The following is a 56,590-nucleotide window of genomic DNA, read 5'->3' as shown; positions in this document are numbered from 1 at the left end:
CGTGCGCGGGGAGAGCACACCGGGTGGCGCCGGGTGGCACGGAACGGACCCGCCGGTTGGATCGGCGGCCCGGACCTCCGCATAGCCTGGGGCCGGGCCGGACGGCCTCCGGGCGCGGCGGTCATGACCACCCGCCCGCTCCGGAGGCCGTCCGTCACGGGAGGGTCAGCCCGTCGTGACGCCACGGCCCCACCGCCCGGCCGCGTCCGCGGCCCGGCGCGCACCCGCCCCAGGCCCCCGAGGAGCCCCGAATGCCCGCGCGCAGCCCCCGCCCGGTCGCCACCTTCCCCATCGTGCTCAGGGAGCTGACCGTCCTGCGGGTCAGCGACGTGACCCCCGGGATGCGCCGGGTGACGCTGGGCGGACCGCAGCTCGGCGCGTTCCGCAACGGTGACATCGACCTGCCCGCGCTGCGCACCGAGGGCTTCGACGACCACGTGAAGTTCTTCTTCGGCGAGGACGGCGCGGCGCCGGTGCTGCCCCGGCAGAAGGTCGGCAGCCTGGACTGGCCCCGCGACGAGCGGCCCCTCGCCAAGGACTACACCCCGGTCCGCTTCGACCCGGAGGCCGGGGAGATCGACTTCGACTTCGTACGGCACGCGGGCGGAGTGGCCTCGACCTGGGCGGACACCGTCGAGCCGGGCGCCGTGACCTGGATCGCGGGCCCCAAGATGTCGCACGGCCACCCCGAGGGCGCGGACTGGCTCCTGGTCATCGGGGACGAGACCGCGCTGCCCGCGATCGGCCGCTGGCTGGCGGAGATGCCGGAGGGCACCCGGGCCCGGGTCCTCGTGGAGGTCGGTGACGACAGCCACCGCCAGGAGCTGCCCACCCGCGCGGACGCCGAGGTCGTCTGGCTCTCCCGCGACGGCGCCCCGGCCGGGACCACCGATCTGCTGGAACGGGCGCTGCGCGAACTGGAGTGGTGGCCGGGCGAGGTGTTCGTCTGGGCGGCGGGGGAGACCGTCACCCTCAAGGGCGTCCGCCGTCACCTCGCGGTGGACCGCGGGGTGCCCCGGGAGCGCACCCACATCACCGGCTACTGGCGGCGTACGGAACCGGTCGTGACCGACGGCGTCGGAGCCGACGGCGAGGCCGTCGCGGAGACGGCCGGAGCCGAGGACGACGACGCCCATGAGCGGCTGCACGAGCTGACCGACCTGGCACCCGGGTTCGCGATCCGCGCCGGGGTGACCCTCGGCCTCTTCGACCTGGTCCACAGCGGGGTGCGGGACCCCGCCGAACTGGTCCGCCGCTGTGCCGCCGACCCCGACGCCCTCGCCGCCCTGCTCGCCTGTCTGATCGAGGTCGGCGTCCTGGACCGGGATGCGGACGGCGTCCGGCTCACGGCCGTGGGCGAGGAACTCGTCGAGGACGACCACTCGTCCGACGAGTACCGGCTGGACGGCGCCCAGGCGGCCCTGGACCTCTCGCTGGCCGGACTGTACGAGGCGGCGCGCGGCGGACGCGGCGGCGCCCGGACCGCGTCGGGCGTCCCGCTGGCCGAGGCGATGCGCGAGGACGAACGCCTCGGGGGCTCGGCGCGGGCCCTGATCGAGGAGGAGGCCCTGTGGTTCGCGCCCGGGGTGGTCACCGCCCACGACTGGGCCTCGGCCGGTACCGTCACGGCCGCCGGACACGGGGTCGGAGCCCTGGCCAACGCCCTGGTCAAGGCGGTGCCCGGACTGCGGATGCGGATCGCCGCGCTGCCGTCGGCGCTGCGCGTGCTGAGGGAACGGGTCCTCGACACGGACACCCTGGACCGGGTGGACCTCGTCCCGGGGACCGGTCCCGTCCCGGGCGGCGGTGACACGGTGCTGCTCTCCCGGCTCCTCGACTGGATGCCCGACGAGGACGCCGTGCAGGCCCTGCGGGAGGCCGCCGCCGGGCTCGCCGACGGGGGCACCCTGCTGATGGTCGAGCAGGTCCGCCCCGAGGGCGCGGCCCCCGGTGACCCGGCGGCCTTCGAGGACATCGACGCGGCCCTGCACCATCTCCGGCTGACCTGCGCCTTCGGCTCGGGGGTGCGGACCGCCGCCGCGCTGGCCGACCTCGCCGCCCGCGCCGGACTGTCCGTCCGCGCCAGCCACGACGTCGGCTGGGACCACCGACTGCTGGTGCTGACCCCCGGCGGGGAGTGACCCCGGCGGCAAGCGACTGCGGCGGGGAGTGACCCCGGCGGCAAGCTGCTCCGGTTGGAGACGGCTCCGGCGAGGAGCGACCGGTGGGAACGAAACCGGTGGGGACCGAACCCTCGGGGAGCGGCACGGCGAGGGAGCGGCACGACGGGCCGGTGGGCGGGAGCACCGGCCGATGGGCCGGTCTACGGCACGGACACGACGAACGGGTCCCCCCGGATGGGGCGGGCCCGTTCGTCGTACCGCCCCGGTGGGGTCGGCGTGCCGACCGCCGGACGGGGGACCGGTGCGGTCCCCGGCGCGGCGCCCCGCTGTCGACACGGGCGCAGATCGGACGGCGGACCACACAGGTCGCGCACGGCGCCTGAACAGCGCGCGAACGGCTCGAAGGGCCGGGGCATCCCGCCATTCGGCTGGTCAGAGCGGTGGTACGGAAGGGACGACCCGGAACGGCCCCCTGGCACACGATCGAAGCGCCGATCAGTAATGGGCGGAACCCGGAAGATCCCCATGGCAAAGTCGAATTGCCTTTGCACATCCGGCCGTTCGGAGGAGTCATCCAGGTGATGTGCGCCGTGCGGCGCACGCCCCGGCGCACACCCCCGGATGACCGGGGTACGGCGACGGGCGACAGCCGAGGGGAACCCGAACCACCATGACCGCGACATCCGCCACGCCGCGCGCCGCCGGAACGACCGGACCCACCAGACCGACCGGCACCACGGGCCTCACGGGCACTGCCGGCCCCACCAGGACCACGGCGATCACCGGACCCGCCGGGGGCACCGAATCCACGGGGGCCACCGCACCCACGGGGCGCACCGCCCCGACCGGGACCACTGTAGGCGCCTCCGCCCCCGCCTCGACCGCCGCCCCGTCCGCCACCCCCGCACCCGCCGTACCCGTACCCGCCGTACCCGTACCCGCCCCCGTCCGTCCGCCCCTCCGCGTTCCGTGGACCCGTCACCGCACGCACCGCACGCACCCGCACGTCCCCGAACCGGGCCGCCGTCGCCCCGGCCGACAGGAGAGCCGATGAACCGGAAACCCGTCACCCACGACGTCCCCCCGGTGCCGAGGGCGGTACCGCCGCTCGACTTCTCCGCGTTCCACCAGATGCACCGGCCCGCCTACCTCCGCTACGCCCGGACCTTCCTGCGCGATCGCACCGAGGCGGAGGAAGCCGTGGACGCGACCTTCGAGCGGCTGCTGACCAAGTGGGACCAGATCCTCAGCAGCGACAACCCCGACGGCTACGCGTGGGTCGTCCTGCGCAACCAGGTCGCGGACCACTACCGGCGCGGCCGACCGCGTCCCCGGCCCCTCGACGAGACCGCCTTCGACACCGTCGCCCTGCGCACCACCACCGATCCGATCGCGCAACTGGAGGAGTCCCTCACCCTGATGCGGGCCGTCCGTCAGCTCCCGGAGCGCCAGCAGGACGTCACCGTCCTGCGCTACCTCCTCGACCTGCCGGTGGAGCGCGTCGCCTACGAACTCGGCATCTCCCAGGCCGCCGTGCGCTCCAGTGACCGGCACGCCCGGCGCAGGCTGCGGGAGATACTCGGACCGGACCGTGCCACGATGGAAGGGGACTCCGGTGCGTGACGAGCTGCTGGACCTGCTCTCCCGGGCCCGTCTCGTGGACGACGAGCCCTGCACGCCCGCCCGGATCGCGGCGGCGGAGGCCAGGATCGCCGCCCGCGCCGCCGACCGGGCGGCCCCCTCCCCGGCGACGGACGGAAGCCGGGGCGGCCGCCGGGACGACGAACGCCGCTCGGCGGCGGGGCGGTTGACGACCCTCTGCGAGACGGTGGCCACCCACGCGGGGCTCAACCGGCTGCGGGCCTTCCTCACCCGCGCGATGCCGGAACCGGACGGCGCGCTGCTGCTGGGCTGCCTGCTGCAACTGGCCCACGGCGACGAGGCCGCGCGCTTCTGGTGGCAGTACGCGGCGGGGGCGGGCGAACGGACCGCCGTCTACTGCCTGTACCTCCACCACCTCTCCCTCGGCGAGGAGGCCCCGGCCAGCTGGTGGTACGTCCAGCAGCAGGGCATGCCCCGCCCGGTGGAGCCCGCCACCGAGTCATCCGGCCGCACCCTCCTCGAACTCCCCGACTCCCTGAGGAACTTCAGCGCGGCGGACGCCAGCCTGGACACCACGCTCCGGGTCCTGGACGCCCTGCGGACCAGAGCGGGCTGGCAGGCCCCGGCCCGGGTGTGCGCCGTCCTGGACTACGTCCCCGCCGCCGTGGCCTGGGTGGACGAGGACGTGGAACTCCCGCTCCCCGAGCCGGAGTTCACCGAACGCATCCGCCTCCTGACCGCCGACCTCCCGCTGCCCGGCGACTCCGCGAGCGGCGGGTCGGACCTGCCGCCCCGTCCCCGCGACCCGGAGGGCGGCATCGCGGCGGCGTCCCGCCGACGCTGAACCGGTGCCCGGCGGGACGGGGCGGTCCCGGGGAACCGCGGGTTCACGTCCCGTCACTCACCGTCGTGCTCCCCGTATTCACCATCGTGCTGCCGTCCGGGAGGCGGCCGGTCGTCACCGCACCGGCCGCCTCCCCCGACACCTCAGGCCGCGTGTCCGCCGTCCACCGAGAACTCCGCCCCCGTGACGTACGCGGACTCCTCCCCGGCCAGGTACGCCACCAGCGACGCCACCTCGTCGGGCGTTCCGAACCGGCTCAGTGCCGTTCCGGCCGACTGGAGGGCGGCGAACGGGCCGTCGGCCGGGTTCATGTCGGTGTCCACCGGGCCCGGGTGGACCACGTTGGCGGTGATGCCGCGCGGGCCCAGCTCCCTGGCCAGCGCCTTGGTGAGCCCGATCAGCGCCGCCTTGCTCATCGTGTAGAGGGTGCCGCCGGGCGCCAGCACCCGCTGGCTCATGCAGCTGCCGACCGCGATGATCCGTCCGCCGGGCCCCATCAGTGCCGCCGCCGACTGGGAGGCGAGGAACACCGCCCGCACGTTGACGGCCAGCACCCGGTCCACGTCGGCGGGGGTCAGTTCCGCCAGGGGGCCGATCACCCCGATCCCCGCGTTGTTCACCAGGACGTCCAGACCGCCGAGCGCCCCGGCCGCCTCGTCCACTACCGCGCCCGCGGCGGTCGCGTCGGCGGCGTCGGCGCGCAGGGCCACCGCGCGCCGCCCGAGGGCCTCGATCGCGCGGACGACCTCCTCCGCCGCCGTCGCGTCCCGTACGTAGGTGAGGGCGACGTCCGCGCCCTCCCTCGCGAGCCGTAGTGCCACGGCCGCGCCGATTCCCCGGCCGCCACCCGTCACCAGGGCTTTCCTCGTCATGGATCGTCCTTCCCTCGTACGCGGCCCGGACCGCCCGCGCGGAGGCGGGGGCCCGGGGACCCCGTGGGTCCGGGGTCGTCGTGGAAGACAGCCAAACGCGGGACGGGGGATGCCCGCTGGCGGTGATCGGACACGGCGTACCGGGGTGGACGGACGGCGGACGGACGGCGGACGGACGGCGGGCGGAAGAGAGGACGGAAGGCTGACGGGAGCGCGGCCGGGAACACGGCCGGACGGCTGACGGGAACGCCGGCGGACGGCCAGCGGGGGCGCGGCGGGGAACGCCGACGGGAGCGCGGCCGGGGTGGACCGTACGGGTGTCGGCCGACGGGCCGGTCACCCGGGAGCCGTTCCGCCACTGGCCCCGGCGGCCCGGACGTGGCAGCGTGGGCGGGTCAACCCGGTGGGGACGGTGGTGCCGTCCCGGACCGGCCGGACACGGAAAGGGATGAGCGCCGATGGCGGCAGGCACCGAGACGGTGTACTTCAGCGCGACGCACACGGAGCACGACCTCCCGCCGGGGCACCCCTGTGCGGGCGTGGCGCACAGCCATCTCTGGACGGTCACCCTGGAGACCGCGCTCCCGGACGACGCCCCCGGAACCGTCCCGGAGCCCGGTCGCCCCGGCCCCTCCGGTTGTGCCGAGTTCGCGGCCTGGGCCCGCCGGAGCCTGGACGACACCCATCTGAACGCGGTCGCCGACGAACTGCGCCACCGCGCGGGGCCCCGGGAGCTGGCCCGCTGGGTCTACACCCAGTGGTCGGCCCGGCTGCCCGTGCGCCAGGTCCGGGTCCAGGGCCCGTACAGCGGGAGCTACGGGGAGCCCGTCCTCACCACCTCCTGAGCGGGGGCGGGGGCCCTGCCCGGCGGGGCCCGTAGCCGCCCCTGGCCCCGGCCCGGCGACGGGCGACGTATCCGGCGTGCCCGGCGCGAAGGCGGCGGATAGCGCCGTGGGCCCCGACGGAACGATCCGTCGGGGCCCACGGCACTACCGCTCGGGGTGGCTCAGCCCTCGGTCCACCCGTGGTTCTTGCCGAACTGGAGCAGCGCCCGGCGGACCTGGACGATCTGCTCGCCGGTCAGCGAGGGGGCGGCCGACAGCAGCACCTCGGTGACGTCGCCCACGAACTCCTCGGCCGTCAGCACATCGCACAGCGTGTCGTCGTCCACCTGCACCTGGCGCGCGACACCGCCACCGGAGGCGGTCGCGCCGCGCACCGGGACGGGCACCGCCGCGCCCTCCGCAAGCCGGACGTCCGACGCCTTCGGCCCGCGCTCGCCTTCCTCGATCTCGAACTCGACCGCGAGCCCCGTGCGCACCTGCTGCTCCGCGATCAGCAGGTCGTTGACGTGCATGAACACATCCTCGCCGCCCTGATCCGGGGCGATGAACCCGTAACCGCGCAAACCGTCGAACCGCACCACACGACCGGCAACCATGCCGTCACCCCCACAGAAGACCGGGCCACCTGCCCGGACGAACACCACAGATGAGGAAGCCTACGCCAGACCGCCGCCGGGCGCATCGGGGGCGTGCGCCAGGGCGTGTGACGCTCGCGCGCGCGGGCGTGCGGGCCGGGCGTCCACACCCGGGACCGGGCGCGCCCGGGTCCGGAGCGGCGGGGGCGCCGAGCGGGCGCCGGAAACCTCTGACTAGAGTCAGAGGATGGAAACAGCGCAGATCGAGCAGGTCCGGCGGTTCAACCGCACCGTCTCCGAACGCGTGGGCGTGCTCCACGACCACTACCTCGGCCGGGACCGTCCCGTCGGGGAGGCCCGGCTCCTCTGGGAGATCGGGGCGGAGGGCCGGGACGTCCGGCGGCTGCGGGACCGGCTCGGTCTGGACTCCGGTTACCTCAGCCGGCTGCTGCGCTCCCTGGAGGCGGACGGGCTGGTGACCGTCCGCCCCGGACCGGACGACCGCCGGATCCGCGTCGTCCGGCTGACCGGGGCGGGCCGCGCCGAGCTGGACGTGCTCGACGGGCGCAGCGACGCGCTGGCCGCCGCCCTGCTGACTTCGCTCAACCCCGACCAGCGCGCCCGGCTGGTGACCGCCATGGCGGAGGTCGACCGGCTGCTCACCGCCGGGACCGTCACCCTGGAGAACCTCGACCCCGGGCATCCCGACGCCGAACACTGCCTCCGCTCCTACTACGGCGAACTGGCCGAACGCCTCGACACCGGCTACGACCCCGCGCTCAGCCTGCTGCCCGATCCGGGGGAACTCCGCGCTCCCCGGGGGCTGTTCCTCGTCGCCCGGCTGCACGGCGACCCCGTCGGCTGCGCCGGGCTGAAGCTGCCCGACGGCGCGCCCGCCGAGATCAAGCGGATGTGGGTGGCGCCCGCCGCCCGGCGGCTCGGTCTCGGCCGCCGGTTCCTCGCCGAACTGGAGGCCCGCGCCGCCGGACTCGGCCGGGACGTCGTCCGCCTCGACACCAACAGCTCGCTGGACGCCGCCCTCGCGCTCTACCGGTCCTGCGGCTTCCAGGAGGTCCCCGCCTTCAACGACGAGCCGTACGCCCACCACTGGTTCGAGAAGCGGATCGCCGTGCCCGCCGGATCAACCGCCCCCTGAGTCCCGGGTAGGGCCCTTCACTGCGGATCGTCCACGGTCCGGCCGGGGTGGCGGCCCCGGCCGGACCGGTCGGACGGTTCAGTGCAGGGTGGCGAGCGAGGCGACCTCGAAGGGCTTCAGCTCGTCGGTGCGTCCGCTCAGGACCTTGGCCGCCCACTCGGGGTCGCTCAGCAGCGCCCGGCCGACCGCCACCAGGTCGAACTCGTCCCGCTCCAGCCGGTCCAGCAGGGCGTTGATGTCGGTGACCCCCGTGATCCCCAGGCCATGCGGCAGGAACTCGTTGCTCAGGCCGACCGAGCCGACGGTGATCGTCGGGCGGCCGGTCACCTTCTTCGCCCAGCCCGCCAGGTTCAGCTCGGCGCCCTCGAACTCCGGGGTGTGGAAACGGCGGGTGGAGCAGTGGAAGATGTCGGCGCCCGCCTCCGCGAGCGCCGCGAGCAGGGCCCGCAGCTCCTCCGGCGAGGCGTACGGACGTGCGTCGTAGTGGTGCAGCTTCCACTGGGAGAGACGGAAGGAGATGGGGAAGGAGGGGGAGACCGCGCGACGGCAGGCGGCCACGATCTCGGTGGCGAACCGGGCGCGGGAGGCGGCGTCGCCGCCGTAGCCGTCGGTGCGGCGGTTGGTGTGCTCCCACAGGAACTGGTCGATGAGGTAGCCGTGGGCGCCGTGGATCTCGACCCCGTCGAAGCCGAGCCGCTCGGCGTCGGCCGCCCCGGCGGCGAACGCGGCGATCACCGCGTCGATGTCGTCCAGCGTCATGGCGGTACCGGGGGCCACATCACCGTCGAGGGCGATCCCGGAGGGGCCGGTGGCCGGGGCCAGGGGGACCGGCCCGGTGCCCGGGACGCGCTCCACGCCGACGTGCCAGAGCTGGGGCATGATCCGCCCGCCCGCCCGGTGCACCGCCGAGACCACCCGGGCCCATCCCGCCAGCGCGTCCTCGCCGTGGAACCTCGGTACCCGGTCGCTCGCCGCGGCGGACGCGTGGTCGACGTAGGTGCCCTCGGTGACGATCAGCCCGACGCCGCCCGCCGCGCGCCGCGCGTAGTACTCCGCGACGTCCTCGCCGGGGATTCCGCCCGGAGAGTGCTCGCGGGTCATGGGGGCCATCACGATCCGGTTGGGCAGGGTGAGGTTTCCCAGGTGGAAGGGCCGGGCGAGTAGGTCCCTGGCGCGGTTCGTCACGCTGCTGGACATCGGGCGTCCCCCTTGGGTGAGTTGAATGACGCGCGCCCTTCGCCGGGCGGCGTCACATCGACCCGTGCACTGTACAGAGCGCTGTGTACAGCGTCTGCTGAACGTACTGTGTACGCGGGTCGGATGGCGGCATCCCGCCCTTCCTTCCGCCCTTCCGTGACGGAGTGGTCGACGGACCAGGGATTGGCGGGGCCGCGGGCCCTCGGCGGGGCGTGCCGTTTCGCGCGCGGGAGGGCGTCGGCGTGCTGGCCGGTGATGTGGCAGGCCCCGAGGTGGGGGGCGTGCGCCGGATCCGCCCGCGCCCCCTACCGGACGGGTCGTGGGTGTCCCGCCCGGTCCGGGAGCGTCCGGGTGTCCCGCCCGGGGGCGGGGGCCGGTCCGGGGGCGCTCCGGTGGGCGCATCCTCCGGATCCGGCCGGGGCCGTAGCGGCGCGTGAGCCGCCCGGCCCCGTACGGCCCGTGCCCCGGCCCCCGGCCATGCTCCCGTCCCCGGCCCTCCGGGCGGTGACGGTGTGACGACAGGGGCGACGGGGTCTGGCGGGCCGTCAGTGGTCACGTGTCAGGGGCGGGTCCAGTCCAGATGGAAGTTCACCGTCCGGGCGGTCCGGTCCAGAAGGTCCTGGGCGATGTGCCGGACGTCGGCCACGACGTCTCCCCGCTCGCGCACCAACCGCTCGTAGACGGGTGTGGAACGCGGCGGGACGGGCGGTGTCGGGCCTGTCGACTGCATGGATATGTCCTTACTCACGGGCAGTGTTTTCCTGCTCAACGGCGGTGCCCGCCGGTCCGTCCGGCGGGCGCTCGGTCCTCGGCCGCTCACGCGGGCCGCGTACCGATCCTGGCACGGAGTGCCCGGTGCCGTCCGGGGAACCTCCCCGGGCGCCCCGCCGACCCGCCCGCCACCGCCTCCGGCCCCCGCCGGTGGACGGGTCCGCGCCCCGCCCGCCGAGGGGAACGGCACGGGTCGATCGAGGACAGAAGGTGTCCGCGACGGGCGTTACCGTGCGGACATGACGACGAGGAACCCCCTACTCGGCGACCGCGCCCTCAACCGCGCCACCCTCGCCCGCCAGCACCTGCTCGCCCCGGCGGCCCCCGGCACCCTCACGGCCGCCGACGCGCTCACCCGGCTGCTCGGACTCCAGGCCCAGAACGTCAAGCCCCCGTACTACGCGCTCGCCGCCCGGATCGACGGCTTCGACCCCGGGGAGCTGTCCACGCTGATGGCGGACCGGGCCGCCGTCCGCACGGTCACCCTGCGCTCCACGCTCCACACCCACACCGCCGAGGACGCCCTGGCCCTGCGCCCGTTCGCCCAGCCCGCCCTGGAACGCGAACTGAGGATCTTCCGCAAGGGCCTGACCGGGGTGGACCTCGACCGGCTGGCCGCGCTGAGCCGCGCACTGGTCGAGGAGGAGCCCCTGACGATGGCCGCGCTGCGGACCCGGCTGCTGGAGCACTGGCCGCACGCCGACCCGCAGGCCCTGACGGTCGCCGCCCGCTGCCGCCTCCCGCTCGTCCAGGTCACCCCGCGCGGGCTGTGGCGGCGCTCCGGCCAGGTCGCGCTCACCACCGCCGAGCACTGGCTGGGCCGCCCCGCCGAACCCGCGCCGCCCGCCGAGGACCTGGTCCGCCGCTACCTCGCCGCCTTCGGCCCCGCCTCCGTCCGCGACATGCAGACCTGGGCCGGGGTGACCCGGCTGCGCGACGCCTTCGAACGGCTCCGGCCCGAGCTGCTGACCTTCCGCGACGAGCGCGGCACCGAACTCTTCGACCTGCCGGACGCCCCCCGCCCCGACGCGGACACCGACGCCCCGCCCCGGCTGCTCCCCGAGTACGACAACCTGCTGCTCTCGCACGCCGACCGGCTCCGGCTGGTGCCCGCCGGGACCGGGAAGCTCACCTGGCGGGGCAACTCCTCGTACTGCGTCCTGATGGTGGACGGACTGCTCGCGGGGGTGTGGAAGCTGGTGGAGACCCGCTCCGAGGCGGTGCTGACCATCGAACCCTTCGCCCCGCTGACCGCTGCCCAGCGGGAACGGGTCCGCACCGAGGCCGCCCGGACGCTCGGACTCCTCACCGAGCCCTCGGTCGACCGGGACGTCCGCTTCGGCGCGGTCCGCCACCCCTGACCGCCCCGCTCGCGGAAGACGGGGGCGCCGTCACCGCCGGACGCGGGACCTCAGGGCAGCAGCCCCGCCCGCCGTGCCGCGACCACCGCCTCCAGCCGGGTGGACGCCCCGAGCTTGCGCATCGCGGAGCGCAGATACGCCTTCACCGTCTCCGGCCGCAGCCCCAGCCGCTCCCCGGCCACCGCGTTGGTCGCCCCCGAGGCCACCCAGGCGAGGACGTCCACCTCCCGGGGCGCCAGCACCGAGGGCGCCGACGCCGACGGCACGGCCGCCGGAGCCCCCGCCAGCAGCCCGCAGGCGGCCAGCAGTTCGGCGCGCAGCAGGGGATCACCGATGCGCGGGGCCAGCGCGCGCAGCGCCCCGTGCGCCTCCCTGACCTGTTCCCACGCCGCCGCCCGGGCCCCGTCCCGATCGGTGCGCGGGGCCGCCGAGACCAGCAGGGAACGCGCCTCGTCCCGCACCACCAGCGCCTGTTCCACGTCCCGGGCCGCCGCCACCGCCGCGCCCAGCGTGCGGTCGCCCAGCGGCTGCGCGACCCGCAGTGCCCCGTACAGCACCCCCCGCACCCGGCGCCGCACCACGATCGGCACGGCCAGCACCGAGCGCAGCCCCTCGGTCTGCACCGGGACGTCGTACTCATGGCTGATCTGGCGCGACGCCCGGTAGTCCGTCACCGCGCAGGGCCGGGAACGGGCCAGGGCCTTGCCGCCCAGACCGTTGCCGAGCGACACCACCAGCGCCCGCAGCGAGGCCGTCGAGGTGCCCGACAGCTGCTGGATCCGCATCTGCCGCCCGTCCGCCTCGATCAGCCCGCCGAACGCGACCGGCAACCCGGTCGCGCGCCGCAGCCGCAGCAGCGCCGCGCCGATCTCGGCCGCGTCCGTCCCCTTTGACGTCACCGGTCCGTCCGCCTCCCGTCCAGCCGTGTCACCGCGGCCCGCCACCACCCCCGTCCGGGGGTAGTGAGACCTGTATCACGGATTCCACGATGGTAGGCAGGGGTTCACGGACGACGGTCCGGACGGAACGCGCCGCGAGGTCCGCTCCACCGGTGGTACCCCGTGAGAGCCGTGAACCGTGGGGCGGTCGTGACGCGCATGAGCCATGAGGGGCATGAGGCGTGCGATGCCCGTGACGCCCCTGATCAAGGAGGTCGGATGGAACCGAGCAGCGCCACCGGGGAGTTCCGTGCCGCGCGGGACCTCCTGCTGCGGCACCGCGCGGACCCCGCCGCCGCCCGCGCCGAGTTCGTCTGGCCCCGGCCCGAGCGCTTCAACTGGGCCCTCGACTGGTTCGACGTGATCGCCGACGGCAACCACCGCACCGCCCTCCACCTCGTCGGAGCCGACGGCCGCGAGGAGCGCAGCACCTTCGCCGGGCTCTCCGACCGCTCCGACCGGGTCGCGGGCTGGCTGCGCGCCCGGGGCGTCGCCGCCGGGGACCGGGTGCTGGTCGTGCTCGGCAACCAGACCGAGCTGTGGGAGACCGCGCTCGCCGCGATGAAGCTGCGCGCCGTCGTCATCCCCGCCACCCCGCTGCTCGGCACCGCCGACCTCACCGACCGGATCGTCCGCGGCCGGGTCCGGCACGTGATCGCCCGATCGGACGACACCGCGAAGTTCACCGGCGTACCCGGCGCGTTCACCCGGATCGCGGTCGGCGCCCCGGTACCGGGCTGGCTGCCCTACGAGGACGCCCGCACCGCGCCCGGCGGCTTCGTCCCCGACGGCGAGACCCGGGCCGACGACCCGCTGATGCTCTACTTCACCTCCGGCACCACGGCCCGCCCCAAACTCGTCGAGCACACCCACGTCTCCTATCCCGTGGGCCACCTCACCACCATGTACTGGATCGGGCTGCGCCCCGGCGACGTCCATCTGAACATCTCCTCGCCCGGCTGGGCCAAGCACGCCTGGTCGAACCTGTTCGCCCCGTGGAACGCCGAGGCGACCGTCTTCGCCGTCACCCACCCCCGGTTCGACGCGGCCCGGCTGATGACCGAGATGGACGCGGCGGGCGTCACCACCTTCTGCGCCCCGCCGACCGTGTGGCGCATGCTCGTCCAGGCCGACCTGCGCGGCCTCGCCACCCCGCCGCGCGAGGCGGTGGCCGCCGGAGAGCCGCTGAACCCCGAGGTCATCGAACAGGTGCGACGGGCCTGGGGGGTCACCGTCCGGGACGGGTTCGGCCAGACCGAGACCACCGTCCAGATCGCCAACACCCCCGGCCAGCCGGTCCGTCCCGGTTCCATGGGGCGCCCCGTCCCCGGCTACCGGGTGGTCCTCCTGGACCCGGTCACCGGGGAGCCCGGGGCCGCCGAGGGCGAGATCGCGGTGGACCTCGCGGACCGCCCGGTCGGGGTGACGCCCGGCTACCACGGCGACCCGGAGCGCACCGCCGAGGCGATGTCCGGCGGCTACTACCGCACCGGGGACATCGCCTCCGCCGACCCCGACGGCCATCTGACCTACGTGGGCCGCGCCGACGACGTGTTCAAGGCGTCCGACTACAAGATCAGCCCCTTCGAGCTGGAGAGCGCGCTGCTGGAGCACGAGGCGGTGGTGGAGGCCGCCGTGGTCCCGGCCCCCGACCCGGTGCGGCTGGCCGTGCCCAAGGCGTACGTGGTCCTCGCCGAGGGGTACCCGCCGGGCCCGGAGACCGCCGCGCTGCTGTTCGCCCACTCCCGCGCGGTCCTCGCCCCCTACAAGCGGCTGCGGCGGCTGGAGTTCGCCCCGCTGCCCAAGACCGTCTCCGGCAAGATCCGCCGGGTCGAGCTGCGGGAGGCCACGGCGGAGGGCTCCACCGCCGAGTACCGCGAGGAGGACGTCCGATGACGGTTCCGACGGCCCCGGCGGACGAGGACGCGCCGGTCCCCTCGTACGCGCACGGCACCAGTACCACCCCGCTCCTCGGGGACACCATCGGCGAGAACCTGGACCGGACGGTGGCCGCCTTCCCGGACCGGGAGGCCCTGGTGGACCTGGCGTCCGGGCGGCGCTGGACGTACGCCCGGTTCGCGGCGGACGTGGACCGGGTGGCGCGCGGACTCCTCGCCCTGGGCGTCCTCAAGGGCGACCGGGTCGGCCTCTGGGCGGTCAACTGCGCCGAGTGGCCGCTCGTCCAGTACGCCGCCGCCCGGATCGGAGCGGTCATGGTCACCGTCAACCCGGCCTACCGCGCCCACGAGCTGGAGTACGTGCTCCGCCAGGCCGGGGTGTCCGTCCTCGTCGCCTCGCCGGGCCACAAGACCAGCGACTACCGGGAACTCGTCAACCAGGTGCGCGAGCGCTGCCCCGACCTGCGCGCGGCGGTGTTCATCGGCGAGCGGTCCTGGGCGGAGCTGCTGACGGCCGGGGACGGGGTCGACGGGGCGGAACTCCGCGTCCGGGCCCGCGAACTGAGCTGCGACGACCCGGTCAACATCCAGTACACCTCGGGCACCACCGGCTTCCCCAAGGGCGCCACCCTCTCCCACCACAACATCCTCAACAACGGGTACTGGGTGGGCCGTACGCTCGGCTACGCCGAAGGGGACCGGATCTGCGTGCCGGTCCCCTTCTACCACTGCTTCGGCATGGTGATGGGCAATCTGGCGGCCACCTCGCACGGCGCCTGCGTGGTCGTCCCCGGGCCCTCCTTCGACCCGGTCGCCACCCTCCAGGCCGTGGAACGGGAGCGCTGCACCGCCCTGTACGGGGTGCCGACGATGTTCATCGCCCAGCTCAACCTCGCGGACTTCGCCCTGTACGACCTGTCCTCGCTGCGCACCGGGATCATGGCGGGCTCCCCGTGCCCCGTCGAGGTGATGAAGCGGGTCGTCGACGAGATGCACATGGGCGAGGTGGCCATCTGCTACGGCATGACGGAGACCTCGCCGGTCGCCACCCAGACCCGCCGGGACGACACCCTGGAGCGGCGCACCGGCACGGTCGGCCGGGTGCTCCCGCACACCGAGGTCAAGGTGGTCGACCCGGTGAGCGGGGTGACCCTGCCGCGCGGCACCGCCGGTGAGCTGTGCACCCGGGGGTACGGGGTGATGCTCGGCTACTGGGACGACCCGGCCCGGACGGCCGAGGTCGTCGACCCGGGCGGCTGGATGCACACCGGCGACCTGGCGGAGATGCGCCCGGACGGCTACGTGCGGATCGTCGGCCGGATCAAGGACATGATCATCCGGGGCGGCGAGAACGTCTATCCCCGGGAGATCGAGGAGTTCCTGCACGGACACCCCAAGATCGCGGACGTCCAGGTGGTGGGGGTGCCCGACGAGCGGTACGGCGAGGAGGTGCTCGCCTGTGTGATCCCCCGCGACCCGGCCGACCCGCTCACCCTGGAGGAGCTGCGCGCCTACTGCCACGAGCGGCTGGCCCACTACAAGGTCCCGAGCAGGCTGAGGCTGCTGGACGCCTTCCCGCTGACGGTCAGCGGGAAGGTCCGCAAGGTCGAGCTCCGCGAGCGGTTCGCGGAGTGACAGACGTCCGGGCCCCGTGTCGGCGCGGGGCCCGGACTCCTTCCCCGGGGGTGCCCGGCCGGGTTCAGGCCCCGGTGGACACCAGCTCCTCGGCGACCGTGTTGACCGGCCGGGGCACCCCCGCGAGGTCCACCACGAACAGCGGGACGCCCAGCGCGTCGGCGCGTTCGCGGACCCCCTCCTCGTATCCGGCGAGGGTGAAGTACGCGCACCCCACCGCCTCGGCGAGGGAGACCAGCCACAGGCACTCCACGTCCCGGGCGGAGGCCCGCCGCACGGTCGGCTCCACGACCGCGACCAGCCCGTCCGAGGTCAGCGGCACCCCGGACGGCGCGGGCTCCGCGGCCCGCCGGATCTCCCGGTAGCCCAGCCAGCGCAGATACAGCGCGATGACGGTCACCGCGTCCCGGGCGGTGCGGATCACGGTGGGCCGGAAGGCGGGCCGGGGCGTGGACGCGGTGGCGGGCAGCGGGATGTGCGCCGGGAAGCGACCGCCCCCGTCCCGGCCGTGCTCCCGGTCGGGCCCGTCCCGCTCCGTGGGACGCGCGACGGGGTCCGGGGCCGGGGCGGGGTCCGGGGCGGGGTCCGGGGCGTCGGACGGCGGCGGGGCGGCGCCCGTGGACGCGGCGGCCGGGGGCGCGACGGGCGGCGGGGCGGACGGGGACGCGCCGGTGGACGACGGCGGTCCGTCCGGTGGCGCGTCGGCGGGCGCGGCGAGCGGGACCCGCAGCACCGCCCCGCAGCCGCAGCCCAGTTCGGGGCGCGGCCAGGGGTCCTCCCGTCCGCAGGAGGGGCAGGGCACCCGCACCCAGTCGGCGGACCAGGCGCGGTCGGTCACGTTCTCGGGTTCCCGCCCCGGCGCCACGCGCGGGGCGACGGGCTCCCCGCACGGACAGGGGTAGGCGGTCGGGACGAACTGGTGGTCGCGGCGGCAGACCGGGCACCGCACCGGCACGCTCTCGGCCATGACGTCTCCAGGACTTGGCTCGGTGGTCCAGGGAGGGCGCCGCCGGGCCGCACCGGGGGCGGGGCCGGTCCGGACGGCTCGTGGACGGCGCCTCGACAGCACCCCCATCGTGCTCCACCCGGACCGCCCCGCGCAGCGGTTCCGCGTATGCCAGCGGTCTGTTCCCGTGCGGGCGCACGCCCGCGTGCCCCGGAGCGCGTCCGGAGGAGGGGTTCCGGAGTGCGCCGGGGCACGGGGAAAGGAGAAGGGAGGGGGCCGTCACCCGCCGGCGACGGCCGCCCTCCCAGCGGGAACCTGGTCGGGGACCCGCGGTCTTCAGACCGCCGCGGCGGGGTAGGTCGGGTACTCCACGCCGGAGACGTGCTGGACCACCCGGATGACCTGGCACGAGTAACCGAACTCGTTGTCGTACCAGAGGTAGAGGATCGCGCTGTCGCCGTCGACCTTGGTCGCCCCGGCGTCCACGATCGAGGCGTGGCGCGAGCCCACGAAGTCCATCGAGACGGCGTCGGGGGCGGTGGTGAAGTCGATCTGGCGCTTCAGCGGGGAGTGCAGCGAGACCTCGCGGAGGTGGTCGAGGACCTCCTCGCGGGTGGTCTCGCGGCTCAGCCGGAGGCTGAGGATCGCGATCGAGACGTCCGGCACCGGCACCCGGATCGAGCTGCCGGTGATCGGGGCCTTGAGGTCCGGCAGCGCCTTGGCGACGGCCGAGGCGGCGCCCGTCTCGGTGATGACCATGTTGAGCGGCGCGGAACGACCGCGACGGTCGGCCTTGTGGTAGTTGTCCAGCAGGTTCTGGTCGTTCGTGAACGAGTGGACGGTCTCCACATGGCCGCGCAGGACGCCGAACTCGTCGTCCATGGCCTTCAGCGGCGGCACGATGGCGTTGGTGGTGCAGGAGGCGCAGGACAGGATCCGCTCGTCCGGCTTGATCGTGTCGTGGTTCACCCCGTGCACGATGTTGGGGACGTCGCCCTTGCCCGGCGCGGTGAGGACCACCTTGTCGATGCCGGGGCGCAGGTGCTGGGCCAGGCCCTCGCGGTCGCGCCACTTGCCGGTGTTGTCGATGAGGACGGCGTCCCGGATGCCGTACTCGGTGTAGTCGATCTCGGACGGGTCGTTGGCGTAGATCACCCGGATCGCGTTGCCGTTGGCGACGATCGTGCTGTTCGCCTCGTCCACCGTGATGGTGCCGTTGAACTGGCCGTGGATCGAGTCCCGGCGCAGCAGCGAGGCGCGCTTGACCAGGTCCTGGTCACCGCCGCCCCGCACCACGACGGCCCGCAGCCGCAGCCCGTTGCCGGACCCGGCCTTCTCCACCAGCAGCCGGGCGACGAGACGGCCGATCCGGCCGAAGCCGTAGAGGACGACGTCGCGCCCCTCGCCGCGCTCGATCTTGTTCGCCCCGGTGGCCCCGGCGACGGCCTCGGCGGTGAACGCCTCCACCGACAGTCCGCGCTCGTCGGCGCGGTACGCGGCGGCCAGCATGCCGAGGTCGATCTGGGAGGGCCCCAGGTCGAGGGTGGTGAGCGCGCGCAGGAACGGCATCGTCTCGGTGACCGAGAGCTCCTCCCCGGCGACCTGCCGGGCGAAGCGGTGGGTCTTGAGGATGCTCACCACCGACTTGTTCACCAGGGAACGGCTGTGGACCAGGACCGTCACGTCCCGCTCCCGGTGCATCCTCCCGATCATCGGAATCATCGACTCCGCGATCTCCTCGCGGGTCTTCCAGTTGGTGAAGGCGTCCTCGTTGACAGTCACAGATTTATCTTTCGAGCTAGGCGGCGCTCATATGGTAACCATCCAGGGGATTGATCGATCAAGCCTTCACGGGGGACTGAACACCGTGACTCGGGTCACTGCCCTGGTGGGGCGGGGGTCCGTTTCGCTGCCTTGTTGAGAAAAAGCCGCCCCCGCTCCCTCGGTCGCACCCCCGCTGACCAGCGGTCCGACCGTCCGGCACCGGCTCACCCGCCGCCCCGGCCCACCGGGTCCGAGAGGGGGCCGCACGCAACCGGACGGTGCCCGCGCGTGTCCTAGGGATGTGACGACGACACCCCCGACACCCCCCGCGCCCTCACTCGTGCTGCGCGGTCGTGACGCCACCGCCCGTTTCGACGCGGACTCCGACCATCTGCGGTGGGAGGACGGGAAGAGCGGACTGACGGTCCGGATCCCCCTGGAAGCCGTCGAGGAGGTCCGGGGCCGGGACCGTTCCGCCGGGATCGTCCTGACGACGGCCCTGACCGGCGTCCCCGCCCCCGTGTACGAGGTGCGCGGCGCGAGTGCCGCCGGGGTGTCCGCGTTCGCCGCCGCCGTCGGGGCCCGGCTGCCCCGCCGCGCCCCCGGGGATCCGCGCCCCGAGGGCACCGACCTGGTCACGACCACCCCCGCGCCGGACCGCCGACGGCCGTCCCGGCGGACCCTCGCCGTCGCCACCGTGATCGCCCTCCTCCTGGCGGTCGACGTGGGGGTGGCGGCGCTCGACCACCCAGCCTTCGGCGTCCTCCTCCCCGCCGCCCAGCTCTTCGCCGCCATGGGGGCGTCCCTGGTGGTCTTCCAGGGCCGGGCCCTGTACGACGGCGTACGGCTGTCCCGGCACGGCGTCACGGTCGTCGCGGAACTCGACCTCCGCGCCCCCGGCACCAAGGCGTACCGGTACACGGACCTCGACGGCGGAACGCACTACTACCGCGAACCGGCCGGGGGACGGCGGCTGGAGCTCAGCTACGACCCGCGCGACCCCGCCCGCGCCGCCACCCGGCCGTCCCCCTTCCACGCGGTCCTCATGGCACTGGTGACGCTCATCGGACTCGGTCTGGCCTGCGGCGGAGTGGCCCTCACCGGCTACGCGTTCCTCGACGCCCTGCGCGGATGACACCGGTGCCCCGCCTCTGACTCCGACCCGGCGGCCCCGGAACGACCGTCCGGGACCGACCTCTTGGGGACGCCCGCCCGGGGACGGCCCGCGAACGGACTCCGGGCGGGCCGCCGAGGCCCGGGCGGCCCGGCCGCCCGCGGACGCCCGGGCTAGGGCAGCGCGCGCAGCCGGTCCCGGACCTCCGTCGCCACCGCGTGGACGCTGCCGCGCGGCACGGTCGCCGGACGGCCGGGCGACCGCGTCCAGGCGTCCTCCAGGGCGTACCAGTCGATCCGCTCCGGGGCGCCGCCGGTGCGCAGCGCCTCCTCCAGGGTCGCGAAGTACCGGGTCCACCGCAGCCGGTAGAGCCCGCCGACCAGCCCCGCCCACTCCCGGTTGCCGTAGTCCCGCAGTCCCGCGTCGGCCCCCTTCCGGGTGCCCCACACGGTCAGCAGGGAGAGCGCGTCGTACGCCAGCCGCTCCCGTTCGGCCGGGTCGGCACCCCAGGCGCGGGCCTCGGCGAGGTAGCGCCCCAGCAGATGCGCCCCGTCCGTGGCCAGCAGCCGCTCCAGCAGGTCCAGCAGCCCGGTCCAGTGGTCCGTCAGCGTCCGGAACCGCGCCGCGTCCCCGCCCTCGTAGGCGGCCCTGATCAGGGGCAGCAGGGCCCGGCTCCGGTTGGCGAGCGCCTGCCGCGCCACGTCCAGCAGATCCCGCCGGTACGCCGACGACCTCCGCAACCCGGGGCGTACCGCGAGGAGTTCGCCGAGCGCGGGCTCGAACTCCGCCGGGTCGTAGCGGAGCGCCTTGGGGGACCAGCGGGCCGCCCGTACCGCCGTCAGCGACGGCCGCGCCCCGAACAGCCCGTCGGCGCCCTCGCTCCACCCGTCCTCACGGGTCGTCCCGTACACCGTCCGGCGCAGCCGGTCCCAGGCCGCCGCCGCGTGCGCGTCCCGGCCCCCGTACCGCGCGCGCGCCCACCGGGCGAACCAGTCGGCGAGGTCGGGCGGACCGTCCAGCCAGGCCAGTTCGGAGAAGAGTTCGAAGGCGGCGGGATTGTCCCCGGACGCCTCCGGCAGCAGCGCGATCCCGCGCAGCGTGCCCCCGGGCCGCGCCAGCCGCTCCGGGAACGACCGCGTCCACTCCCGCGCGTTCGCCCCGAGCACGGTGTGGCCGCCGAAGTTCCAGATCGACCCGTACGCGTACGGCACCCCGGCCCAGTCCGCCTCCCGGTCCCCGGCCGTCTCGTGCCGGTCGGCGAGACCGTCCACCACCAGCGTCCGGTCCCGGTCCACGGCCTCCGCCAGCTCGCGCGGCGGATTGGCCCGCCAGCCGAGCGTCACCCACACCGCCTCCGGACGCGCCGCCCGCATCGCCCGCTGCACGGCCCGCGCCGCCTCCCCGACCGGGACGTCACCGGCGCTGCCGCCCTCGTGCAGCAGATCCGTCTTGTACAGCGTGGTCGGGCCGAACAGCTCCTCCTGGACCGCGTAGTACGCCGCCGCCACCCGGGCGAACGCCTCGGTGCGCGGATCGAGCCAGTCCGGCCGGGTGAAGCCGTACCACTCGCCCTGCGGCACGGTCCGCGCCCCCGGGTTCCGCTCCGCGAAACCCGGCGGGACCAGCCCCGACCAGCCCGGCAGCACCGGGGTCATCCCGAGTTCCCGCAGCCGTGCGCAGATCCGCCGCCCCAGCGCGGCCCGCGCCCCGACGAGCCCCCGGGAGGGCGGGGCGGGGAAGCCGGAGAGGTTCTGGAGCAGCCACCACGGCTGGTGCGCGGGCCCGGGGATCCACTCCCTGACCTCCGCCTCGGTGTACCCGAACCCCTGGAACACCCGGTGGTGCACGGCCTCCGCGCCGATCTGCGTGAAGACGCGGTTGTAGCCGTGCAGCGCCAGGACGTCCAGTCCGCGTTCCCGGACGGACCAGTCCCGGTAGGCGCCGGTGTACCCGTCGTCGGTGTCGTTGAGCGCGAAGCGGTGCGGTACCCGGGCGGTCCGCGCGGCCCGGCCGGGGGCGGGCAGGACGTCCGGCAGGTCGAGCTGGTCGCCCGCCCAGGTGAGGTTGGCGTGCGCGGTGTGCTTCAGGTACCAGCGCAGCGCGGTCAGCTGGACGGCGGGCGTGGTGCCGGTGAGGACGATCCGCCCCCGCGCCCCGGAGACGGCGAACGCGTCGGCGCCCCCCGCCCCGGCCCGCCCCGTCCGGAAGACCAGTTGCCCCGCGTGCCGGGGGAGCAGCCGCCGGGCCGCCCGGGCGGCGGGACCTTCCTCACGCGCGGTCGGGGCGCGGGGACCGTCGTGGTCGGCGGGGGCGCCGGGTCCGGTGAACGCGTCGAGGGCGGCCGTGGTGGCTCCGGCGGCTGCGGAGAACAGGGCGCGGCGGGGCAGCGGCATGGCGCCTCCGTGGGGGACGAGGGGCCCGGCGGGCCGTGCGGGGGACGGGGTCGGACCATGTCTAACGCCCGCGCGCCCGCACACCGAGCACCGGCCGCCCGCCACCTCCGCCGTGTCGTGCGCCGGACCCCTCCACCCTCCGCCCTCCGCCTTGCCCCGCACGCCCCGCACGGGTGGTTGCCGTGCTGCCGGATCCGGGCGACGGGCGGCGGGGAAGGGCGACGGGAGGGGCGGCGTGACCCTCAGAGCCGGTCGGCCGACCGGCAGGGCCCGGCCCCGGGGTGGCGTCCCCCGAAGTGGGCGCCCGGTGGGACTCCCCTCAGGGCACGGAAGTCGGCGGTCATGTGCGACTGGTCGTAGTGGCCGGTGGTCACGGCGAGCCGGGCCCAGGGGAGGCCGTCGGCGTCCGGTGCGGCCGCCGGGGCCGGTCGGACGGAGAAGGGGACGGGCTGGCCCTGGGCGGTCGCGGTGGCCGGGTCCACGGCCGTGCGCGCCACCAGCGGACGGCGCACCCGTTCGACCCGCGCCGCGTAGGCGGGCGGCGGTCCGACGCCGTCCGTGAACAGCAGCCGCAGCCGACGCTCGCTCACGGACAGCCGTCGCGCCAGCTCCCTCACCGCTACCCGGCCGGTTTCCGGCGACCGGTGTGCCGGTGCCGTCGTCGGGGGCGGCTCCCACGCTCCGGTCGGGCCGGTGCCGGGGTCGGTCAGTGCCGTCATCGCCGAGCGCGGCAGCCGTGCCCGGTCCTCCGCCGCCGCGCGGGAGCGGCTCCGGGGCGCCGGTGGAACCAGTTCGAGTACTTGTTCGAGAAGTTCGGGGTCGGTATCGTCGAACGGCGGTAATCCCGCTGGTAGCTCGGCGAGTCTTACCGCTCGGTTCGTCGGACGCTCCACCGGAACCCCCGGCAACTCCCGCGCGACACCCGGCGCGAGCCGTAGAGTCAGACGGGACGGCGGGTGCCGCCGGGAGCGGTAGGCGGCCCGGGTCCGGGGGCCGACGAGGAGCGGTTCCCCGCTCCCGCCGTCCGGGTTCCGGCGCAGCACGAGCCGGGTGGCGGCGTCGGGGGCGTGCGCGAACGCGGGCGCCGGACCCTCGGAGGCCCTCGCGGCGCTGAGGCTCCGCACGGTCATCACGACGGCGTCGGTGACCCGGGTCCGCAGCGCGGGCGGTACGGCCGGGAAGACGTAACGGACGGAATGGGGTGGGTCGGTGGAGGTCACCGAGCGATCTGCGGGGGCGGATCCGGCGGGCGGGCGCATGACGATCGTCCTCCCTGATCAGGGGTCGCCGTCCACGGTGGGCCCGCGCGGCCGCGGAACGGGCGGCCGGAGCGTGCCGTTCCTTCCTGTCGCGGGGGAGTGTCCGCCCTCCAGGCTGATCTCATGATTCTCGTCACCGGTGCCTCGGGCACCATCGGCGGTGAGGTCACGCGGCTGCTGGGCGCGCGGGGCCTCCCCTTCCGGGCGCTGTCCCGTGACCCCTCCCGGCTCCTGCTCCCGGCGTCCGGCGTGCCCGTGCGCGGCGACTACGACGACCCGGTCTCGCTGGACCGTGCGGTGGCCGGGGTTTCGGCGGTCTTCCTGCTCGCCCCGCCGGGACCGGACCTCGCCGCCCATGACCGTGCCGTGATCGACGCCGCCCGGGCGGCCGGGGTGCGCCGGGTGGTGAAGCTGTCCGCGATCGGTACGGGGGACCCCGACTACGGCCCGGTCGGCGGCTGGCACCTGCCCGGGGAGCGGGACCTCGCCGCCTCCGGTCTGGAGTGGGCGGCCCTGCGGCCGACGACCTTCGCGTCGAACTCGCTGGGGTGGGCGGGGCCGGTCCGCGCGGGGCGGCCCGTCCCCAATCCGACCGGGTCCGGGGCGCAGGGCGTCGTGGACCCCCGGGACGTGGCCGAGGTCGCCGTGGAGACGCTCACCACGGCCGGGCCGCCGGGCGGGGTGCACACCCTGACCGGGCCCCGCGCGCTCAGCCTCCCCGACCAGGTGGCCGTCCTCGCCGAGGAACTCGGCCGTCCGGTGGGGACGGAGGAGGTGCGCCCCGGGCCGCTGCGGGAGCGGATGATCCGGGCAGGGATGGACCCCCGTTTCGTGGAGATGGTCGAACTCGGGAACCGGCTGGTGCGGGAGGGCCGCAACACGGTGCTGACCGACGGGGTGCGACGGGTCCTGGGCCGCCCGCCCTGGACGTACGAGCGATGGGTCCGGGACCACCGGGAGGCGTTCCTCCCCACCGGCTGACCAGGGCCGAACAGGGGGATGACCAGGGGGCGGCCGGGAGAGCGGACCGGGAGACCGGCTGCGAGGGGCGGCCGAGGGGACGACCACGGGACGGCCGTCGGCCGCCCACCCGGTCGACGACCCGCCTGACCAGCGGGCGACTACCGGGCGGGGGCCCCGTCCGAGCACCGGCTGAGGGTCCGTCGGTCACCGTGCCCACGGGGCCGCCACGACCATCCCGGTGCCGTGACTGCCGCCACTACCATCCCGGTGCCGTGACTGCCATGACTGCCGTGACTGCGGTTGGGGTGCGCCGTGCCGTTGCGACCGCCATCGCCACCGCCGGGTCCGCGCCACCGCCACCGCCGTCGTCGTGAGGCCCGGGGCGGCCTCACCCACGGTCGCGGCGGGGCGAGGCGAGGAGGTAACGCCGCCCGCCGCCCGCGCGGCGCTCGGTGTGTTCGCCGACCTGCCAGCCCGCCCGCTCCAGGGCCGCCGCGCAGGAGGCGAGCCCCGCCGCGCCGTCCGCGTGGACGCCGACCGCCTCCGGCTGGGGAGTCTCCACCACCCGGTACCCGGGCCCCTCCCCGGTCTCGGGCACGCACCCCGCCGCCTCCAGCGCGAGGGCCGCCGCCTGGACCAGATGCGCCCGCTCCCAGGCGCAGGGGCGGTCCGTCGCCCCGTCGGGCCGGGTCATCCGCCGCAGCTCCAGCAGCCCCGTCCAGGCGCTGGCCACCTCCCGGGCGCGCCGGGCGCCGCCCGGCCCGGAGGCGTCACCGCCGACCCGCGCGGCGAACACCCCGCCGTCCGGCGGGGGCGCTTCGGGCGGTGGCTCCGGCGGTGGTCCGGGCGTGGGCTCCGGCACCCGCTCGCGGCGTCCGGCTGGGGTGAGGAACCAGTCGTGCGGTGGCCGGGGGTGACGGAACGCCAGCCCCAGTCTGCCGAGCGCCGACAACTGGGCGGGGGTGCCGCGCAGCCGCCCCGTCACCGGTTCGGCGGTCGAAAGGAGGCGGCGTTGCGCGGCGGTCGGCGGTCGGGACATGGCTCGGCTCCCTCCGGTGGCGGGGAGCCCCCGTGAACTCCCCGCTGCCGTCGACCCTACGGGGAGGGTCTGACATTCCAGCCCGCGACGACCGGCCGCCCGTGCTCGGTGCCCAGTCGGCACACCGTCCCCGTGGCCAACTGGAAGAGCGCGCCGTGGGACGGGGGCAGCCCGAGCCGTCGCGCGGTCAGCACCCGCAGGAAGTGCCCGTGCGCCACCAGGACCACGCTGCCCTCGTGGTTGGCCAGGGCCGCGTCCACCTTGGCCAGCACCCGGTCGGCCCGGGCGCCCACCTCCTCGGGGCTCTCCCCGGGGTGCTCCGGCGGTCCGGGGGCCACGCCGTCGTCGAACAGGAACCAGCCGGGACGGGACCGGCGGATCTCCACGGTGGTGATGCCCTCGTAGCCGCCGTAGTCCCATTCGCGCAGGTCGTCGTCGGTGCGCACCTCGGTCAGCCCGGCGAGTTCGGCCGTTTCCCGGGCCCGCTTCGACGGACTGCTGAGGGCGCACGCGATCCGGTGCGAGGTCAGCAGCGGCGCCAGGGCGCGGGCCTGCGCCCGGCCGTTGTCGGTGAGCGGGAGGTCCGTCCAGCTCGTGTGCTGTCCGGACAGGGACCACTCGGTCTCCCCGTGCCGGACCAGAAGAAGATCACCCATGGGTCCTTGATACCACCGGACGATCAAGGAACGCCCCGGTCGGCCGGTGGCCCCGGGCCCGGAGGGTCACTGCCGGTACCCGGCGAGGAACCGTCCGATCCGGCTGATCGCCGCGTCCAGGTCGTCGGCGTGCGGCAGGGTGAGGATGCGGAAGTGGTCGGGGCGCGGCCAGTTGAAGCCGGTGCCCTGGACGACCTGGATCTTCTCCCGCAGCAGCAGGTCCAGCACGAACCGCTCGTCGTCGTGGATCGGGTACACCTCCGGGTCGAGCCGGGGGAACGCGTACAGCGCGCCCCGGGGCTTCACGCAGGAGACGCCGGGGATCTCGTTGAGCCGCTCCCAGGCCCGGTCCCGCTGTTCGCGCAGCCGTCCGCCGGGGGCCGTCAGCTCGTGGATGGACTGCCGTCCGCCGAGCGCGGCCTGGATGGCGTACTGGGCGGGCGCGTTGGCGCACAGCCGCATGGACGCCAGCATGGTCAGGCCCTCCAGGTAGTTGCGGGCGTGCTGGCGGGGGCCGCTGACGACCAGCCAGCCGGAGCGGAACCCGGCGACCCGGTGGGTCTTGGACAGCCCGCTGAAGGTGAGGACGACCAGGTCGGGCGCGAGGGCGGCGGCCGTGTGGTGCACGGCGTCGTCGTAGAGGATCTGGTCGTAGATCTCGTCCGCGAAGACCATCAGGTGGTGGCGGCGGGCGAGGTCGAGGACGCCCTCCAGGACCTCCTTGGGGTACACCGCGCCCGTCGGGTTGTTCGGGTTGATGATGACCAGGGCCCGGGTGCGGTCGGTGATCTTGGCCGCCATGTCGTCCAGGTCCGGGTACCAGTCGGCCTGTTCGTCGCAGAGGTAGTGCACCGCCCGGCCGCCCGCGAGCGTGGTGACGGCGGTCCACAGGGGGAAGTCGGGCGCCGGGATCAGTACCTCGTCGCCGTCCTCCAGCAGTGCCTGGACCGCCATCGACACCAGCTCGGAGACGCCGTTGCCGAGGAACACGTCGTCGACGTCGGTCTCCAGCCCGAGCGCCTGGTACCGCTGGGCGACCGCCCGGCGCGCCGACAGGACGCCCCGGGAGTCGGTGTAGCCGTGCGCCTGCGGGAGCATCCGGATCATGTCCTGGACGATCTCCTCGGGCGCCTCGAACCCGAACAGCGCGGGGTTGCCGGTGTTGAGCCGCAGCACGCTGTGGCCCGCCTCCTCCAGGGCGTTGGCGTGCTCGATCACCGGGCCCCGGATCTCGTAGCAGACCTCGTTCAACTTGCTCGACTGCCGGAACTCCATGCGCTGACCTCCCAGTACCGTGGGCGGACGTCGTCCCGTGCGGCGGACCCGGCGCCCTGCGTGGCGTGTTGCTTGGTTTTACCAAGTGTGGGCTTGGAAAGTCCAACAACATGGCTAGACTGCGGCGCATGCCACGTCAGCCGCATACCGCGCCGGGCCGCGCCCGCCGCAGTTACGACCAGTACTGCGCCGCCGCCCGCGCCCTGGACGCCGTGGGCGACCGCTGGACCCTGCTGATCGCGAGGGAACTGCTCGCCGGACCCCGCCGCTACACCGATCTGCACGCCGATCTGCCCGGCGTCAGCACCGACATGCTGGCCGGACGCCTCAAGGACATGGAACGCGAGGGCATCGCGGAACGCCGACGGCTCCCCGCCCCCGCCGCCGCCACCGTCTACGCCCTGACCCCGCGCGGCCACCGACTGCTCCCCGTCCTCGACGCGCTCGCGGAGTGGGGCGCCCCCGCCCTCGGCGCGCCGGGCCCCACCGACGCCGTCCGCGCCCACTGGCTGGCCCTCCCGCTGCGCCGCCGCCTCACCGCCCTGGGCGGCTCCGGGGTGGTCGACGTCCGGGTGGACGAGGGCGAGTTCCACGTCCGGGTCGGCGAACGGGCCGACGGCGTCGACGGCGTCGACGCCGTCGGGGACGCCGGGGACGGCCCCTACGGCGACGGTCCCGCCCCGGGCGGCGCCGACGCCCGGCTCACCCTCTCCACCCGGACCTGCGCGGCGCTCGCCCGGGGCGACCTCGCGCTGGAACACGCCGTGCGGGACGGTCACGCGCGGGTGGACGGCGACGGGGAACTGGCCCGCCTCCTCGGCACGTCCTGACATCCGCCCGTCCGCCCGTCCGCCCGTCCGCCCGTCCGCCCGTCCGCCCGTCCGCCCGTCCGCCCGTGCCGCCGCTGTCCGGAAGGGGGCTCGTGGAAGGGTTCTCGCGGGGAGTGGTCCTCCTCGCGCGGTGTCTGACGCGGAGTGGAAAGGAAGGAGCCCACCCAGTGCGGGCCTTGTACGCTGGACGGGCCGGTAAGGCCCGTCTGGTCCCCCGCAGCCCCGGAGGCTTCCGTGCCCACGGTCGACGTCCACGGCATCCCCGTCCACTACACGGCGCGCGGCGAAGGCCCCGGGCTGCTGCTGGTGCACGGCACGGGCGGCGACGGCGACTCCAACTGGGCCCATCTGCGCGGGCACTTCACCGCGCGGCACACCGTCATCACCCCCGACTACTCGGACAGCGGACGGACGCCCCCGCACCGGGGCGGGCTGAACGTGGACGAGCTGGCGGAACAGGTGGTCGGCGCGGCCCGCGCGGTGACCGGCGCCCCCTTCGACGTCGTCGGCTTCTCGCTCGGCGCGGTCGTCGCCGTCGTGGCCGCCGCCGCCCACCCGGAGCGCGTCCGCCGACTGGTCGTCGTCAACGGCTGGGCCCGTCGCGACGACCCCCGCCAGCGGCTGCTCTTCGACCTGTGGCCCCGGCTGGTGGACGCCGGGCCGGACGTCTTCGCCGCGTACACCACGCTGGCGATCCACTCGCCGTCCTTCCTCGCCGGGCTGGGGGAGGACGGCGTCCGGGAGGCCGTCTCCGGGATCGTCCCCGGGCCCGGGGCCCTGCGCCAGATCGCCCTGGACGCACGCGTCGACATCACCGACCGGCTGCCGCGCGTCCGGGCCCGCACCCTCGTCATCGGCTCCCGCCAGGACCAGCTGATCCCCGTCGGACACTCCCGCGAGATCCACCGGGCCGTCGCGGGCAGCGAGTACGCGGAGCTGGACTGCGGCCACATGGTGACCGTCGAGAAGCCGACCGAACTCGTCGCCCTGATCCAGGGCTTCCTCGACCGGGACTGACGGCCAGACCGACCGGACACCGACCGGCCGGACACCGGCCGACCGGGGCTGACCGGCCGGGTCAAGGGCCGGGGCCCGGCCGCCCCTTCGGCACGGCGGCCGGGCGGGCGCGGAACCCCCCCGCTACGGCTCGGAAGGAACGGCCGGAAAACGTTCCGCCGAATCCGGGAACCCCTGAGCGTCCACGGACAGGGGGAGGGGTGACGTGACACGTGTCGACGCCGCGCCGGAAGACCGGAGGGGCGCCGACGTGCCGTCCGGGGCCGCCCCGCGCGGTTCCCGGGGGCGTCACGTCGTACCACCGGACGTCCCCGTGAAAGGCCCGCGATGAACGCGACCCGCACCACCGATCCCACCGATCCCACCGATTCCACCAGTCCCACCCGCTCTCCGCGCTCCTCCCGCGCCGCGCTCACCCTCTGCGCCGCGCTCGCCCTGGTCGCCCCGGCCGCCCCCGCGCTCGCCATGGGGGCGGAGCCCTCCGCCCCCGCCCCGCGCGGCACCTGGACCACGTCGAAGGTCACCGAGACCGACGCCCACGCCTTCGCCGTCACGCGCACCGGCCCCCACACCACCTGGGTGGCGGGCATCCGCGCCGAACGGGGCGAGGACGGCTACCCGCGCACCGTCCCGGTGCTCTGGGAGCGCGACGACCGCCGGGGCGACGGCTGGACGCCGCTGCCGACCGCCCCGCTGCCCGCCTCGTACGACGTGCGCTTCAACGACGTCGACGCCTCCTCGCCCCGCGACGCCCTGGTCGTCGGCGACCACGCACAGGAGGCGGGCGGGATCGTCACCCAGCGCTGGGACGGCCGGACCTGGCGGACCGCCACGGCGCCGGTGCCCGCGGAGACCATGACCGCCGGGTTCCTCTCCGTCGACGCCCGCGACCGCCGGGACGCCTGGGCGGCGGGCTGGTCCTCCGTCCCCGACCCCGAGCACGTCGTCAAGGCCGTGGGCGAGCTCCAGCACTGGGACGGGACGCGCTGGACCCCGGCCCTGCTCCCGGACGTGGGGGAGGGGCCCGGCGGCAACTGGGGCCTCTCGGGCGTCACCGCGATCGCCCGGGACGACGTCTGGGCGGTGGGCGAGGCGTTCAACGAGGAGTGGTCGAAGCCGGTCCTGCTGCACTACGACGGCACCGCCTGGCGCAAGGCCGCCGCGCCCGACCTCGGGCCCGAGCGGGTCAGGCTGAACGGCGTGGCGTCCGGGCCGGACGGCCGGGTGTGGGCCGTCGGGCGCGCCAAGGCGCCGGGCGCCCCGGCGCGCGGCCTGGTGCTGCGGCTGAGCGGCGGCGCGTGGACGGAGGTGCCGCTGCCGCCCGGCACGGCCCCGCTGCGGTCGGTGGCCGTCAGCAAGGGTGCGCCGGTGGTGCTGGCCGACGGCGACGGCCGGACCGGCCCGGTGGCGCTGCGGCGGGCCGGGACGGCCTGGAAGTCGCTGGACCTGAGGGTGGCCGGGGACGCCGCGTTCGCGGCGGTCGACGTCGCCGCGCGCGGCCGGACCCTCGACGTCGCGGGCAAACTCCCGGGCTCGGACGCCGACCCGGCGGGTCCGGCCGTGGTGGTCACGGCGCGCCGCTGACCCTGACGTCCGGTGCCCCCGCCCGTCCAGACGAGGCGACGGGGGCACCGGACGGGTACGACGACCGGCGGGGGACGCAATCCGAAGCCGCTGGACGACGCCGGTCGGCAACCGCAGGTCAACGACCGCCGGTCGGCAACCGCGGGTCGGCGCCAGTCGGTCAACGAGCGTCGGGTCAGCGACCGTCGGGCGCGGCCCCCGGGAGCGGCGGCCGGTCGGCGGTCCGGACCGTGATCGGCGCGCCGTACTCGGAGGCGTTCTCCGCGTTGTCCTTGGCGCGGACCCGGATGACGTAGTCGGTGGCGGGCGTCAGCCCGGTGAGGCGGTGGGAGGTGGTGTGGACGGGGCGAGGGGCGGGCCGCCGTTCACGGAGATCTGGTACGCCACCACCGGGCTGCGGTCGTCGTAGGACGGCAGCCAGTCGAGCTGGAGCGAGGTGTCGTCGACCGAGGAGGCGGTGACCCCGGTCGGGACCGTGGGCGGGGTGAAGTCGGTCTCGTACTCGCAGGGGCCGAGCCGGTTGAGGACGCAGGCCCGGGGGCGTCCGGTACCGACGCTCACCCAGCCGAAGCTGACGGAGGCGCCGGGCGCCAGCGTGCTGTTCCAGCCCGCGTCCTCGAAGACGTGGCGCCCGCCGTTCTCACGGGTGAGACGGGAGTGCCAGCTGGTCGCGACGGCGGTGTCCGCCGGGAGGCTGAACGCGACGCTCCACCCCTCGATGGCGGTCCGGCCGTGGTTCCGGATGGTGTACGTGCCCTCGTACCCGTTGTCCCAGGTCGAGACCCGTCCGAAGGTGGCCGTGACATGAGCGGGCGACAGCGAGGGCGGCGCGGCCGAGGCGGGCGGGGCGAGGACGGCCGCCACGAGGGCGAGCGCCCCCAGGACGATGGCGAGTAAGGACGCCGAGGATCTGGATCTGGATCTGGGCATTCTGCCTCCCGGGCAGCGACGGACAGAAGTCGTACGGACCGGCTCGGCGAATGGTCTGAACCAGAGCCGCCCGCATTGAGTACCGCCCGGCGGACGCCGGGTCAAGACCTCGGGGAGACCCGGCCGGCCGGGCCCCGGCATCCCGCCGGACGCCGGGTGCCGGGTCCCCGGGGGTCCCGTGCGGTGGGGGAGGAACGTTCGACCCGGCCTTCCCCGGTCCATAGGCTCCGACCATGAGCGAGGAAAAGACTGGAGTGCCTCAACTGGCTTCCCTGGTACTTCGGTTGCGCCGATCCGAAAGCCTCCGCGTGCAGGGTGACGGCCTCCTCCTGGACCGGAAGCGGCAGCGATTGCGCATCCCCCTGGAGGCGATCGAGCGGGTCGGGACCTCTGACGACGGCCGGACCCTGGAGATCGTGCTCACCTCCCGGGGCCCCGGGCCCGGCACCGTCCACCGCTGCGAGAGCCGCAACAGGGCGGGGGTGACCGCGTTCGCCGACACGGTCAACGACGCCCTGCCGCCCCGGGGCCGGTCCGCCCTCCGGAATGACGGCGACGCCCTGGTGACGGTGCGCCAGGTCAAGGGCGGCGACCTCCGGGACTGGGCGCTGATGGCCTTGATCGCGGGGGGTGTGCTCCTCCTCGTCGTGGGCGGTCCGGTGCTGGTGTATCGGGAAGGGCCTCTCGGAGAGGCCGGCGCGGTGTACTGGTTCCTGGGATGCGTTCCGCTGAGCCTGGCATGGGTGTCGTGCACCCTGGTCGGCCAGCTCTGGGTCCGCTGTCGGTTGTGGAACCGGGGTGTCACGATCTCGGGCGCGCGCCTGGACGGGCGGACCAGGGAAACCGCTCGCTACGCCTTCACCGACCTGAGGGGAGAGCGGCGTACGGTCCGGCCCGGCTACGACCTGCACAAAAGGGGGAAACGGTTCCCGGAGACGATGTCGGTCGTCTACGACCCCGACCACCCCGACCGGGCCGCCACCGTCCTCCCCGGGTGGAGGCTGTTGGCCAAGGCGGTCGCCATCCTCTTCGTGGGCCTGCCTTCCGCCTTCCTGGTCGGCTACGTCTACCCCTACCAGGTGATCGCCGCCCTGTTCCTGTGACGGGCCTGGAGCGTCCCGGACGGCCAGGAGGGTGCCTCCGGGTGCGGTCACCCCCGGTTACTATGCACACGGGGTGCCGGAGCGGCCGGGAACCGGAGCCCCGGGACCGCGGACCGAGGCGGACACCAGGGCTGAAGGGGCAGGTGGGCGGGACATGCTGCGAGAGGTCACCGCGACCCGCTACGTCGAGCCCCTGACGTCCGGCGGCTCGGTCCCCGGAGTCGTGGAGGCCGACGACCTCGGTACGTACGTCGTGAAGTTCACCGGTGCCGCGCAGGGCCGCAGGGCGCTGGTCGCGGAGGTGATCGTCGGGGAACTGGCACGCGCCCTCGGGCTGCGGGTGCCGGAGCTGGTGCGGGTCCGCTTCGACCCGGCCGTCGCCGCGCACGAGCCGCACCAGGAGGTCCGGGAACTGCTGGCGGCCAGCGCGGGGCTCAACCTCGGCATGGACTACCTGCCGGGCGCGGTGGACTTCACCCCCGACGCCGACCCGGACGCCCGGCTGACCGGCCCGTCGGAGGCCGGACGGGTGGTCTGGCTGGACGCGCTGACCGCCAACGTGGACCGCACCCTGCACAGCTCCAACCTGATGGTCTGGCCCGCCTTCGGCGCCCCCGCCGTGAACGTGCCGCGCCTGTGGCTCATCGACCACGGCGCCGCGCTCGTCTTCCACCACCGCTGGGCGAGCGCCCCCGACGCGGTCACCAAGAGGTACGACTTCCGCCGCCACGCCCTCGGCGGTTACGCCCCCGACACCGTCGCCGCCGACGCCGAGCTGGCTCCCCGCGTCACCCGGGAACTGCTGCGGGAGATCACCGCGCTCGTCCCCGGGGAGTGGCTGGCCGACGAGCCCGGCTTCCCGGACGCCGACGCGGTCCGCGACGCCTACGCGGACCACCTCGCGGCCCGCGCCCGGGCCTCCGCCCACTGGCTGCCCACCGACTTCCCGCCCCGCGCCCGGCTCGCCGAGGAGGACGCCCACCGGGCGGCGGCCACCGAGGCGGGCCGCCCGGCCTGGCTCAAACGCGTCCCCGATCTGCACGGCAAGCCCGCGGCGGAACGCGACTGGTCCGCCCATCTGGACCGGGACTGACCCGGCCCCGCCCGCCACTGGTGCCGCCGCCCGGCACCGCCGTGCCCACCTGAGCCGCGTCCACACGAACCGAGGGGGATCCCCGTGACCACACCGCCCGCACCCGAGCCCTCGTCCGGAGCCGCGTCCGAGCCCTCGTCCGGAGCCGGAGCCGCGTCGTCGGCCGTGAGTGACGCGACCGTGCCCGTCGCCGGGCACCGCGTCCAGATCGAGTACTGCGTCCAGTGCCGCTGGCTGCCCCGGGCCGCCTGGCTGGCCCAGGAACTGCTCACCACCTTCGAGGCGGAGCTGGCCGAACTGTCCCTGGCGCCCGGCCGGGGCGGGGTGTTCGTCGTCAGGGTCGACGGCGAGGTGGTCTGGGACCGCAAGCGGGACGGCTTCCCCGAGCCGACGGCCGTCAAACGGCTCGTCCGGGACCGGGTCGCCCCCGGACGTACCCTCGGACACTCGGACCGCTCCAGCCACCCCTGACCCGATCGGCGGGCGCGCGGCGTCCGTTTTCCGCCGGAGTGCACACCCGTGGCGCACGCCCCCTAAGTCACCGACGCGCCGTCAGATTCGACCGTCAGGTGGGCCATTGTGCAAAGCCCTTGGGAAATTACGTCCCGACGGTGGCGGGTGCACCGTCGGGTGGCGTTTACTGGCCGACAACCCCTGGATCCGACCGGTCCACAGGGGGACGGCGTGTCATGAGCAAAAGGCGCACAACGAGGTGCGCGGGGGGAGCTGCGATGTTGCGGAGCGCGGGGCGGAAGGCAGTGACCGGCAGCCACGACGACCCCCGGGTCCAGGAGCTGCGTGCCGCCGTGTCCCGACTCCGCAAGGAACTCGCCGTCCATCCGGCGGAGTTCCCCGACCGGACGATCGCCGAGGACGAACTCGCCGCCCTCGACGCGATGGCCCTCGCGGGCGCCCCCGAGACCGCCCCGCTCCGCCGCTCCCTGCTGCTCATCGCGGGCTCCATTGGCTCGGTGAGCGCGCTCGCCGTGAGCCTCGCCCGGGTGCGCAACGCCGTCGACCTCTTCGGCAACCCGTCGGGCACCCGCTGACCTTCGGCCGGACTCCGGCCCGGCTCTCCCGTCCGACCAGGTCCGGCGCGTCACTCGTCGTCCCCGTCGAGCCGTGCTGGCGCGGGGAGCGGGATGTCGCCCGGTGGCAGCCGACCCGTGGTCGCTCCTCTCCCCGCTCCGGGGCGCGCGCTACCTCCCGAACTGCGAGAACGCCGACCGCAGTGCCGGACCAACCGGGGTACGGCGCGTACCACTGATCACGGGGGCACGAGGCAAAGCGAAGGGCGCGCGGGAGTGAAGATCGTCATCGACCTTGACGAGGGCATGGTCGCGGAAGCCATGCGCCTTTTCGGCGCCAAGACGAAGGCGAAGGCCGTGCGCCTCGCGATGGAGGACGCCGTCAAGCGGCGCCTGCGGCAGGAGTTCTTCGACGCTATGGACGCGGGCGATCTCGATTTCAGCGGGATCGTCGAGTCCACCGGCCCTCGCGACGTCGGCGGCTCCCTCCAGCCCGACAGCGGTCGGGGCGGAGGCCATGGACCCTCACACGGGACCGCCGAGGGACCGCCGGTGGCGGGTACGGCCTCGCCGCGCCGGTCGTGAGCCCCGGTCCCGGAGGCCGTGCGGGCCGCCACCCCGGCGGCGGCTTCAGCGCGGCGACGGGATGAGGGCTATCTCCCCTGCTTCTTCATGCTGTCCGCCACCCCGAACAGCGCCATCGCGAGCACCAACAGGGCGATCCCCGCGAACAGTTGGTACCCCTCCAGGAACCCCACGCGCCTGAGCAGACCGATGTCCAGCCAGCCCAGCCCGGTGGCGATCCCCATGCCGCCCTGGAACAGGGCGAACACACCGAGAAACTCCAGTAGATGCCTCATGGCCGTCACCCTGCCCCGCCCGGTGGCCGGAAGGTATCGGCCGCCGGGCGGCGCGGCCGGGCCACAAGGCGCGGGTCCGCGTCCACCGGTCAGCCGATGGTCTCGCCCGCGCGGACTTTGGTAGCCGTGACCCGCCGACGGCCCGGACCGGCCCCGTGGCGTGCGTAGATTGTCGGCCATGAGTGGCAACGAGCCCCCCGTGTCCGCGCCGTCGGCCACCCCGTACCCGCTGCGCTGGCTGCTGCCCTCGGCGGTGGCCGCCGAGCTGTACCCGGAGCGGGCCCGGAGCGGACGCCCCCGGCGCACCCTGCGGGACTGGGTCGTCGACTTCCTGTGCTTCCTGATCGCCGCGACCCTCGGGCTGCTGACCGGTGACGCGGTGGCCAGGCAACCGGGCACCTCCGAGGCCGTGATCGCGCTGGACCAGGTGCTGGGCGCGCTGATGTGCGGCGCGGTGTGGCTGCGCCGCCGCTGGCCGGTCGCCGTCGCGGTCGCCCTCGTCCCGGTGGGGCTGCTGTCCGCCACCGCGGCCGGCCCCACCATGGTCATCATCTTCTCGCTGGCCGTGCACCGGCGGTTCGCCTACGTGGCCTGGATCGGCGGGGCGGTCCTCGCCGTCGCCCCGGTCTTCTACTGGCTGCGCCCCGACCCGGACCTGTCCTACGTGGTCTCGGTGGTCTTCGCCCTGCTGACGACCTCCATGGTCATCGGCTGGGGGATGTTCGTCCGCTCGCACCGCGAACTGCTGCTGTCCCTGCGGGACCGGGCCCGGCGCGCCGAGACCGAGGCGGAGCTGCGGGCGGAACAGGCCCAGCGGCTGGCCAGGGAGTCCATCGCCCGGGAGATGCACGACGTCCTCGCCCACCGGCTGACCCTGCTCAGCGTGCACGCGGGCGCCCTGGAGTTCCGCCCGGACGCGCCCCGCGAGGAGATCGCCCGCGCGGCCGGGGTCATCCGGGAGAGCTCCCACGAGGCGCTCCAGGACCTGCGCGAGATCATCGGAGTGCTGCGCGCCGGGGACGGCGAGGAGTCCGGCCGCCCGCAGCCGACGCTCGCGGCGCTGTCCTCGCTGGTCGACGAGTCCCGGGCGGCGGGCGCCACCGTCCACCTCGACAACCGGGTCGCCGATCCGCGCGCGGTCCCCTCCTCCGTCGGCCGGACCGCCTACCGCATCGCCCAGGAGGCACTGACCAACGCCCGCAAGCACGCGCCCGGCACCCGGGTGTCGGTGGCCGTCGCGGGCGCCCCCGGCGACGGCCTCACGGTCACGGTCCGCAACCCGGCACCCGTCGGTGACGTCCCCGACGTGCCCGGTTCCGGTCAGGGACTCATCGGCCTCACCGAACGGGCCACCCTCGCCGGTGGCCGGATCGAGCACGGACCGGAAGGCGGTGGCGGCTTCCGGGTCAGCGCCTGGCTACCGTGGCCCTCATGACTGCGATCAAGGTGCTGCTGGTGGACGACGACCCTCTGGTGCGCGCGGGGTTGTCGCTGATGCTCGGCGGGGCCGGTGACATCGAGATCGTCGGGGAGGCGGGCGACGGCAGCCAGGCGGGAGCCCTGGTGGACCGGCTCGCTCCGGACGTCGTCCTCATGGACATCAGGATGCCCGTCATGGACGGTCTCACCGCCACCGAACTGCTGCGGGCCCGCGAACCCGCCCCCGAGGTCATCGTGTTGACCACCTTCCACGCCGACGAGCAGGTCCTGCGGGCGCTGCGGGCCGGTGCGGCCGGGTTCGTGCTCAAGGACACCCAGCCCGGGGAGATCGTGGAGGCGGTGCGCAAGGTCGCCGCCGGGACGCCGGTGCTGTCGCCGAGGGTGACCCGTCAGCTGATCACCCGGGTGGCGGGCGAGGACTTCCGCGAGGACCGGGGCCGCCGCGCCCGGGAACGGCTGGAGGTGCTCGGGGAGCGCGAGCGGGAGGTGGCCGTCGCGGTCGGCCGGGGGAGGTCGAACGCCGACATCGCGGCCGAGCTGTACATGAGCGTCGCCACCGTCAAGACCCATGTGTCCCGGGTGCTCGCCAAGCTCGGCCTCAACAACCGCGTGCAGATCGCCCTGTTGACCCATGACGCCGGATGGGTCGAGGGGACCGAGGACTGATCCCCCGGCCAGAGGGGAGCTGGTGGGGCCGCCCCCTTCACGGCGCCTGGAGGGAGCGGGGACGGGGGCTCCGGGCCGTGCGAGGGGCGCGGCGAGGCGGGTGGTGAGCCCGGTGCGGTGGGTCCGGTGCGGTGGGCCCGGTTCAGAGTCCGGGGACCTCGGCCACCGGCACCGCCCGCCGCTCCCGCCGGGACAGCTCGCACGCCTCGGCGATCCGCAGCGCGGTCAACGCCTCCTCCCCGTCGCAGGGGTTGTCGCGCTCGCCGCGCACCACGTCGACGAAGGCGGCCAGTTCGGCCTCGTAGGCGGGGGCGAAGCGCTCCAGGAAGCCGGTCCACGGCTTGTCGGCGGCGCCCGGACCCTTCGGTTCGGTGGAGGCGATGGGGGTCCGGTCGTCCAGACCGACCGCCACCTGGTCCTTCTCCCCGGCCAGTTCCATGCGGACGTCGTACCCGGCGCCGTTGAGCCGGGTGGCCGTCGCGGTGGCGAGGACCCCGTCCTCCAGGGTCAGCACCGCCGCCGCCGTGTCCACGTCCCCGGCCTCCCGGAACATCGCGGGCCCCGCGTCGGAGCCGGTGGCGTAGACGTCCAGCACCTCCCGGCCGGTCACCCAGCGCAGCGCGTCGAAGTCGTGGACCAGACAGTCCCGGAAGAGCCCGCCGGACAGCGGCAGATACGCGGCGGGCGGCGGAGCCGGGTCGGAGGTCATCGCCCGGACCGTGTGCAGCCGCCCCAGCGCGCCCTCGCGCACCACCGCGCGGGCCTTGGCGTACCCGGCGTCGAAACGGCGCTGGAACCCCATCTGGAGGACGGTGCCCGCCGTCGCCACGTCCCGCAGCGCGGCCCGGGTGCCCGCCAGGTCCAGGGCGATGGGCTTCTCGCAGAAGACCGGCAGCCCCGCCCGCGCCGCGCGGGAGATCAGCTCGGAGTGCGCGGAGGTCGCGGCGGTGATCACGACCGCGTCGACGCCCCAGGTGAAGATCTCGTCCACCCCGGGAGCGGCGGTCGCCCCGAGCCGGTCGGCGAGCGTCTGGGCCCGGACCCTGTCGGCGTCCGTCACGACGAGGGCCCCCACCTCGCGGTTGCGGCTGAGGGACGCCGCGTGGAACGTGCCGATGCGGCCCGTCCCGATGAGCCCGATGCGCATGGGACCACGGTGGAGCCGCCGGTAACTCCTGTCAATGTGTCCACCGTATGTCCGGACAACCGATCCGGGCGTCTTCCCGTCCCCCTGCCGGACGGCTACGCTCCCCAACCGTGTCCAGAGCAGAAGCCGACCCGTCCGTGGCGCTCCACCTCGGTGTCGACCGGAACAGCCCGGTCCCGCTGTACTTCCAGCTGTCCCAGCAGCTGGAGGCGGCGATCGAGCGCGGCACGCTCACCCCGGGCAGCCTGCTGGGCAACGAGATCGACCTCGCGGCCCGCCTCGGACTGTCCCGCCCCACCGTCCGCCAGGCCATCCAGTCCCTGGTGGACAAGGGGCTGCTGGTGCGCCGCCGGGGCGTCGGCACCCAGGTGGTGCACAGCCAGGTCAAACGGCCGATGGAGCTGAGCAGCCTCTACGACGACCTGGAGACCGCCGGTCAGCGTCCCACCACCCGGGTGACCCTCAACGGACTGGTGCCCGCCACCGCCGAGGTCGCCGCGGCGCTCGGGGTGGCCGAGGGCACCGAGGTGCACCGGGTGGAACGGCTGCGGCTCGCCCACGGCGAACCCATGGCCTACCTGCGCAACCACCTCCCGGCCGGGCTGCTCGCCCTGGAGACCGGGCGGCTGGAGGGCACCGGGCTCTACCGGATGCTGCGCGCGGCCGGGATCACCCTGCACAGCGCCCGGCAGTCGGTGGGCGCCCGGGCCGCCACCCCGGAGGAGGCGGGGTTCCTCGCCGAGCCGGAGGGGGCGCCCCTGCTCACCATGGGCCGCGTCACCTTCGACGACACCGGCCGCCCGGTGGAACACGGGTCGCACAGCTACCGCGCGTCCCGCTACTCCTTCGAGTTCCAACTGCTCGTCCGCCCCTGATCCGCCTGGTCCGCCCGATCCGCCTGGGCTGGCTGCTCGGACCTGATCGGAGCGGTCCGCCCCGGCCGGATCCCCGGGCCGGAGCCGCTGTCCCGGACCGGCCCCCACCGGGGTCGCGCACCCCCCGGCGGACACCGGGCACCGCGCCCGACGCGCACCGCACCCGTCCGGCCCAACCCCCCCCGCCGCCGGACGGCGGGGCGGTCCCCGCCGCGCCGGGAGCGGGGGCCGCCGTCATTGACGCGTGTCGGCGCCACCGCTAGAACACCCACAGCCGCCGGAACACCCCCAGCCGCGCTCCGGCGGCCGGACAGGAGAGGGCGGTCCCCGTATGCGCACACCCCCCGTCACCGCCGGGCGAGCGGCCCGCGCACGGCACCCCAGGAGCGTCCGCACCGGCTCCGTGGCCGATACTGGAGCGTTCCGGGTCGCAAAACCGACCCCCGGGACCGGTGCTCCGGTCCCGGCGCACCGGGGAGCACGGCAGGAAGGGCACGGGTTCGTGGCAAGGGTACGGACAGGGGTACGGATGGCGGGAGCCGCGCTGGCGGTGACGCTGGCCGTGGCGCTCACGGGCTGCTCCAGCACCGGTGGCAAGCGGGCCGAGGAGGCCCGCGAGGCCGCCGCCGCGCGGGGGAAGGCCGCCGTCAGCACCCCCCGCTGGACCTTCGCGATGGTGACGCACTCGGGTGACGGCGACACCTTCTGGGACATCGTGCAGAAGGGGGCCAAGGAGGCCGCCGCCAAGGACAACATCAACTTCCTGTACTCGCACCACGACGAGGCCCAGCAGCAGGCCCAGCTGGTGGACGCCGCCGTGGACAAGAAGGTCGACGGACTGATCGTTACCCTCGCCAAGCCCGCCGCGATGAAGGCCGCCGTGGCGCGCGCCCGCGCCGCCGGCATCCCGGTGATCACCATCAACTCCGGCTCCGCCGAGTCCAAGGAGTTCGGCGCCCTCACCCACGTCGGCCAGGACGAGACGGTCGCGGGCGAGGCCGTCGGCACCGAACTCAACGAGCGCGGCCACCAGAAGGCCGTGTGCGTCCTGCACGAACAGGGCAACGTCGGCCACGAGCAGCGCTGCGAGGGCGCCCGGAAGACCTTCGACGGGAAGCTGGAGAACCTCTACGTCGACGGCACCAACATGCCCGACGTCCAGGCGTCGATCGTCTCCAAGCTCCAGGCCGACCGGGACGTCGACGCGGTCGTCACCCTCGGCGCGCCGTTCGCGGCCACCGCGGTCAAGGCGAAGCGGGACGCGGACAGCCGGGCCGAGATCGACACCTTCGACCTGAACGCCTCCGTCGCCGCCGCCCTCGGGGACGGCACCCTCGGCTTCGCGGTCGACCAGCAGCCCTACCTCCAGGGGTACGAGGCCGTCGACCTGCTGTGGCTCTACAAGTACAACGCCGACGTCCTCGGCGGCGGCGGACCCGTGCTGACCGGCCCGCAGATCGTCACCAAGGACCAGGCGGCCGAGCTGGAGGACTACGCCAAGCGGGGGACCCGATGACCGCCGCCGCGCCCGCCCCCGCCCCGGGCGACGCCGGTGCCGGTGCCGCCGGCCGACCGGCCCGCCGCTCGCCGCTGCGCACCCTGCTGGGCCGCCCCGAGCTGGGTTCGGTCGTCGGGGCGCTCGCGGTCTTCCTCTTCTTCGCGGTCGTCGCCGACAGCTTCCTGCGCGTCTCCAGCCTGAGCACCGTCCTCTACGCGGCGTCCGTCATCGGGATCATGGCGGTGCCGGTGGCGCTGCTGATGATCGGCGGCGAGTTCGACCTGTCGGCGGGGGTGCTGGTCACCAGCTCCGCGCTGGTGTCCTCGATGTTCAGCTACCAGATGACCGCCAACGTCTGGGTGGGCGTCGGGGTGTCCCTGCTGGTGACCCTGGCGATCGGGGTGTTCAACGGGGTCCTGCTGACCCGCACCGGGCTGCCCAGCTTCATCATCACGCTCGGCACCTTCCTGATGCTGACCGGGCTGAACCTCGGCTTCACCAAACTGATCAGCGGCACCGTCTCCACCAAGTCGATCGCCGACATGGAGGGCTTCCCCTCGGCCCGGGCCGTCTTCGCCTCCACGCTCACCGTCGGCGGCGTCGACTTCAAGATCACCATCCTGTGGTGGTTCGCCCTGGTCGCCCTCGCCACCTGGGTCCTGCTGCGCACCCGCGCCGGCAACTGGATCTTCGCGGTCGGCGGCGGCCGGGACGCGGCCCGCGCGGTCGGCGTCCCCGTCACGGCGACCAAGATCGGCCTCTACATGGGCGTGGCGTTCGGCGCCTGGATCGCCGGACAGCACCTGCTGTTCTCGTTCGACGTCGTCCAGTCCGGCGAGGGCGTCGGCAACGAGCTGATCTACATCATCGCGGCCGTCATCGGCGGCTGTCTGATCACCGGCGGCTACGGTTCCGCCATCGGCTCGGCGGTCGGCGCCCTGATCTTCGGCATGACCAGCAAGGGCATCGTCTTCGCCGAGTGGAACCCCGACTGGTTCAAGTTCTTCCTGGGAGCGATGCTCCTTCTGGCGACCCTGCTGAACGCCTGGGTCCGCAAGCGCGCGGAGGCCACGACATGACCCCTGGAGCCGAGGACGCCACCCCCGCCCCGGACGCCCCCGAGCCCGCCCCGGAGGCTTCCGGACCGGCCCCGGCCGCTTCCGGACCCGCCGTCGGGCCCTCCGGGAAGGGCGCCGGAGACGGCGCCGGGGACGCGGCGGAGCCCGGCGGGCCCGGGGAACCCGGGGAGGTCCCCCTGGTCCGTCTGGACGGCGTCGGCAAGCACTACGGCACCATCCGGGCCCTGGAGGGCGTCTCCCTGGAGGTGCGCGCGGGGGAGATCACCTGTGTGCTCGGGGACAACGGCGCGGGCAAGTCCACCCTCATCAAGATCATCGCGGGGTTGCACCGGCACGACGAGGGCACCCTGTGGATCGCCGGTGAGAAGAGCCGCCTCGCCTCCCCGCGCGAAGCCCTCGACCGGGGCATCGCCACCGTCTACCAGGACCTCGCCGTCGTCCCGCTGATGCCCGTCTGGCGCAACTTCTTCCTCGGCTCCGAGCTGACCCGGGGCTCCGGCCCCTTCCGGCGGCTCGACACCGCCCGGATGCGCGCCACCGCCCACGCGGAACTGCTGCGCATGGGCATCGACCTCCGGGACGTCGACCAGCCCATCGGCACCCTCTCCGGCGGCGAACGCCAGTGCGTCGCCATCGCCCGCGCGGTCTACCTCGGAGCCCGGGTCCTCGTCCTCGACGAACCCACCGCCGCCCTCGGCGTCAAGCAGTCCGGCGTCGTCCTCAAGTACGTGGCCGCCGCCCGGGACGCCGGACTGGGCGTCGTCCTCATCACCCACAACCCCCACCACGCCTACCTGGTCGGGGACCGGTTCGTGCTGCTGAAGCGGGGTTCGATGGCGGGCAGCCACGCCCGGGACGCGATCACCCTGGACGACCTCACCCGTCAGATGGCGGGCGGCAACGAGCTGGACGACCTCCGCCACGAACTGGAGCGCGCCCCCGCCCCCACCCACCTCGGCGGACACCCCACCCGCTGACGTCCCCCCGCCGCGCCGCCGTCCCGCTCCGGGCGACGGCGGCGCGGGCCCCGGCCCCGGCGTGTGCGGCACGGGGCGCCCGTGAGGCAGAATCGGCCCGATGAGCACTTACCGCGACCTCGCGCACCGCGGCACCGCGCGGGCCACCGTCCTGCGGACCGTGGGCACCCGCGAACGCCGCTCCCTGCTGGCCGCGCCCCGGGTGCCGACCGTCGGCATCGACATCGGCGGGACGAAGGTCATGGCGGGCGTCGTGGACGCCGACGGCACCATCCTGGAGAAGGTCCGCACCGAGACCCCCGACAAGTCCAAGAGCCCCAAGGTCGTCGAGGACACCATCGTCGAACTGGTCCTGGACCTCTCCGACCGGCACGACGTGCACGCCGTCGGCATCGGCGCCGCGGGCTGGGTGGACGCCGACCGCAACCGGGTCCTGTTCGCCCCCCACCTCTCCTGGCGCAACGAACCCCTCCGCGACCGGATCTCCTCCCGCCTCGCGGTGCCCGTGATGGTCGACAACGACGCCAACACCGCCGCCTGGGCCGAGTGGCGGTTCGGCGCCGGACGGGGCGAGGACCACCTCGTCATGATCACCCTCGGTACCGGCATCGGCGGCGCCATCCTGGAGGACGGTCAGGTCAAGCGGGGCAAGTACGGCGTCGCGGGTGAGTTCGGTCATATGCAGGTCGTCCCCGGTGGCCACCGCTGCGCCTGCGGCAACCGGGGCTGCTGGGAGCAGTACAGCTCCGGCAACGCCCTGGTCCGCGAGGCCCGCGAACTGGCCTCCGCGGACTCCCCGGTCGCCTACGAGATCATCGAGCGGGTCAAGGGCAACATCCCCGAGATCACCGGCCCCCTGATCACCGAACTGGCCCGCGAGGGCGACGCCATGTGCGTCGAACTGCTCCGGGACATCGGCCAGTGGCTCGGCGTCGGCATCGCCAATCTGGCCGCCGCCCTCGACCCGTCCTGCTTCGTCATCGGCGGCGGCGTCAGCGCCGCCGACGACCTGCTCATCGGCCCCGCCCGGGAGTCCTTCGGCCGCCACCTCACCGGCCGGGGCTACCGTCCCGAGGCCCGCATCGCCCGCGCCCAGCTCGGCCCCGAGGCGGGTATGGTCGGAGCGGCCGACCTCGCCCGGCTGGTCGCCCGCCGCTTCCGGCGCGCCAACCGCCGCCGGGTCGAGCGCCACGAACGCTACGAGAGGTACGCGCGGTCCCGCCGCGCCTCCCAGGGAACCTGAACCATGCCGACCGTGCCCCGCCAGGCCGCGCCCCCCGACCAGGAGTCACGCCCCGGGGGCCGCGGCCGGACGATCCGCCGCCGCGCGCTGACCCTGCTGACCATCCTGCTGCTGATCGGCGTCCCCGCCGGATACCTGGTGATCTCCGCCGCCCAGAGCCGCGACAGCGGTCGCGACAAGGCCGCCAAGTACTCCGCGACCGGCCTCACCGAGGGCTGGCCCTCCAAGGTCCAGCGGCGGCTGTACGAGGTGCCCATCCCGGCCTGGTCCGCGGAGGTCGCCCACTACGAGACCAACAACTGGAAGACCAGCCGTCTCTACACCCAGTTCCTGACCAGCAACGAGGGCCTCGACCGGTTCCTGACCCGGCTCGGGTTCCACAGCGACAAGCTGCGCGCGGGCGAGCTGCCCATCAGCGACCGGGACCGGAAGGTCGTCGGCTGGGACTTCTCCGGCGAGGGCCCCTGGTACGGCCTCCGGCGCGACCAGGAGGACCCGCTCCCCTCCCACGACATCGTGGTGAACCGCTCCGACCCGGACCACCCCATGGTGTACCTGGTCTCCTCCACCACGCCCTGAATCCCCGTTCCCGGCCGGCCCCGCGCCGTTCCCGTCCTCGGCGTGCGCCGTGCCGCCCCTCCCGGGCCCACCGCGCCGTCCCGCCCGCGCCGCGTCCCTTTCCGCGCCCGGCCGCTCCCGTGCCCGCACCGTGCGGTGCCGCGCCCTCCCGCCGCCCGCGCGGCCTGAGCGGAACGGCGCCCGTCCGGGACCGGAGCGCGCCCCCGTCGCCCGCGCGATCCCCGTGGGACCCGGCCCGACCCGGCCCGCCCGCCCCGGTCCGCGGCCGTGCCCCACGGCCCGCGACCGCCCGTGCGACCCCGTTGTCAGACCCCGGCCGTACAGTCGAAGACGACCGGCCGACGCGACGAGCGAGGAGGTGAGCGGCGGGATGCGCCTGTCACGACTGGCCGCGGTCTTCCTGCCCGGCGATCCGCCGCGCGAGGGCCGGATGGCCTTCTGGGACCCGACGGGGGAGACCGGGCGGGCCGGAGCAACCGGGGCCGGAAAGCCGGGGGAGCCCCGGAACCCGGCGTCCGGGACGGACGGCGACGACCCCGCTCCGCCCGAGGGGTCCGGTCCGCCCGGCGAGCCCGGGGAGCTGACCGTGGTCCGGCCGCACGGTCCCGGGGTCCGCAGTGCCACCGTCCCCGCCCGGTTCCTCACCCTCGCCGAGGCCCTGCCCCCGCTGGTCCACGCCCACGGCCGGCCCGGCGTCCACCCCGCCACCGCCTGCTGGGGAGCCGCCGCGCTGCTGGCCCTGCGCCTGGTGGCCCGGGGCCGCGTCCTGCCCGGCCTCACCCCCGACGCCCACGACGCCTGGCGCGCGGGCCCGCTGGAGCCCGCCGAACTGGCCCAGCTGCGGGCCGTCGCCGCCGCCCTGCCCCCCGAGGGCCACGCCACCCCGCTGCCCGGCCGCGGCCCCCTGGAGCTGCCCCGCCCCGAGGACCTGGTCCGGGCGTTCCTCGACGCCGTCGCCGACACCCTCCCGCGCACCCCCGCCGCCCCGTACGCCCACGGCGCCCCCTACGCGGCCCGGGAGCCCCAGCACCTGCCGCACGCCCGCGACTGGGCGGCCGAGGTCGCGGCGGGCGCCGACGCGGGCGTACGGATCTCGCTGCGCCTGGACCTCTCCGCCGCCCGCGTCTTCGACCACGCCGACGCGCCGGAGACCCCCGGTGGATCCGGTGCCCCCGGCGGGGCCGGTGCCTCCGTCGGTCCCGCCGGAACGGCCCGGGAGCGCCGCGCGGGCGCCGCCGTCGTCCAGGTGCACAGCCTCGCCGACCCCACCCTGGTGGTGGACGCGGCGACCCTCTGGGCGGGCGCCGCCGACCCCGCGTTCGGCCCCCGCGCCCGGGTGGACGCCGCCCTCGCCGTCCGCCGCGCGGCCCGGATCTGGCCACCGCTGGACCGCCTCACCGACCAACGGGTCCCCGATGTGCTCGCGCTCTCCGAGGACGAGCTGACGGACCTGCTCGGCGTGGCCGCCCAGCGCCTCGGCGCGGCGGGCGTGGCCGTCCACTGGCCCCGCGACCTCGCCCGGGACCTCACCGCCAGCGCCGTGGTGCACGCCGCCCCCGGCTCGGCGACGGACGGCTCCCCCTTCTTCGAGGGCGCGCACCTCCTCCGGTTCCGCTGGCAGGTCGCCCTCGGCGGCGATCCGCTCACCGAGGCCGAGATGGACGCCCTCGCCGAGGCCCACCGTCCCGTGGTGCGGCTGCGCGACCAGTGGGTCGTCGTCGACCCGGAGGTCGTCCGCAAGGCCCGCAAGCGCGAGCTGGGCCTGCTCGACCCGGTGGACGCCCTGGCCACCGCCCTCAGCGGCACCGCCGAGGTCGACGGCGAGGAGGTCGAGGCCGTCCCCACGGGCGCCCTCGCCGAACTCCGGGACCGCCTGCTGCGCGGGGTCCCCCCGGTCGAACCGCCGCCCGGACTGCGCGCCCGGCTCCGCGACTACCAGCGCGAGGGCCTCGCCTGGCTCGACCTGATGACCTCCCTCGGCCTCGGCGGCTGCCTCGCGGACGACATGGGCCTCGGCAAGACGGTGACCCTCATCGCCCTCCATCTGCGACGGGCCCGCCCCGAACCCACCCTGGTGGTCTGCCCCGCCTCCCTGCTCGGCAACTGGCAGCGCGAGATCACCCGCTTCGCGCCCGGTGTCCCCGTCCACCGCTTCCACGGCGGAAGCCGGGTGCTGCCCGACCCGGCCGACCTCCCCGGCGGCTTCGTCCTCACCACCTACGGCACCATGCGCTCCACCGCCGCCCGGCTCGCCGAGCTGCCCTGGGGCCTGGTCGTCGCGGACGAGGCCCAGCACGTCAAGAACCCGTACTCCGCCACCGCCAAGGCCCTGCGGACCATCCCCGCCCCGGCCCGGGTGGCGCTCACCGGAACCCCCGTCGAGAACAACCTCTCCGAACTGTGGGCGCTCCTCGACTGGACGACACCCGGACTCCTCGGCCCGCTGCCCTCCTTCCGGGCCCGGCACGCCCGCGCCGTGGAGAACGCCACCAGCGCCACGGTCGCGCTGCACGCCCTGGAGACCGCCCACGACCCCACCGCCCCCGCCGGACCGGCCCGCCCCGGCGACCCGTCCCCCCGGCGCGAGGGGGACCGCCCGCCCGCCGCCCCCGCCGACACCGAGGCGGTCGAACGGCTGGCCAGGCTCGTCCGCCCGTTCCTGCTGCGCCGCCGCAAGTCCGACCCCGGGATCGTCCCCGAGCTGCCGCCCAAGACCGAGACGGACCACCCCGTCCCGCTCACCCGCGAACAGGCCGCCCTGTACGAGGCGGTCGTCCGGGAGTCCCTGCTGGCCATCGAGGGCGCGGCGGGCATCGCCCGCCGGGGCCTGGTCCTCAAGCTGCTCACCTCCCTCAAACAGGTCTGCGACCACCCCGCGCTCTACCTCAAGGAGGAGCCCGGCGGCCCGCGCCCCCGACTGGCCGGGCGCTCCGGCAAGCTCGACCTGCTGGACGAACTCCTGGACACCGTCCTCGCGGAGGACGGCTCGGCGCTGGTCTTCACCCAGTACGCGACGATGGCCCGGCTCATCCGCGCCCATCTCGCCGACCGCGCCGTCCCCGCCGAACTGCTGCACGGCGGCACCCCCGTCCCCGAGCGGGAACGCCTGGTCGACCGCTTCCAGGAAGGGTCCACCCCGGTCCTGGTGCTCTCCCTCAAGGCGGCGGGCACCGGGCTCAACCTCACCCGGGCGGGCCATGTGATCCACTTCGACCGCTGGTGGAACCCGGCCGTGGAGGAACAGGCCACGGACCGCGCCCACCGCATCGGCCAGACCCAGCCGGTCCAGGTGCACCGGCTGATCGCGGAGGGCACGGTCGAGGACCGCGTCTCCGACCTCCTCGCGGCCAAGCGGGCCCTCGCGGACGCCGTCCTCGGCTCCGATCCGTCCTCGCTGACGGCCTTCACCACCCTGACCGACCGGGAACTGACGGACCTGGTGGCGCTCCGGAGGCCCGTGTGACCGAGGCGACGACCACCCGCGCCGGTGAACCCACGGGCACGCCCGCCGCCCGCCGCCCCTCCGAGGCGGCCCGGCAGGCGCTGCACGCGGCCCGGCGCGCCCGGGCCCTGGCCGCTGCCACCACCGGCGAGACCGCCCCGGCCGCCCCGCCCGCGCCCACGGCCACCGCCGGACCCGCTCCGGAACCGGCGCCCGCCCCCGGGCCCCCGAAGACCCCGAAGACCCCGAAGACCCCGGCGGTTCCGAAGACCACGGACGGCCCGACCGCGCCGTCCGCCCCGACGGCCGGCGCCGCCCCGGCCCGCCCCGGTGACGTCGCCCGCCGCGCCCTGCGCTCGGCCCTGGCCCGCCGGTCCGCCGCGCCCACCGGCCCTGCCGACCGCGCGGGAGGGGCCACCCCCACCGGCTTCGAGGGGGTCCCCGAGCCCGCTGGCCTCAAGGGGGCCGACGAGACCGAGGCCGCTGGACCCACGGGGACCACCGCCCCCGGCCCGTCTCCGCTCCCCACGGCCGCGTCCCGGCTCCAGGAGCCCCGGTTCCAGGAGCCGGGGCTGGTTCAGGAGCCCCCGGCCCCGGACCCGTCTCCGGACCCCCGAGCCGACCGTGTCCCACCGGAGGCCGACGCCGTACCGGAGCCACCGGAACCGCCCGCGCTCACCCGCACCCCCGCCCCCTCCACCTCCGCCGCACCGCGACCGACCACGCCCGCCGCGCCAGTCCCACCCACCCTGCGAGCCACCACGCCCGCCACGCCGGTCCCACCCGCACTGGCCCCCGTGTCGGTCCCACTAGCCCCGGGCCCCGCATCGGCCGCACCCGCACCGGACACCCTGGCGGCCCCGGCCGTGTCCCCGTCCCCCACCCCCATGGCCGCCACCGCGGCGGCTTCGGCCGCTCCGGTCGCCGAAGGCTGGGGAGCCGCCTGGCTCCGCGCCCTGGAGGACGGCGGACTCGACCCCGGGCGGCTGCGTGCCGGTCTGGCGTACGAGGCCACCGGAGCCGTCGGGACGGTCGGCGTCACCCCCGGCCGGGCGCTCGCCTACGTACGGGGCGACCGCCCCCGCCCCTACCGCGCCCAACTGCGGCTGCGCGTCCTCACCGACGAGCAGTGGGACGCCTTCCTGGACACCGCCGCCGCCCACCCCGGCCAACTGGCCGCGCTGCTCGACGGGGACGTGCCGATCGCGCTCGCCGGGGGGAACGGACCCGGCCCGCTCCCCGGGCCGGGCGACCTCGTCCCGTCCTGCGGCTGCGCCGACCCGGTGGCGCCCTGCCCGCACACCGCCGCCCTCTGCCACGCGACCGCGCGGCTCCTCGACGCCGACCCGTTCGTCCTGTTGCGGCTGCGCGGCCGTGCCGAGGACGCGCTACGGACCGAACTCGCCCGTCGCGGCGCCGCCCGCGCCACGGACGGCACCGAGCCCGCGCCCCCGTTCCCGGGCGTACGGGCCCGTACCGCCCTCGCCCCGTGCACCCTGCCCGCCCTTCCGCCACCGCTGCCGGTTCCGGCGCACCCCGGGCCGCCCCCGGCCCGTCCGTCGCGCCCGGACGGCCCCGACCCCTTCGCCCTGGACCAGCTGGCGACCGACGCGGCGGCCCGCGCCCACGCCCTGCTCACCACCGGCCGGGACCCCTTCGCCGGGCTGACGCCCTGGCAGGACGCCGTGCGCATCGCCGCGAGCCGCCCCGGCTCCGGACTCACGGCGGCGACCCGTGCCCTGTACGCCTCGCTCGCCGGGGCCACCGGCCGCACCACGGGAGAACTGCGCCGGGCGGCGGCCGCCTGGCGGCAGGGCGGCGCCGCCGCTCTCGCCGTCCTCGAAGAGCCCTGGGACCCGCCCGCCGGCCGCTTCGACCGGGCCCGCCCCGCCCTCCTCGCCGCCGGACTCCCCGCGTTCCGCCCCGTCCGCAACCACCTCACCCACCCGCGCGGACACCTCCAGCTCCGGCTCGGCCGCGACGGCCTCTGGTACGCCTACGAGTCGGAGCGCGGCCAGGACGACTGGTGGCCGCGCGGCACCCCGGCGGCGGACCCCGTCACCGCCCTCGCGCCCGCCTGACGCGCGCCGACCGTCCAGGGGCCGGGGCGCGCCCCCAAAGAGTGACGCACCGTCAACTTCCCCCAGTCGTTGAATCCTTCGAACGGCCGAACCCGTCGAACCCGCGCCGTGGCGCACCCGCCCGCCGTAGCATGACGCCCATGGCCCCCCGCCCCGGACACCCGGCCCCGACCCGTCGCGCCCTCCCCACGCACGGCTGTTGTTGACCCACGGCACGGCCCCCGGCTCCGGATAGCGATTCCGGCCCCACGACGTGTCCGTCCCCGGGCGGCCGTCCGGGCCGCCCCCGGCGCACCGCACCGCGCGGCACCGGCAAGCGATCCCGCCACGGCCCCCGAAACGGAACCGGCCCGCGCTCCCGCGCCTGCCCGTCCGCCGCCGCGACCGTTCCCGCGCCCCCGGCCCTGGTGGGCTCGTATCCGGGTCCCGGACCCGAACGCTCCAGCGCCTGAGGCGAGGCCCTCAGGCGCCCCCGAACCCCCCGCCCTCTCCGAAACCCCGAACCCCAGCCCCGACTCCTGAACTCCTGTACGCCCCGACTCCTGAACCCCCGACTCCTGAGGAACCCATGCCTCCCACCCCCCAGACCCCCGAGCACGTGTACGACCGCCGTCGTCTGCGGCAATGGCTCGCCGGACGGGCCCGTGCCGAGGGGGTCGCCCGGCGCGATCTGCTCCGGCTGCTCGGCGCGTCGGCCGCCCTGGGCGCGCTGCCCACCGGACTGTCCACGGCCCTGCCCGCCGGGAGTCCGCTCGGCGCCACCCCCGCGCAGGCGGCGGGCGGCATCCTCAAACCGCTGCCGCCCGAGTGGTTCACCCTCCGTGGCACCAACGCCGAGACCAGGTTCGAGGCGCTGGCGGACACCGGCTACGACACCCCCGTCGAACGGTTCTTCGTCCGCAACCACACCAGCACCCCCGTCCTCGACCCGGACGCCTGGTCCCTGACGGTCTGGGGGAACGGACTGCGCGGCGGGCCGGTCGAGTTCGGCCTCGACGATCTGCGGGCCCTGCCCGCCGTCACCCGGGGCGCGGTCATCGAGTGCGCGGGCAACGGCCGGAGCCTGTTCGCCACCCAGCAGGGCCAGCCCGTCTCCGGTACGGCGTGGACGCTCGGCGCGATCGGGGCGGCCCAGTGGCGCGGGGTCCGGCTGGCCGACGTGCTGCGCCGGGCGGGACTGCGGTCCGACGCGGTGGACGTCCAGCCCCGTGGCCTCGACGACCCGTACACCACGCCCGACGGTTCGTCCCTGGGCCGGGTCCGCCGTCCGCTGCCCGTCGCCAAGGCCCTGGACGACGTCCTCCTCGCGTACGAGATGAACGGCGAGCCGCTGCCGCCCGACCACGGCGCCCCGGTCCGGGTGGTGGTGCCGTCCTGGATAGGGATCGCCTCCGTCAAGTGGGTCGGGGACGTCGAGGTGTCCACGGACCCGCTCTACTCCCCCTGGAACACCTCCTCCTACCGGCTCTGGGGCCCCGGCCACCCCGCCGAGGGCAGTGCCCCGCTCACCCGTCAGACCCTCAAGTCGGCGGTGGAACTGCCCTGGAACGCCACGCTCCGGGCGGGCGAGCGGCACCGGATCACCGGGCGCTCCTGGTCCGGCGCGGGCGGGGTGGTCCGGGTCGAGACCAGCACCGACGGCGGTCAGCGCTGGCGCCCCGCCCGGCTGCTCGACCCGCCCCGCCGCGCGGGCTGGGTCCGCTGGCGCGCCGACTGGTGCCCCACCGCCCCCGGCCCGGCCACCCTGCTGGTCCGCGCCACCGACACCACGGGCCGCGTCCAGCCGGTCAGCACCCCCCACAACACCCAGGGGTACCTGTTCGACGCGATCGTCCGGCACCCGGTCACCGTGGTCTGAGCCCCCCGGGCCGCCCGGTCGGCACGCGCCCGGTCCGCGTTCCCCGCGCGGACCGGGCGCGTCCTCCCGGCACAGAGGCGGGAAGACCGTCAGCCTCGCGCCGGACCGGTGCCGTCCCGACCACGGGGGCCGGGCTCACCCCAGGATGCCGTGGTCGTACGCCACGGCCACCGCGGCGGCCCGGTCCCGCACCCCCAACTTCCCGTACAGATGCGTGAGATGGGTCTTGACGGTGGCCTCGCTGATGAAGAGCTCCCGGGCGATCCCGCGGTTCGAGGTGCCCTTGGCGACCAGGGCGAGCACCTCGCGCTCCCGGGCCGAGAGCGCCCTGCCCGTGGTGGCGGCGGGGTTCCGGACGGCGTCGACCAGTCGGGAGGCGACGGCGGGCGACAACACGGTGCGCCCCTCGGCGGCGGCGCGGACCGCGCCGAACAACTCGTCGCGGGGCGCGTCCTTCAGGAGGTAGCCGGTGGCGCCCGCCTCGATCGCGGGGAGGGTGTCGGAGTCGGTGTCGTACGTGGTGAGGACGAGGACCTTGGCGCGGGCGCCGCGCCGGGTGAGTTCGGCGATCGCCCGGACCCCGCCGCCCGCTGGCATCCGCAGGTCCATCAGGACGACGTCCGGGTCGAGGCGGCCGACGAGTTCCACCGCCTCGACGCCGCCCTCGGCCTCGCCGAGGACGTCGAAGCCGGGGTCGGAGGCGAACATGCCGCGCAGCCCGTCCCGGACGACGGGGTGGTCGTCGACGATCAGCAGGGTGATGGTGCGGTCAGCCATGGCCGACCAACGGTACCCGGGCGCTGATCGCGGTGCCCTGACCGGGTTCCGACTCGACGGCGAGGGCCCCGGCGACGCGTTCGGCGCGGGCCCGCATCCCGGTGAGGCCGAAGCCGCCGCCGTCGGCGCGCTCCACGGCGGCGAGCGGGTCGAAGCCGTGGCCGTCGTCGCGCACGTCCAGGGTGACCTCGTCCTCCATGTAGGAGAGGGTGACGCCGACCCGGGTGGCGCGGGCGTGCCGGGAGGTGTTGGCGAGGGCCTCCTGGGCGATCCTCAGCAGGGTGGCGGCGACCTCGTCGTGCAGGGGCTCCTCGGTGCCGGTGACGGTGAACCGGGCGGTGACCCCGGTGCGTCCGGACCACTCCGTGACGGTCTTCGCCAGCGCCCGCGGGAGCGTGTCGTGCTCCAGCGCGGCCGGGGAGAGGTTCCGCACCGAGCGCCGGGCCTCGCCCAGCGAACCGCGGGCCAGTCCCAGGGCGCGGTCCAGGTGCGTCCGGGCCGTTTCCGGGTCGGGGGTGGAGGCGCTGACCTGGAGCTGGGCGATGACGCCGGTGAGGCCCTGGGCGATGGTGTCGTGGATCTCGGCGGCGAGACGGCGCCGCTCGTCGGCGACTCCGGCTTCCCGTGCCCGGAGGACGAGTTGGGCGTGCAGGGCGGCGTTCTCGGCGAGGGCCCGTTCCAGGGCGGCGATGGTCGCGGCCCGCTCCTCGGCCTTCTCGACCTCCTTGACGCCGAGGTGGTGGAGGCCGACGGCGAGCGCGCAGTTGAAGACGAACAGCGCGCCGAAGGCCACCCATCGCGTCGGCGAGTCCGGTGGCAGCCCGCTGGACTGGGAGCCCGCGAGGACGACGGCGGTCGCCACCAGCCCGGCCCGCACGGCGCGCGGCGGCAGCAGGAGCCCGGCGTCGGCGTAGCCCAGGCACGCGTAGAGGGCGAAGAAGGGGTTCAGCCAGGTCAGGGCGGCGGCGAGAACGGTGCGCAGCACGAAGTGGACGCGCCCGGCGAGGGTCCCTCCGGACGGTACCGCGAGGGTCCCTCCGGACGGTACCGAGCGGGTTCCCCCGGGTGGCGCCGCAGGGGTCCCCCCGGACGGCACCGGCGCCCCGCCGGCCTTCCGCCCGTCGTCGGCGGGGCGCACGGCCCGGGCCGCCGCCGGGAGTTCCGGCAGGACCCGGCACCACCACGTCTGCAGGGCCAGCGCGGCCAGCAGCAGCACCCCCACGGCGTACGCCTCCCGACGGGTCGTCGACGAGGGCGCGGCGACCGCTCCGAGGAGCGTGGCCAGCCCCAGCAGGGCGTACGGCCCGTACCGGAAGAACCGCGTCCAGCGCTCCTCGACCGTCATCGTCATCGACGCGTCACTCCCAGGTGAACCAGCGCCGGGCGGCGGCGATCAGCAGTACCGCCCACGATGTCATGACCAGCAGATGGGCCCAGTCCGGCCAGTGTCCGGCGGCCGCCTGGTCCAGGGCCCGCGCGGCGGCGCCCGGCGGGGTGAGGGACACGACGCGCTGGAGGGTGTCCGGCATGGACCCCACCGGCAGCCAGACGCCCGCCGTGAACATCCCCGGGAAGAACACCGCCGAGCCCACCGCCTGGGCGATCCTGGTGGTGCGGGAGACGGCGGAGACGGCCGAGCCCAGCGCCAGGGCGGCCAGCACCGCGAGGGCCAGCGCCAGCAGGAACCCGACGGGGTGGCGGGGCAGGGCCACGTCGAACACCGTCCGGCCCACGAGGAGGACGAGCAGCGCGGAGACGCCGACGGTGACGCCGTGCAGGGCGATCTGCGCCCCGATCAGGGCGCCCGGTCGCACCGGGGTGGTGGACATCCGGCGGAGGATCCCGCGCTCCCGGTAGCCGGTGAGCACCGGCGGCAGGGCCTGGAGCCCGGCCATGAGCACGGCGACCAGGACGGTGACCGGGACGTACAGGTCCACGACGCGCAGCCCGGCCAGTTCGTCCCTGGGCTCCCGGTAGGACGGGACGGCGCCCAGGACGCACAACAGGACCGTGGGGAAGGCCAGTACCCAGAAGAGCGAGGCGGGTTCGCGCAGGACCAGCCGGGCCTCGGCGGTGAGGACGGCGAGGGCGGCGGTGGCGCCGCCCTTGACCATGGTGGCGCGGCGGTGGGTGTGGGCGGTCATGCGTCGGGTCCCGTCAGATCGAGGTAGGCGTCGTCCAAGGTGGTCCCGGTGACCCGGAGGCGGTGGGCGGAGACCCCCCGTCCGGCGAGCAGGGAGAGCACGGCGTGCGCGGTCTCGTCGGTGCCGTTGACCACGATCCGGCCGTCCTGACGCGTCACGGACCTGACCGGGGGGAGTGCCGTCAACAGCCGGGTGTCGAGCGGCGCCGAGGGGACGAAGGAGACCGCGGTGCCGCCGGTGGTGCGTCCGATCAGCCCGGCCGGGGTGTCCAGCGCGGTGATCCGGCCCTTGTCGACCAGGGCTATCCGGTCGCACAGACGGTCCGCCTCCTCCATGAAGTGGGTGACGAGCAGCACGGTGACGCCGCTGTCGCGGACGTCCTCGACGAGTTGCCAGGTGTCCCGGCGGGCCCGTGGGTCGAGACCGGTGGTCAGCTCGTCCAGGACGACGATCCGGGGCCTGCCGATCAGGGCGAGCGCGATGGCCAGTCGCTGCTTCTGGCCGCCGGAGAGCTTCGCGAACCGGGTGCGGAGCTTCTCCGTCAGCCCGAGGCGCTCGGCGAGGACGCGCCAGTCGGCGGGGTCCGGGTAGCAGGCGGCGTACAGCCCGAACGCCTCACGGACGGTGATCTTGGGCTGTAGTCCGCTCTCCTGGAGCTGGACGCCCAGGATCCGGGTCACGGGGTCGCGTTCGGCGGCCGGGTCGTACCCGGCGACGCGGACGCTCCCCCCGTCGGGGCGCCGCAGCCCCTCCACGCACTCGACGGTGGTGGTCTTGCCCGCCCCGTTGGGACCGAGGATCCCGAAGACCTCGCCCTCCTCCACGGTGAAGGACACGCCGTCCACGGCCCTCTTCTCCCCGTACGTCTTGCGCAACTCGCTGACTTCGACGATCGCCATGCCCCGAGGGTGTCGCGGCGGGCCCCCGCCGCACATCGCCCGTCGCGCTCGACGGGGCATCAGCCGATCGGTCGATGGCGGGGTACGACCAGGGGGAGGGACGGCCGCAGTGGACGACGCCGTCAGGACCGCCGCGGTCCGTCCGTACGGCCGGACGTACGGACGGAGCGGAACCGGGGAGGTCCCGCCGGACGGACGCATGGGGAGGTTTGGC

47 protein-coding genes and 1 pseudogene are annotated in these 56,590 nt (G+C 75.3%); 29 read left to right on the top strand and 19 right to left on the bottom strand.

Going from position 1 to position 56,590, the window contains the following annotated elements; translation table 11 throughout:
* Nucleotides 1-251 precede the first annotated feature (251 nt).
* The 3 genes from ACVWNX_RS05710 (at nt 252) to ACVWNX_RS05700 (ending at nt 4,569) form a co-directional block, all read left to right on the top strand.
* Entirely contained in the window at nt 252-2,141 is a 1,890-nt protein-coding gene (locus tag ACVWNX_RS05710) for an SIP domain-containing protein (protein ID WP_454412775.1), read from the top strand.
* Between the two features lie 1,032 nt (nt 2,142-3,173).
* Complete coding sequence (locus tag ACVWNX_RS05705; RefSeq protein ID WP_454412774.1) at nt 3,174-3,746, top strand: sigma-70 family RNA polymerase sigma factor; 573 nt, start codon at nt 3,174-3,176, stop codon at nt 3,744-3,746.
* Nucleotides 3,739-4,569, top strand: coding sequence for a hypothetical protein (locus ACVWNX_RS05700; protein WP_454412773.1), 831 nt, complete (start codon nt 3,739-3,741; stop codon nt 4,567-4,569). Before ACVWNX_RS05705 ends, ACVWNX_RS05700 begins: the two co-directional genes overlap by 8 nt.
* Nucleotides 4,570-4,712: 143 nt before the next feature.
* Here the strand turns inward: ACVWNX_RS05700 and ACVWNX_RS05695 are convergent, their stop codons facing one another.
* A complete protein-coding gene (locus tag ACVWNX_RS05695; protein WP_454412772.1) occupies nt 4,713-5,441 on the bottom strand; it encodes an SDR family oxidoreductase in 729 nt (242 codons plus the stop codon).
* A gap of 458 nt (nt 5,442-5,899) precedes the next feature.
* Between ACVWNX_RS05695 and ACVWNX_RS05690 the strand changes: the two genes are divergently transcribed.
* Nucleotides 5,900-6,286 (top strand): hypothetical protein, encoded by a 387-nt coding sequence (locus tag ACVWNX_RS05690; RefSeq protein ID WP_454412771.1) that lies wholly within the window; start codon nt 5,900-5,902, stop codon nt 6,284-6,286.
* Nucleotides 6,287-6,447: 161 nt separating this feature from the next.
* Here ACVWNX_RS05690 and ACVWNX_RS05685 read toward each other — a convergent pair whose 3' ends face one another.
* Nucleotides 6,448-6,882: a cold-shock protein gene (locus ACVWNX_RS05685; RefSeq protein WP_454412770.1), complete on the bottom strand. Its 435-nt coding sequence runs from the start codon at nt 6,880-6,882 to the stop codon at nt 6,448-6,450.
* Nucleotides 6,883-7,108: 226 nt separating this feature from the next.
* Between ACVWNX_RS05685 and ACVWNX_RS05680 the strand changes: the two genes are divergently transcribed.
* Entirely contained in the window at nt 7,109-8,017 is a 909-nt protein-coding gene (locus tag ACVWNX_RS05680; RefSeq protein ID WP_454412769.1) for a bifunctional helix-turn-helix transcriptional regulator/GNAT family N-acetyltransferase, read from the top strand.
* Between the two features lie 78 nt (nt 8,018-8,095).
* On the opposite strand, the gene ACVWNX_RS05675 is transcribed toward ACVWNX_RS05680, so the two are convergent.
* Both ACVWNX_RS05675 and ACVWNX_RS05670 read right to left on the bottom strand, forming a co-directional pair.
* The gene (locus ACVWNX_RS05675) at nt 8,096-9,214 is read right to left on the bottom strand and encodes an NADH:flavin oxidoreductase (RefSeq protein ID WP_454412768.1); all 1,119 of its coding nucleotides are present in this window, start codon (nt 9,212-9,214) and stop codon (nt 8,096-8,098) included.
* Between the two features lie 559 nt (nt 9,215-9,773).
* Nucleotides 9,774-9,944: a hypothetical protein gene (locus ACVWNX_RS05670; RefSeq protein ID WP_454412767.1), complete on the bottom strand. Its 171-nt coding sequence runs from the start codon at nt 9,942-9,944 to the stop codon at nt 9,774-9,776.
* 280 nt (nt 9,945-10,224) lie between these two features.
* Between ACVWNX_RS05670 and ACVWNX_RS05665 the strand changes: the two genes are divergently transcribed.
* Entirely contained in the window at nt 10,225-11,346 is a 1,122-nt protein-coding gene (locus ACVWNX_RS05665; RefSeq protein WP_454412766.1) for a winged helix DNA-binding domain-containing protein, read from the top strand.
* Nucleotides 11,347-11,396: 50 nt separating this feature from the next.
* On the opposite strand, the gene ACVWNX_RS05660 is transcribed toward ACVWNX_RS05665, so the two are convergent.
* Nucleotides 11,397-12,245: a response regulator transcription factor gene (locus ACVWNX_RS05660; RefSeq protein WP_454412765.1), complete on the bottom strand. Its 849-nt coding sequence runs from the start codon at nt 12,243-12,245 to the stop codon at nt 11,397-11,399.
* A 258-nt stretch (nt 12,246-12,503) separates the two neighbouring features.
* Here ACVWNX_RS05660 and ACVWNX_RS05655 point away from each other — a divergent pair, with 258 nt between their 5' ends.
* Nucleotides 12,504-14,180, top strand: coding sequence for an AMP-binding protein (locus tag ACVWNX_RS05655; protein ID WP_454412764.1), 1,677 nt, complete (start codon nt 12,504-12,506; stop codon nt 14,178-14,180).
* On the top strand, nt 14,177-15,817 hold the full coding sequence (locus ACVWNX_RS05650; protein ID WP_454412763.1) for an AMP-binding protein: 1,641 nt from the start codon (nt 14,177-14,179) through the stop codon (nt 15,815-15,817). Before ACVWNX_RS05655 ends, ACVWNX_RS05650 begins: the two co-directional genes overlap by 4 nt.
* Before the next feature lie 64 nt (nt 15,818-15,881).
* On the opposite strand, the gene ACVWNX_RS05645 is transcribed toward ACVWNX_RS05650, so the two are convergent.
* Nucleotides 15,882-16,784 (bottom strand): hypothetical protein, encoded by a 903-nt coding sequence (locus ACVWNX_RS05645; protein ID WP_454412762.1) that lies wholly within the window; start codon nt 16,782-16,784, stop codon nt 15,882-15,884.
* Nucleotides 16,785-17,099: 315 nt separating this feature from the next.
* On the bottom strand, nt 17,100-18,545 hold the full coding sequence (locus ACVWNX_RS05640; RefSeq protein ID WP_454412761.1) for a glyceraldehyde-3-phosphate dehydrogenase: 1,446 nt from the start codon (nt 18,543-18,545) through the stop codon (nt 17,100-17,102).
* 283 nt (nt 18,546-18,828) lie between these two features.
* Here ACVWNX_RS05640 and ACVWNX_RS05635 point away from each other — a divergent pair, with 283 nt between their 5' ends.
* Nucleotides 18,829-19,662 (top strand): DUF3592 domain-containing protein, encoded by an 834-nt coding sequence (locus ACVWNX_RS05635; protein WP_454412760.1) that lies wholly within the window; start codon nt 18,829-18,831, stop codon nt 19,660-19,662.
* Nucleotides 19,663-19,814: 152 nt separating this feature from the next.
* On the opposite strand, the gene ACVWNX_RS05630 is transcribed toward ACVWNX_RS05635, so the two are convergent.
* Both ACVWNX_RS05630 and ACVWNX_RS05625 read right to left on the bottom strand, forming a co-directional pair.
* The gene (locus ACVWNX_RS05630; RefSeq protein ID WP_454412759.1) at nt 19,815-22,034 is read right to left on the bottom strand and encodes an alpha-N-acetylglucosaminidase; all 2,220 of its coding nucleotides are present in this window, start codon (nt 22,032-22,034) and stop codon (nt 19,815-19,817) included.
* Between the two features lie 242 nt (nt 22,035-22,276).
* Nucleotides 22,277-23,293, bottom strand: coding sequence for a hypothetical protein (locus ACVWNX_RS05625; protein ID WP_454412758.1), 1,017 nt, complete (start codon nt 23,291-23,293; stop codon nt 22,277-22,279).
* Between the two features lie 123 nt (nt 23,294-23,416).
* On the opposite strand from ACVWNX_RS05625, the gene ACVWNX_RS05620 reads away from it, so the two are divergent.
* Complete coding sequence (locus tag ACVWNX_RS05620; RefSeq protein ID WP_454412757.1) at nt 23,417-24,274, top strand: NAD(P)H-binding protein; 858 nt, start codon at nt 23,417-23,419, stop codon at nt 24,272-24,274.
* Nucleotides 24,275-24,644: 370 nt separating this feature from the next.
* On the opposite strand, the gene ACVWNX_RS05615 is transcribed toward ACVWNX_RS05620, so the two are convergent.
* From ACVWNX_RS05615 to ACVWNX_RS05605, 3 genes are all read right to left on the bottom strand, one after another.
* Entirely contained in the window at nt 24,645-25,295 is a 651-nt protein-coding gene (locus ACVWNX_RS05615) for a hypothetical protein (RefSeq protein WP_454412756.1), read from the bottom strand.
* Nucleotides 25,296-25,351: 56 nt separating this feature from the next.
* Nucleotides 25,352-25,951: a histidine phosphatase family protein gene (locus ACVWNX_RS05610; RefSeq protein WP_454412755.1), complete on the bottom strand. Its 600-nt coding sequence runs from the start codon at nt 25,949-25,951 to the stop codon at nt 25,352-25,354.
* 66 nt (nt 25,952-26,017) lie between these two features.
* On the bottom strand, nt 26,018-27,226 hold the full coding sequence (locus tag ACVWNX_RS05605; protein ID WP_454412754.1) for a pyridoxal phosphate-dependent aminotransferase: 1,209 nt from the start codon (nt 27,224-27,226) through the stop codon (nt 26,018-26,020).
* A gap of 128 nt (nt 27,227-27,354) precedes the next feature.
* Between ACVWNX_RS05605 and ACVWNX_RS05600 the strand changes: the two genes are divergently transcribed.
* The 3 genes from ACVWNX_RS05600 (at nt 27,355) to ACVWNX_RS05590 (ending at nt 30,657) form a co-directional block, all read left to right on the top strand.
* On the top strand, nt 27,355-28,056 hold the full coding sequence (locus tag ACVWNX_RS05600; RefSeq protein WP_454412753.1) for a winged helix-turn-helix transcriptional regulator: 702 nt from the start codon (nt 27,355-27,357) through the stop codon (nt 28,054-28,056).
* Nucleotides 28,057-28,290: 234 nt separating this feature from the next.
* On the top strand, nt 28,291-29,073 hold the full coding sequence (locus ACVWNX_RS05595; protein ID WP_454412752.1) for an alpha/beta fold hydrolase: 783 nt from the start codon (nt 28,291-28,293) through the stop codon (nt 29,071-29,073).
* A 327-nt stretch (nt 29,074-29,400) separates the two neighbouring features.
* Nucleotides 29,401-30,657, top strand: coding sequence for a hypothetical protein (locus tag ACVWNX_RS05590; protein WP_454412751.1), 1,257 nt, complete (start codon nt 29,401-29,403; stop codon nt 30,655-30,657).
* 309 nt (nt 30,658-30,966) lie between these two features.
* Here the strand turns inward: ACVWNX_RS05590 and ACVWNX_RS05585 are convergent, their stop codons facing one another.
* Complete coding sequence (locus tag ACVWNX_RS05585; RefSeq protein ID WP_454412750.1) at nt 30,967-31,587, bottom strand: cellulose binding domain-containing protein; 621 nt, start codon at nt 31,585-31,587, stop codon at nt 30,967-30,969.
* A 308-nt stretch (nt 31,588-31,895) separates the two neighbouring features.
* On the opposite strand from ACVWNX_RS05585, the gene ACVWNX_RS05580 reads away from it, so the two are divergent.
* The 5 genes and pseudogenes from ACVWNX_RS05580 to ACVWNX_RS05560 form a co-directional block, all read left to right on the top strand.
* Nucleotides 31,896-32,690, top strand: a complete 795-nt coding sequence (locus ACVWNX_RS05580; RefSeq protein WP_454412749.1) for a hypothetical protein — start codon at nt 31,896-31,898, stop codon at nt 32,688-32,690.
* A 154-nt stretch (nt 32,691-32,844) separates the two neighbouring features.
* Entirely contained in the window at nt 32,845-33,783 is a 939-nt protein-coding gene (locus tag ACVWNX_RS05575; protein WP_454412748.1) for a HipA family kinase, read from the top strand.
* A gap of 165 nt (nt 33,784-33,948) precedes the next feature.
* Nucleotides 33,949-34,254, top strand: coding sequence for an Rdx family protein (locus ACVWNX_RS05570; RefSeq protein WP_454412747.1), 306 nt, complete (start codon nt 33,949-33,951; stop codon nt 34,252-34,254).
* 260 nt (nt 34,255-34,514) lie between these two features.
* On the top strand, nt 34,515-34,832 hold the full coding sequence (locus ACVWNX_RS05565; RefSeq protein ID WP_454412746.1) for a DUF5955 family protein: 318 nt from the start codon (nt 34,515-34,517) through the stop codon (nt 34,830-34,832).
* A gap of 255 nt (nt 34,833-35,087) precedes the next feature.
* Nucleotides 35,088-35,327: pseudogene (locus ACVWNX_RS05560) on the top strand (type II toxin-antitoxin system VapB family antitoxin); the annotation flags it as partial.
* 137 nt (nt 35,328-35,464) lie between these two features.
* Here ACVWNX_RS05560 and ACVWNX_RS05555 read toward each other — a convergent pair.
* Nucleotides 35,465-35,671, bottom strand: coding sequence for a hypothetical protein (locus tag ACVWNX_RS05555; RefSeq protein WP_454412745.1), 207 nt, complete (start codon nt 35,669-35,671; stop codon nt 35,465-35,467).
* Between the two features lie 178 nt (nt 35,672-35,849).
* Between ACVWNX_RS05555 and ACVWNX_RS05550 the strand changes: the two genes are divergently transcribed.
* Together ACVWNX_RS05550 and ACVWNX_RS05545 are read left to right on the top strand one after the other, a co-directional pair.
* Nucleotides 35,850-37,106, top strand: coding sequence for a sensor histidine kinase (locus ACVWNX_RS05550; protein ID WP_454412744.1), 1,257 nt, complete (start codon nt 35,850-35,852; stop codon nt 37,104-37,106).
* Nucleotides 37,103-37,777, top strand: coding sequence for a response regulator transcription factor (locus tag ACVWNX_RS05545; protein ID WP_454412743.1), 675 nt, complete (start codon nt 37,103-37,105; stop codon nt 37,775-37,777). The genes ACVWNX_RS05550 and ACVWNX_RS05545 overlap by 4 nt, the downstream gene beginning before the upstream one ends.
* A 142-nt stretch (nt 37,778-37,919) precedes the next feature.
* Here the strand turns inward: ACVWNX_RS05545 and ACVWNX_RS05540 are convergent, their stop codons facing one another.
* Nucleotides 37,920-38,924, bottom strand: a complete 1,005-nt coding sequence (locus tag ACVWNX_RS05540; RefSeq protein ID WP_454412742.1) for a Gfo/Idh/MocA family protein — start codon at nt 38,922-38,924, stop codon at nt 37,920-37,922.
* A gap of 110 nt (nt 38,925-39,034) precedes the next feature.
* Here ACVWNX_RS05540 and ACVWNX_RS05535 point away from each other — a divergent pair, with 110 nt between their 5' ends.
* The 9 genes from ACVWNX_RS05535 to ACVWNX_RS05495 all read left to right on the top strand — a co-directional run bounded on the left by ACVWNX_RS05535 (nt 39,035) and on the right by ACVWNX_RS05495 (nt 52,556).
* Nucleotides 39,035-39,799 carry a GntR family transcriptional regulator gene (locus ACVWNX_RS05535; RefSeq protein WP_454412741.1) on the top strand — a complete coding sequence of 255 codons (765 nt, stop codon included), beginning with the start codon at nt 39,035-39,037 and terminating at the stop codon, nt 39,797-39,799.
* Nucleotides 39,800-40,301: 502 nt separating this feature from the next.
* Nucleotides 40,302-41,315: a sugar ABC transporter substrate-binding protein gene (locus tag ACVWNX_RS05530; RefSeq protein ID WP_454412740.1), complete on the top strand. Its 1,014-nt coding sequence runs from the start codon at nt 40,302-40,304 to the stop codon at nt 41,313-41,315.
* Nucleotides 41,312-42,376, top strand: coding sequence for an ABC transporter permease (locus tag ACVWNX_RS05525; protein ID WP_454412739.1), 1,065 nt, complete (start codon nt 41,312-41,314; stop codon nt 42,374-42,376). The genes ACVWNX_RS05530 and ACVWNX_RS05525 overlap by 4 nt, the downstream gene beginning before the upstream one ends.
* Nucleotides 42,373-43,353, top strand: a complete 981-nt coding sequence (locus tag ACVWNX_RS05520) for an ATP-binding cassette domain-containing protein (protein WP_454412738.1) — start codon at nt 42,373-42,375, stop codon at nt 43,351-43,353. Before ACVWNX_RS05525 ends, ACVWNX_RS05520 begins: the two co-directional genes overlap by 4 nt.
* A gap of 100 nt (nt 43,354-43,453) precedes the next feature.
* Entirely contained in the window at nt 43,454-44,596 is a 1,143-nt protein-coding gene (locus tag ACVWNX_RS05515) for an ROK family glucokinase (RefSeq protein WP_454412737.1), read from the top strand.
* A gap of 3 nt (nt 44,597-44,599) precedes the next feature.
* Nucleotides 44,600-45,175, top strand: a complete 576-nt coding sequence (locus ACVWNX_RS05510) for a sugar kinase (protein ID WP_454412736.1) — start codon at nt 44,600-44,602, stop codon at nt 45,173-45,175.
* A gap of 370 nt (nt 45,176-45,545) precedes the next feature.
* A complete protein-coding gene (locus ACVWNX_RS05505) occupies nt 45,546-48,638 on the top strand; it encodes a DEAD/DEAH box helicase (RefSeq protein WP_454412735.1) in 3,093 nt (1,030 codons plus the stop codon).
* Nucleotides 48,635-50,698, top strand: a complete 2,064-nt coding sequence (locus tag ACVWNX_RS05500) for an SWIM zinc finger family protein (RefSeq protein WP_454412734.1) — start codon at nt 48,635-48,637, stop codon at nt 50,696-50,698. Before ACVWNX_RS05505 ends, ACVWNX_RS05500 begins: the two co-directional genes overlap by 4 nt.
* 568 nt (nt 50,699-51,266) lie before the next feature.
* Nucleotides 51,267-52,556 (top strand): sulfite oxidase, encoded by a 1,290-nt coding sequence (locus ACVWNX_RS05495; RefSeq protein ID WP_454412733.1) that lies wholly within the window; start codon nt 51,267-51,269, stop codon nt 52,554-52,556.
* A 135-nt stretch (nt 52,557-52,691) separates the two neighbouring features.
* On the opposite strand, the gene ACVWNX_RS05490 is transcribed toward ACVWNX_RS05495, so the two are convergent.
* From ACVWNX_RS05490 to ACVWNX_RS05475, 4 genes are read right to left on the bottom strand one after another with little or no spacing between them, the layout of a single operon-like run.
* On the bottom strand, nt 52,692-53,333 hold the full coding sequence (locus ACVWNX_RS05490) for a response regulator (protein ID WP_454412732.1): 642 nt from the start codon (nt 53,331-53,333) through the stop codon (nt 52,692-52,694).
* Complete coding sequence (locus ACVWNX_RS05485; RefSeq protein ID WP_454412731.1) at nt 53,326-54,684, bottom strand: sensor histidine kinase; 1,359 nt, start codon at nt 54,682-54,684, stop codon at nt 53,326-53,328. Before ACVWNX_RS05485 ends, ACVWNX_RS05490 begins: the two co-directional genes overlap by 8 nt.
* 7 nt (nt 54,685-54,691) lie before the next feature.
* The gene (locus tag ACVWNX_RS05480) at nt 54,692-55,477 is read right to left on the bottom strand and encodes an ABC transporter permease (protein ID WP_454412730.1); all 786 of its coding nucleotides are present in this window, start codon (nt 55,475-55,477) and stop codon (nt 54,692-54,694) included.
* A complete protein-coding gene (locus ACVWNX_RS05475; protein WP_454412729.1) occupies nt 55,474-56,376 on the bottom strand; it encodes an ABC transporter ATP-binding protein in 903 nt (300 codons plus the stop codon). Before ACVWNX_RS05475 ends, ACVWNX_RS05480 begins: the two co-directional genes overlap by 4 nt.
* Nucleotides 56,377-56,590 lie beyond the last annotated feature (214 nt).

Source organism: Streptomyces sp. JNUCC 64 (genome assembly GCF_054484115.1).
Note: the sequence above shows the minus strand (reverse complement) of the source record. Positions and strands in the feature narration are given on the sequence as shown.

Bases quoted from the DNA above. Each gene is read 5' to 3' on its own strand.
- ACVWNX_RS05710 (WP_454412775.1), top strand. From the start codon at position 252: ATGCCCGCGCGCAGCCCCCGCCCGGTCGCCACCTTCCCCATCGTGCTC.
- ACVWNX_RS05705 (WP_454412774.1), top strand. From the start codon at position 3,174: ATGAACCGGAAACCCGTCACCCACGACGTCCCCCCGGTGCCGAGGGCG.
- ACVWNX_RS05695 (WP_454412772.1), bottom strand. From the start codon at position 5,441: ATGACGAGGAAAGCCCTGGTGACGGGTGGCGGCCGGGGAATCGGCGCG.
- ACVWNX_RS05690 (WP_454412771.1), top strand. From the start codon at position 5,900: ATGGCGGCAGGCACCGAGACGGTGTACTTCAGCGCGACGCACACGGAG.
- ACVWNX_RS05685 (WP_454412770.1), bottom strand. From the start codon at position 6,882: ATGGTTGCCGGTCGTGTGGTGCGGTTCGACGGTTTGCGCGGTTACGGG.
- ACVWNX_RS05680 (WP_454412769.1), top strand. From the start codon at position 7,109: ATGGAAACAGCGCAGATCGAGCAGGTCCGGCGGTTCAACCGCACCGTC.
- ACVWNX_RS05675 (WP_454412768.1), bottom strand. From the start codon at position 9,214: ATGTCCAGCAGCGTGACGAACCGCGCCAGGGACCTACTCGCCCGGCCC.
- ACVWNX_RS05670 (WP_454412767.1), bottom strand. From the start codon at position 9,944: ATGCAGTCGACAGGCCCGACACCGCCCGTCCCGCCGCGTTCCACACCC.
- ACVWNX_RS05665 (WP_454412766.1), top strand. From the start codon at position 10,225: ATGACGACGAGGAACCCCCTACTCGGCGACCGCGCCCTCAACCGCGCC.
- ACVWNX_RS05655 (WP_454412764.1), top strand. From the start codon at position 12,504: ATGGAACCGAGCAGCGCCACCGGGGAGTTCCGTGCCGCGCGGGACCTC.
- ACVWNX_RS05650 (WP_454412763.1), top strand. From the start codon at position 14,177: ATGACGGTTCCGACGGCCCCGGCGGACGAGGACGCGCCGGTCCCCTCG.
- ACVWNX_RS05645 (WP_454412762.1), bottom strand. From the start codon at position 16,784: ATGGCCGAGAGCGTGCCGGTGCGGTGCCCGGTCTGCCGCCGCGACCAC.
- ACVWNX_RS05630 (WP_454412759.1), bottom strand. From the start codon at position 22,034: ATGCCGCTGCCCCGCCGCGCCCTGTTCTCCGCAGCCGCCGGAGCCACC.
- ACVWNX_RS05625 (WP_454412758.1), bottom strand. From the start codon at position 23,293: ATGCGCCCGCCCGCCGGATCCGCCCCCGCAGATCGCTCGGTGACCTCC.
- ACVWNX_RS05620 (WP_454412757.1), top strand. From the start codon at position 23,417: ATGATTCTCGTCACCGGTGCCTCGGGCACCATCGGCGGTGAGGTCACG.
- ACVWNX_RS05615 (WP_454412756.1), bottom strand. From the start codon at position 25,295: ATGTCCCGACCGCCGACCGCCGCGCAACGCCGCCTCCTTTCGACCGCC.
- ACVWNX_RS05610 (WP_454412755.1), bottom strand. From the start codon at position 25,951: ATGGGTGATCTTCTTCTGGTCCGGCACGGGGAGACCGAGTGGTCCCTG.
- ACVWNX_RS05605 (WP_454412754.1), bottom strand. From the start codon at position 27,226: ATGGAGTTCCGGCAGTCGAGCAAGTTGAACGAGGTCTGCTACGAGATC.
- ACVWNX_RS05600 (WP_454412753.1), top strand. From the start codon at position 27,355: ATGCCACGTCAGCCGCATACCGCGCCGGGCCGCGCCCGCCGCAGTTAC.
- ACVWNX_RS05590 (WP_454412751.1), top strand. From the start codon at position 29,401: ATGAACGCGACCCGCACCACCGATCCCACCGATCCCACCGATTCCACC.
- ACVWNX_RS05585 (WP_454412750.1), bottom strand. From the start codon at position 31,587: ATGCCCAGATCCAGATCCAGATCCTCGGCGTCCTTACTCGCCATCGTC.
- ACVWNX_RS05575 (WP_454412748.1), top strand. From the start codon at position 32,845: ATGCTGCGAGAGGTCACCGCGACCCGCTACGTCGAGCCCCTGACGTCC.
- ACVWNX_RS05565 (WP_454412746.1), top strand. From the start codon at position 34,515: ATGTTGCGGAGCGCGGGGCGGAAGGCAGTGACCGGCAGCCACGACGAC.
- ACVWNX_RS05555 (WP_454412745.1), bottom strand. From the start codon at position 35,671: ATGAGGCATCTACTGGAGTTTCTCGGTGTGTTCGCCCTGTTCCAGGGC.
- ACVWNX_RS05550 (WP_454412744.1), top strand. From the start codon at position 35,850: ATGAGTGGCAACGAGCCCCCCGTGTCCGCGCCGTCGGCCACCCCGTAC.
- ACVWNX_RS05545 (WP_454412743.1), top strand. From the start codon at position 37,103: ATGACTGCGATCAAGGTGCTGCTGGTGGACGACGACCCTCTGGTGCGC.
- ACVWNX_RS05540 (WP_454412742.1), bottom strand. From the start codon at position 38,924: ATGCGCATCGGGCTCATCGGGACGGGCCGCATCGGCACGTTCCACGCG.
- ACVWNX_RS05525 (WP_454412739.1), top strand. From the start codon at position 41,312: ATGACCGCCGCCGCGCCCGCCCCCGCCCCGGGCGACGCCGGTGCCGGT.
- ACVWNX_RS05520 (WP_454412738.1), top strand. From the start codon at position 42,373: ATGACCCCTGGAGCCGAGGACGCCACCCCCGCCCCGGACGCCCCCGAG.
- ACVWNX_RS05515 (WP_454412737.1), top strand. From the start codon at position 43,454: ATGAGCACTTACCGCGACCTCGCGCACCGCGGCACCGCGCGGGCCACC.
- ACVWNX_RS05510 (WP_454412736.1), top strand. From the start codon at position 44,600: ATGCCGACCGTGCCCCGCCAGGCCGCGCCCCCCGACCAGGAGTCACGC.
- ACVWNX_RS05505 (WP_454412735.1), top strand. From the start codon at position 45,546: ATGCGCCTGTCACGACTGGCCGCGGTCTTCCTGCCCGGCGATCCGCCG.
- ACVWNX_RS05495 (WP_454412733.1), top strand. From the start codon at position 51,267: ATGCCTCCCACCCCCCAGACCCCCGAGCACGTGTACGACCGCCGTCGT.
- ACVWNX_RS05490 (WP_454412732.1), bottom strand. From the start codon at position 53,333: ATGGCTGACCGCACCATCACCCTGCTGATCGTCGACGACCACCCCGTC.
- ACVWNX_RS05485 (WP_454412731.1), bottom strand. From the start codon at position 54,684: ATGACGATGACGGTCGAGGAGCGCTGGACGCGGTTCTTCCGGTACGGG.
- ACVWNX_RS05480 (WP_454412730.1), bottom strand. From the start codon at position 55,477: ATGACCGCCCACACCCACCGCCGCGCCACCATGGTCAAGGGCGGCGCC.
- ACVWNX_RS05475 (WP_454412729.1), bottom strand. From the start codon at position 56,376: ATGGCGATCGTCGAAGTCAGCGAGTTGCGCAAGACGTACGGGGAGAAG.